This window comes from Achromobacter sp. AONIH1, assembly GCF_002902905.1.
In the GTDB taxonomy this organism is placed as follows: Bacteria; Pseudomonadota; Gammaproteobacteria; order Burkholderiales; family Burkholderiaceae_B; genus Achromobacter.
This window is the reverse complement of record NZ_CP026124.1, coordinates 284026-340235: the sequence shown is the minus strand read 5'-3', so window position 1 is coordinate 340235 and position 56210 is coordinate 284026. Positions and strand designations below refer to the sequence as shown.

Sequence of the window (56210 nt, the reverse complement as noted above, 5' to 3'; positions counted from 1 at the left end):
GTGCGTCCCGGCAGCATCATCCGCGTCGCCGACCAGCATCTGGCCGGCCGCCGCATCGGCGGCCGCATCCGCGAGGCCACGACCACCGTGGTCACGGTGGATGCGGAACTGGGCGTGCGCCCCGGCGACCGGCTGACCGTCAACCTGCCCAGCGGCGTGTCCGAAACGCGCGTGGTGGCGGGAGCGGTCGGCACCAGACTCACCGCGGACAATACCGAGTTCACCGTGGACACCACCGAGCTGACCGCCGACCTGGTGGGCCTGCCCGGCTCGGTGCTGCACATCACCGTCACCGCGCCGTTCTCGCAGGCGCCGCAGGCCGAGTGCGTGTGGACGCTGGAGTCCGAGGCGCTGTCGGCGCAGACCTTCCGCGTGCTTGCCGTCAAGCGCAAGGAAGGGCTGGTGGCCGAGATCTCCGCCATCCAGCACGAGCCCGGCAAGTTCGACAACGTGGACTTCGGCACCCGGCTGGATCCCAAGCCCATCACGGTCGTGCCGCCGTCGGTGCAGGCCGCGCCGCAGAACATCCGGCTGGCCTCGCGCTCGGTCATCGACCAGGGCATCGCGCGCCACGTGGCCGAGATCTCATGGGCGGCCGCGCCGTCCGCCGTGGCCTACCACGTGCAATGGCGCCGCGACAATTCCGATTGGGTCGAGGCCGGTCGCACCGGCTCGCTGACGCTGGAACTGCCCGACATCCGCGCCGGCGCCTACGTGGCGCGGGTGCGCGCCATCAACGTCGCCGACGTGTCCTCGGTCTGGGCCAGCACGACCGAGACCCAGCTCCAGGGAGACCTGGCGCCGCCGCCGGCGTTGGCCCAGCTGGCCACACAATCGCAGGTGTTCGGCATTGGCTTGCGCTGGGGATTTCCGGAAGGACGCTTCACCGCGCAGCGCACCGAGATCTGGTACGGCCCGACCAATGACCGCGCCAGCGCGATCAAGCTGGGGGATTTCGCCTTTCCGCAGAACGCGCACACCCTGTCCGGCCTGTCGGCCGGCAAGCGCTTTTTCTTCTGGGGCCGCATCGTCGCCCTGAACGGCGAGATCGGCGCCTGGTATCCGGACGGACCGGGTGTGATGGGCGAGGCCAGCTGGCAGGCCAGCGAGATCCTCGAATACCTGAACGGCCAGATCAAGCGGGACCAGCTGGCGCAGGAACTGACCTCGACCATCGACGGACTGACCAGCGGCCTGGATCAGGCGCGCGCCGCGATCACCGCCGAGAAGACGGAGCGGGTCGACGCCGACGGCGCGCTGGCCACGCGGGTGGACACCACGCTGGCGGTGGCCAACGGCGCCGCCGCCGGCGTGCAGGAATCGCGCACGGCGCTGGCGGGGCTGGATGGCCAGCTCAAGGCCACCTGGAGCGTCAAGGCCCAGGTCACCAAGGACGACAAGGTCTATGCGGCAGGCATGTCGCTGGGGGCCTACACCAACCCGGATGGTCGGGTGCAAAGCTCGGTGTACTTCCTGGCCGACCGCTTTGGTTTCCTGAGCTTGGCCAATGGGGCCGTCACGACGCCGTTCGTGATCGAGAACGGGCAGACGGTGATCAATGATGCGGTGATAGGGACGGGAAGGATCACGAATGCGATGGTTCGCAACCTGGACGCCGAGAAGATCAACGCCGGCTACCTGAACGTGGATCGTCTCAATGCTGGTTCCCTGACCGCAAAGATGGCCACGCTGACAGATGCATACATCAAGACCGCGAACATCGGTATTGCGCAGGTGGATACGCTGCGAATCGCCAGTGGCGCGGTCGTGGTGAACAACTCGGTCAGTTTTTCGATGAGGATCGGGGTTTATTCGGGGATCACGACGGCGTCGGTTTCAATTTCGCTGAATGTTGCAGCCCGAATTCTCGTCATGCAGAAGCACAGCTTCTCGGGCGATTACCGATGGGAGAACGACCCTCATGGGGAATGGACTTCCAATTTCGGATTGAACGGCATTGCGCCGGCATCCTGGTTGAGCGGCCAATTGGACCCAGGAACATACACCTTGACCGTTACGTTTCCACGTCCTTGGGACGGCTATGGATATGCGTCCGGGGATATCGCCTTGATGGGACTTTTGCGATGAAAATCTATTCTCTCTATGACGCGGATGGACGCGTTTTCAGCGTGGTTTCCTTGCAGCAGCAAGACTTGATTACTGATCTCGCAAGCCTGAATCAGGCCAGTGGGCATGTCGAGGGCTCGGTCGACGGCGATACGCATTACGTGCGCGATGGTCAGGTCGTGCCGCGATTGGAAAATCCGGCCATTCTGCAAGGCAGGGTTCTGAACGATCTGCCGGTGCCTTGCGAGATCCTGATCAACAACCGCCGATACGAAGCGACCACGGAAACGGTCGAACTGGAATTCGATCAACCGGAAAGCTACCGCGTTTCGGTCCAAGCCTGGCCCTACCTCGACAAGGAGTTCACCATTGAAAATCCGGCATAGCGAACCCTACGCGCCTCTGCGCGCCCGGGCCTACCCCGCCATCGGCGACCAGCTCGACGCCATCATGAAATTCGCCAGCTTCCTGCATGAGTCGGGACAGGAGCTGCCCGGTCCGGTGCTGGACTGGGTCGTGCAATGTCAAGGCGTAAAGCAGCGCTACCCCAAGCCTGTTCAGCAACCTACCGTCCAGCTGGGCGGCGAGGGCTGACGACCGCCTGTCCAGCGGAATTTCTCAGAGTGATTCGCTGGCGGGCATTTCTATCAGTGAGTTCCATGACTCCCACACTCAAAACCATCCGCCTCTACGGCGCCCTGGGCGCCGAGTTCGGCCGCCTGCACCGCCTGGCCGTCGGCAGCGCCGCCGAAGCCGTGCGCGCGCTGTGCGCGCTGCTGCCCGGCTTCGAGCGGCGCATGTTGGACAGCGGCGACCAGGGCGTGCGCTACGCCTGCTTCATCGGCCGCCGCAACCTGGCCGAGGATGAACTCGTCCTGCCCGCCGGGCAGGACGAGATCCGCATCGCGCCGATGCCGGCCGGCGCCAAGCGTGGCGGCCTGTTCCAGGCGATCCTGGGCGCGGCCATGATCGCGGCCAGCTTCATTCCCGGGCTGAACGTGGCCATGTGGTCCGGCACCACCGTCACCTGGTCCGCCGGGCTGGCATCCATGGGCGCCGCCATGGCGCTGAGCGGCGTGGCGCAGCTGCTGACGCCGCAGCAACGCCTGCTCAGCGTCAAGGACGGTCCGGACAACGGCGCTTCCTACAACTTCAACGGCCCGGTCAACACCACGGCGCAGGGCAATCCGGTGCCCGTGATCTACGGCGAGATGATCGTGGGCAGCGCCACGATCTCGGCGGGGATCTATTCGGAGGACCAGGCGTAGCGCGGGGCGTCCCGCCCAGGGGCGCCGACGGCATGCTCGCGTTCGCGCCTAGAAGTCCACTGTCGCCGACAGCATGAATGTGCGCGGCGCGCCCAGGCCCAGGCTGGTCAGCTGCGGCATGCCCCAGTAGGCCTTGTTGGTCACGTTCAGCACGTTGGCGCGCAGCGTCACAGGATGGTTGCCGACCATGGTGGCGTAACGCGCGCCCACGTCATAGACCACGCGTCCCGGCACCGACAGCGAGTTGTCGGCGCTGATGTACTGCTTGGTCGCGGCGGTCGCGTTGGCGGTCAGCGTGAAACCCTGCAACGCGGGCACGTCCCATTCCACGCCTAGCTTGCCCTGCAGCTTGGGCACGCCGGTGGCGGTCTTGCCCTGGTTGACGCCGCCGGCGGTCTTGGTCAGCTCGGGATCGACATAGGCCACGCCGCCCATCAGGCGCAGGCCGGTCCACGGCGCGCCGAAGAAGCTCCATTCGACGCCACGGTTGCGCTGTTCGCCGCCGAAGGAAAAGACGTTGGTGTACGGATCGGTGTAGCCGTTGGGGCGCTTGATCTCGTACAGGCTGACGGTGTGGGCGAAGTCGCCCAGGTCCAGCTTCAGGCCGATTTCCTTCTGCTTGGTCTTGTAAGGCGCGAACACGTCGCCGGCGTTGGCCGCCGTCATGGGCGCGGTGGCGCCCTGGCTCAGGCCCTCGATGTAGTTGGCGTAGACCGACACGCGGTCCGTGAGCTTGACCAGAATCGCGGCGGCCGGCGTGGTCGCGCTTTCGTCGTAGCGCGAGGTGCGATCGCCGGTCTTGATGTTGTAGGTGTCGCTGATTACCTGCTGGCGGCGCACGCCCAGCGTCAGCTGCACGCGATCCTCGGCGAACGACATCGTGTCGGCCAGGCCGTAGCTGGCCAGGCGCAGCTTGGTCTTGGAAATGTGCGGCGCGATGAAGGCGGGCGCGTCGCCCCAGACCGGGTGATAGATGTTGGTGGTCCAGTCCGCGCCTGGCACGCTGCGACGGCCATAGTCGTTCTGCGTGTGCGAGTAGTGCGTGGCGTTCAAGGCCCATTGATGCTTGACCGGGCCGGTGTCGAGTTTGCCTTTCAGGCCCAGTTCGCCCGAGCGTTTCTCCACATCGAAGGCCAGCTGGCCCATGACGGTCTTGAAGTCGCCCGCCGGGTTCAGCACCTGGGCCGATATCGCGCCGTTCTGCCTGTAGTTGGTCTTGCTGGCGCCGAAGGCCGCATAGGCCATGAGCCGGTCGCTGAAGTCGTACTCGCCGCGGATGACGGCGCCCTTGTCCTTGGTCTCGACGAAGGCCCAGTCCGGGTTCAGCAGCGTGTCGGGCCTGGGCGGCTTGGGCACGGCGATGCCGGGCGCCAGGCTGATGCCGCGCGTCTGGCCCTTGACGTGGTCTTCGCTGCTGTAGAGGTCGGCCGAGACGCGGGCGCGCTCGCCGCGCCAGTCCAGGCCCAGCGAACCCAGCTGCGACTTGTGCTTCTGGTTGTTGATCGCGCCTTCGCCGTCGCGGTACACACCGTTGAAGCGGATGCCGAACTGCTTGTTGTCGCCGAAACGCCGGCCCAGGTCCACGTGGGTGCCGAACTGCGCGTCGGACATATAGGTGCCGGTCAGGCGCGCCAGCGGATCGTCGCCGGCGCGCTTCGGAACCAGGTTGACGCTGCCGCCGACGGAACCGCCGGGCGGCATGCCGTTGAGCAGCGCGGACGGACCCTTGAGCACGTCGATGCGCTCGAACATCTCGGGCGAGACCCGGTAGTAGGGCGAGATGCCGTACAGACCGCCGAAGGAAACGTCGCCGATGGCCGAGGCGAAACCACGGATGTAGTAGAACTCGTTGATAGTGCCCGTCTGGCCATTGCTGAACACGGTGGGATCGGTGGCGGAAATCACGTCGGTGATATCCCGCGCCTGTCGATCCGCGATGAACTTGTCGGTGTAGCTGATGGTGTTGAACGGCGTCTCCATGAAATCCTTGTCGCCCAGCAGCCCGACGCGGCCGCCGGTCGTCACCTGGCCGCCGGCGTAGGGGCCGACTTCCTCGGCATGCCCTTGCACCTTGATGGGCGCAAGGGTTGCCGCCTCCGTCGAGGCCGGCGCCGCACTGCCGGCGGCGGCGTTGCCGCTCGTCTGCGCCAGCGCGGAGGATGCCAGCGCACCCAGCGTCAGGCTCAGCAACAGCGCGGTGGCGCGCGGCGGGGGCAGGCCATTGCGGGAGTGAGCCGACTGTCGGGCGGGCCGGTCGGAGCGTTGTGTATGGCCGAGTGTGGTCATGCCAGTTTCCTTTCGTTCGAAACGGGGTAGCAGTCGCCGGCCGGAGCCGGACAAGAAAGCGAAAAGCGGGAAGCGAGGGACCCGATGCCGGGTCAGCGTCGATAGCCCTTGATGACGTCGTCGATCAGCAGCGTCAGCGAGGTCACGCTGGCGGCGGTGATGTACCAGGCGTCGGCGTCGACGAACACCACGCGGCCGTTCTTCCAGGCATTGGTCTGGCGCAGCAGCGGATTGGCCATGCGCTCGGCGTCCATGACGGGACGGCGCTCCATCACGGCGCTGCGGTCCACCACGTACAGGATGTCGGGGTTGGCTTCCTGGATGAATTCGCTGGATATCGGCTGGCCGTGCAGGCTGGTCTCGACGGCGGTGCTGGCGGGCCGCACGCCCAGGGCGTCGAACACGAAGGCATAGCGCGATTGCACGCCGAACGCGCTGAAGGCGCCGTTGTTGTGCATCACGATCATGGCCTTCTCGGGGCGGCCGGCAGTCACGCGCCGGGCTTCCTCCACCTTGGCGTCCAGTTCGGCGGCCTTTTCCCGCGCCAGCGCTTCCTTGTCGAAGATGCGGCCCAGCGTCAGCAGGTGCTGCTTGACGGTGGCGATGTGGGTGCGCTGGCTGTTCTTGTAGTCCACGTCGAAATGCAGCGTGGGCGCGATCTCGGCAAGCTCCTGATAATGATTGGCCTGGATCGGCGTGATCAGGATCAGGTCGGGCTTGAGCGCGTGCACGCGTTCCAGGTTGGGCTGCACGATGGCGCCCAGGTCCTGCACGTAGGGCGCGTCCTTGTATTTGGACAGGAAGTGCGGCACATAGTCCTTCGTCATGCCGGCGATCGGCACGCCGAGCTGGTCGAGGAAATCGGCCTCGTTCATGTCCAGCACCGCGACCTTGCGCGGCACGTTGGCGACCGTGGTGGTGCCCAGCTGGTGCTTGACCGTGACGGGCGCGGCCAGCGCCTGCGCGGCTTGCGGCGCTTCTGCGGGGTCGTCGCCGCAACCCGCCAGGATGGCCGCCACAACCATTGCCGACGCCGCTGCCCGGCGCTTGATCTTCCAGTACACGCTCATGCTCCAGAGGGGGTGAAGTAATTGCAGAGACGGCCGCTTCCGTTCGGCACGATCTCGAAATCCAGCTCGTACAGCTCGCCCAGCCGTGCTTCGGTCACGACCTCGTCGACCGGGCCGCTGAAACGCAGCGCGCCATGTTTCAGCGCCACGATGTGATCGGAATAGTTGGCGGCGAAGTTGATGTCGTGGATCACCAGGATCACGGTGCGCCCCTGCTCGTCGCACAGGCGGCGCAGCGCGCGCATGATCTGCACCGCGTGCTTCATGTCCAGGTTGTTCAGCGGCTCGTCCAGCAGCAGCACGTCGGTCTGCTGCGCGATGGTCATGGCCAGGAAGGCCATCTGGCGCTGGCCGCCGCTCAGTTCGTCCAGGTAGGACTGGCGCAGCGGCGCCAGGTCCAGGAAGGCGATGGCCTCGTCGATGGCCTTGCGGTCCTGGGCGGTCAGCGCGCCGCGACTGTATGGGAAGCGGCCGAAGGCGACCAGCTCGTCCACCGTCAGGCGCAGGTTGAAGCCGGGCGACTGGCGCAGCGTGGCCACGCGCCTGGCGTAGTCGGCGATGCGGATGGCGCCGGCGTCGCGGCCGTCCAGCAGGATCTGGCCCTGGCTGGGCGCGTGCAACCGCGCCATCAGCATCAGCAGGGTGGACTTGCCGGCGCCGTTGGGGCCGATCAGCGAGGTGACGCGGCCGGCGGGGAATTCGCAGCTGACGTCGGCCAGCACCGTCTTCGCGCCATAGGCTTTGTGGAGATTGCGGACGGCGATCATGAAGTGCCTCGGGCGCGGACCGTCAGCGCCAGGAAATACGCGCCGCACACCAGGTTCACCAGGATGCTGACGGTGGTCTTGTAGTTGAAGACATGCTCGACCAGCAGCTGGGCGGCGAGGAAGATGGCGATCGCGATGGCGCAGCCCAGCGGCAGCACGATCCGGTGCCTGACGCTGCCCGCCAGCGCATAGGCGATGTTGGCGGCGAAGATGCCCATGAAGGCCGTCGGCCCGATCAGGCTGGTCGAAACCGCCACCAGCACGGCGATCAGCGCCAGGTAGCGCCGCACATGGCGCGGATGGTCCACCCCCAGCGACAGGGACTGTTCGCGGCCCAGCGCCAGCACGTCCAGCACCGGCAGCGACTTGCGGCAGGCCAGGCAGACGGCCGCCACGGCCAGCGTCGCATAGAGCAACGTGTCGGGCCGCGCGCGGTTGAACGAGGCGTAGCTCAGTCCCTGGAACACGGCGAATTCGCCCGGGCTGATGCGCAGCTGCACGAACTGCGTGAAGGTGCCGATCACCATCGTCAGCACCAGCCCGACCAGCAGCAGCAGGTACACATCGTCGCGCCCGCCCCGCAGCAGCCAGCGGTGGATGCCCCAGGAGTAAGCCAGCATCAGCAGCAGCGACACGATGAAGCCGCCGCCCGCGCCCAGCGCGGCCTGCGCCTGCGCGCCGGCCAGCAGCAGGAGCAGCGATTGCCACAGCAGGTAGACCGCTTCGTAGCCCATGATGGCGGGCGTCAGGATGCGGTTGTTCACCAGCGTCTGGAACACGATGGCCGACAGCGCCACGCAGACGCCGCCGACGACGATGGCGGCCAGCCGGACCAGCCGCTTCGGGATCACGTAGCCGAAATCCAGGCCCGAACCCGCGAGCACGAACACCGCCGCCAGCGCGGCCACCGCCGCCAGGATCAGCCACGGACGGGAGACGCGCCTCATCGCAGCCCCCGCAGGATCAGTATCAGGAACAGCACGCCGCCCACGCCGCCGGCCGTCAGGCCGATCGGCACTTCGAACGGGTGCATCAGCAGGCGGCCGATGATATCGCAGGCCAGCAGCAGCGAGGCGCCGCCGAGCGCGACGATGGGCAGCGTGCGGCCCAGGTTCTCGCCATGGCGCAGCGCGACCAGATTGGGCACCACCAGCCCGATGAAGGGAATCGCGCCCACCACGATCACGCTGGCGGACACCGTCACCGCCACCAGCACCAGCCCCAGCGCGGCCGTGGCGGCGTAGCCCAGGCCCAGGCTGGCGGCCATTTCCTCGCCCATGCCCAGCACGGTGAAGCGGTGCGCGTACAGATAGGCCAGCGCGACCACGGGCAGCACCAGGTAGAGGATTTCGTAGCGGCCCTGCACCACGCGCGAGAAATCGCCCAGCAACCAGCCCTGCATGCTTTGCAGGATGTTGTGGCGGTAGGCGTAGAACTCGGCGACGGCGCTGAGCACGCTGCCGTACATCAGGCCGACGACGGGCACCAGCACCGTGTTGCGGAACTTGATGCGGCGGATGATGGCGACATAGAGCATGCTGGCCGCGAAGCAGAAGGCCAGCGCGAACAGCATGCGGCTGGCGACGCCGGCGGCCGGCGCCAGCGTCAGCGATACCAGGATGCCGAGCTTGGCGGCGTCCAGTCCGCCCGAGGTGCCGGGCTCGACAAAACGGTTGCGCACGATGTGCTGCAGGATCACGCCGCAGACGGACAGGCCCACGCCGGTCAGCACCAGCGCCGCCAGGCGCGGCAGCCGGCTGGCCGTCAGCGTCAGCCAGGCGTCGCCCGACATCGAGAAAAGCCGCTGCCATTCCATTTGCCGCGCGCCGATCAGCACCGACGCGCAGCTCAATGCGAGCAGCAGCAGGGACAGGCGCAGACGCATCAGGGCCGCGCTCCGTCGGCCGCCGTGATGCGCCAGCCCTTGGCCGCCTGGCGCTGGGCCAGGAACTCGGCATAGCGGCCCCGGCGCTCGCGCAGGTCGGCCGGCGCGCCTTGTTCGACGACGCGGCCATCCTCCAGCACCACGATCTGGTCGGCCATCGCCACGGTGGACAGCTGATGCGCGATCACGACCAGCGTGCAGCGGCCGCGCAGTCGCGCCAGCGTCTCGGCGATGACGTGCTGGTTCTCGGCGTCCAGCGCGGCGGTCGCCTCGTCCACCAGCAGGATGGGAGCATTCTTGAGTAGCGCGCGGGCGATGGCGATGCGCTGGCGCTCGCCGCCCGACAGGCGCGCGCCGCCTTCGCCGACCGGAGTGTCCATGCCTTGCGGCAGGCGCGCGACGATCTCCGTCACGCCGGCCTGGCGCGCGGCTTGCATGAGTTCGGCCTCGGTGGCGTCGGGCTTGCCGACGCGGATGTTGTCGGCGATGCTGCCCGTGAACAGATAGCTGTCCTGGAAGATCTGGCTGAGCTGGCCGGCCAGCTGCGCGCCCGACATCCTGCGCACGTCGACGCCGCCGATCAGCACGCTGCCCTGGCTGGCGTCGAAGAAGCGCGCGATCAGCCGCGCCAGCGTGGTCTTGCCCGACCCCGACGGGCCGATCAGCGCCGTCATGCTGCCCGGCGCGATGCGCAGATCGATGCCGCGCAGCACCTCGGCCGCGTCGGGCGCGTAGCGGAAATGCAGGCCGCGCAGCTCGATGGCGGCGTCGCCCGGCGCCTGGGGCGTGTCCGTCTCGGGCAGCGGCTGGACGGCGAACAATTCGCGGATCGCGTCGAGCTGTCCGCGCGCGCCGCGCAGCGCGTCGCCGTAGCCGGCCACTTCCAGCAGCGGATCGATGTAGCGCCCCACCAGCAGCAGGGCGACGATGGCGCCGATCACGTCGGGCGTCGCCAGGGCGCCGCCCAGGCTGCCGTTCAGCCACACGGCCGCCGCGACCAGCAGCGCGGCGAACACGGCCTGGATCGCCCACACGTTCAGCACCGCCGCCAGCGAGGACAGGAAGATCAGCCGCGTCGCCGATTGCCGTTGCCGGTCCACCGCCTGCTCCAGGAAGCGCATGCCGCCGCCTTCGCCATTGAAGGCGCGCAGCACCGACTGCGCCTGCGAAAACTCCACCATGCGCTGGCTGGCGCCGGCGTAGCGTTCATGGAACGCGCCGTCCGCGCGCCGCGCCAGCCGCCCGGTCAGGAACAGCACGCCGGCCAGCAGCGGCAGGCCCGCCAGCGCGATCAGCCCCAGCTGCCAGTGCAGGGCGAACAGGGCGCCGACGATGACGAAGGGCGTCACCAGGCCGCCGATCACCGGTGTGAACACATGCGCGGGCAGTTGGGCCACGGCCATCGTGCCTTGCGTGACGATATGGGACAGGCGCGCCGTGTTCTGCGGCGTGAACCAGCCCACCGGCAGGCTGGCCACATGGTCGCCCAGGCGGTGGCGCGCGGTTTGCAGCACCGTGGTGCCGACGCGCACGCCTGCCTGTTCGACCCGGCGGCGCCAGGCCCAGCAGGCGATCACGCCGGCCAGCAGCACGGCCAGCCAGCGCGCGGCGCCGCCCAGGTCGCCGGCCAGCAGCCGCGAGAGCAGCGGCGCCAGTGCGGTGATGGTCAGGCCGCAGAGCAGCCCATGGGCCACGGCCATCCAGGCGTAGCGGCGGAAGACGGGCGCGTCTTCGCCCAGCAGTTGCAGGAAGGTTTTCAGCATGAGAATTCCGGGAGATGCGCGGACGCTTCGTAGCCGCCCATGGCCCAGAGGCGCGCGTAGCGGCCCTGTTGCGCCAGCAGTTGCGCATGCGTGCCGTGTTCGGCGATGACGCCGCCGTCCAGCACCAGGATGCGGTCGGCGTGCATCACGGTGTCGAGCCGGTGCGCGATCACCAGCAGCGTGCGGCCCTGCGCGAAGCGCGACAGGGCGTCCTGGATCGCGACTTCATTGCCGGCGTCGGCGGCGGCCGTGGCCTCGTCCAGCACCAGCACGGGCGGATCCAGCAGCACGGCGCGGGCGATGCTCACGCGCTGGCGTTCGCCGCCCGACAGCAGGGCGTCTTCGCCGATCACGGAGTCGTAGCCGCGCGGCAGCGCCAGGATGCGTTCGTGGATGTTGGCGGTGCGCGCGGCGTCCTCGATCTGCGCCTGGCTGGCCGAGGGCCGGCCCAGCGCGATGTTGTCGCGCACGCTGGCGTGGATCAGGCGCACGTCCTGCAGCACGAAGCCGATGCGGCGGTACAGCGCCGTGCTGTCGAGCTGCCGCAGGTCGGCGCCGCCCAGCGTGATGCGGCCGCTGGTGGGGTCGAAGAAGCGCAGCAGCAGCCGCGCCAGCGTGGATTTGCCGGCGCCCGACGGGCCGACGACGGCGGTGACCGTGCCGGGCGCGAGCGTGAAGCTGAGGTTCGACAGGGCCTGATGCTCCGGGCCGTAGGCGTAGCTGACGTCCTCGAAGCGGATTTCCTGGCCGTCGGGCAGTCGCCGTTGGCCGGGCGCGGGGACGTCCAGCGTGGGCGTTTGCAGCAGCGCCTGCACGCGCTGGGCCGCGCCGGCCGCGCCGCCCAGGTCATGCAGCAGCGTGTGCAGCAGCAGCATTGGCGCGCAGATGCCCGGCGCGACCAGCGCGAAGGGCAGCACGTCCAGCGGCGTCATCCAGCCCAGATGCGCGTACAGCAGGCCGAACGCCAGCACCAGGCCCAGCACCGTCACCGGCGCGATCATCGCGTGGGCATGGGCCATGGTGCCCACCAGCGGGCGCGCGAAGGCGGCGAAGGCGCGGGCGAAGCCGTCGACCGCCTCGCGATAGCCGCCATGCGCGCGGCCAGTGTCGCCGAAGGCCTTGACCACGGGTATGCCGTTGACGAACTCGACCGTGGCGCTGTTGATGCGGCCGAGCCGTTCCACGAATTCCTGCATGTGCGCGCCGCTGGCCTTCATGGCGCGGCGCAGGAACAGGAAGAAGCCCGGAAACGGCAGCAGCGCGACGATGGCCAGGCGCCAGTCCATGGCGAACAGATAGGCGGCCGACGCCACGATGGCGCCCGCCGCGCGTCCCACGGCGGTGTAGAAGTGCGCGGTCAGGCTGTGCAGGGTGGCGATGTCGTCCTGCAGCACCTGCTTGACCTCGCCCGAGGCGCGCTGCGTGAACCAGCCCAGGGGCACCTGGGACAGCCGCCGCGCGGCGGCCAGGCGCAAATGATGGGTGAGGCGGTTGTCGGCCAGGTGGGCGGCCAACTCGCCGGCCAGGATCAGCACCATGCCCGCGAACAGGCTGATCACGCTGGCGATGACCAGCGTCCAGATGTCGCCGCTGGCGCCGCCCAGGGCGATCTGCGCGATCCGGACCATGCCCGCCAGCGGCGCCAGCGTCAGCGCGGTGCCGGTCGCGGCCAGCGCCGCCGCCAGCATCAGGCGGGCGCGGATGGGCGCCAGGGCCCAGCGGATCGGGGAGGGAGGTTTTGGGCCGGCCGCGGCCGCGTCACGAGCGCTCATGGAACAGGGGCATCCAGGAATACGGAATTGGCGGGTTTCCCGCCCGGTCGCCCCCCGGAGGTTGGAGTGGGATCGTCATGGAAACGCAGACGTAAATGAGAATCTGAACTAATCAGATGAATTAGTTTACGAATACTAAACTAATTCGGCCAGCGAAGTAAACTCCCTGTTCAGAGGCTGGCGCGGCAGACCCCGGGTTGCCGCCCATCACACGGAGACTCCATGCCCCCCGACACCCCGCCCGCGGCTCGCGGACGCCCGCGCACCATCACGCGTGAACGGATCGCCGACGCCGGCATCGCCGTCGGCCTGCCGAACGTGAGTTTCGTCAATGTCGCCGCCGCGCTGGGGGTGAGCCACATGGCGCTGTACAAGCGGGTGGACAGCCTGGAGGCGCTCAAGCTGATGGTGGCCGAGGAGATCTTCACCCGCTGGCCGGTGCCGCACGCCGGCGCCGATACCCATCCCGAACTGAGGGACTACCTGGTCGCGCTGGTCATCTCGCTGCGCGACATGGTCAAGACGCATCCCGGTCTGGCGCCGTATCTGCTGCGCCCCTCGGTCACGACCCAGCCCATGATGGCCAAGATCCACGGCCACCAGAGCGAGGTCGCGCGCGTCTATGGCGTGTCGCCGGATCAGGCGCGCGTGCTGCTGGCGACGGTGGCGTTCCACTGCATCGCCGTGGCCGACACGGTGTATTCGGTGGCTGGGGAAGAGCCCGCCGCCAGGCCGGACCGCGCCACCGAGGAGGCCCAGGTCGAGGCCGAGTTCGCCCAGGGCATGTACGCGCTCATCGTCGGCGCGCTGGCCGTGCTGGAGCAGCGCGAGCCGTTCGACCCGGCGCTGTTCCAGGCGCGGCAATAGGCCCGACGCAATGAAAAACGCCGCCAGGATCGCTCCTGGCGGCGTTTCGAGGTCGCTGCGGGACGGCTCAGTCCTGGCGGCTGGTCACTTCGACCAGGTGGTAGCCGAACTGCGTCTTGACCGGGCCCTGGACCTCGCCGACCGGGGCGCTGAACACCACGGCGTCGAATTCCTTGACCATCTCGCCACGGCCGAAGGTGCCCAGGTTGCCGCCGTCGCGGCTGGACGGGCAGCTGGAGTTTTCCTTCGCCACCTGGGCGAAGTCGGCGCCGTTCTCGATGGCGGTCTTCAGTTCGTTGGCCTTGGCTTCGGTCGAGACCAGGATGTGGCGGGCGGCGGCTTTTGCCATGAGAGGCTCCTTGCGGGAAATCGGTTGGGGTGGGGAGAGTAACGCATTTGGGCGGACCCGGCGCCCAGCCATCATAGACGGCGCGCGTTGCCTCAGTGGTTTCCAGTGGTCAAAAAAAGGGACGCCGGCAAAGGCCGGCGTCCCGATGCATGCGGTGGGCGCCGTCATCGGCGCCGTGGGGCTAGCGCACCGGCCAGCCGTAAATCAGGCCGCCGTCGCGATACGAGGCGTTCAGGCCGCGCGGCAGCTTCAGCGGGCTGCTCTCGCCCAGGTTCTTCTCGTAGCTTTCGCCGTAGTTGCCGATGCGCTTGATGACGTTGTAGGCCCACTTGTCATCCACGCCCAGGTTCTTGCCCATGCCCGGCGTCACGCCCAGCAGGCGTTGCACGTTGGGGTTGGTGCTTTTCAGCATCTCGTCCACGTTCTTGGAGGTGATGCCGTATTCCTCGGCTTCCATCATGGCGTACATGGTCCAGCGCACGGTGTTGAACCACTGCTCGTCGCCCTGGCGCACCATCGGGCCGAGCGGTTCCTTGGAGAAGTTCTCGGGCAGGATCACGTACTGATCGGGATTGGCCAGCGTGCTGCGCGCGGCGGCCAGTTGGGATTTGTCGCCGGTGAAGGCGTCGCAGCGGCCCACGGCGAACGAGCGGATGATCTCGTCCAGGCGCTCGACCACGACGGGCTTGAACGCGATGCCTTGCGAGCGGAACCAGTCGGCCAGGTTCAGCTCGGTGGTGGTGCCGGGCTGCACGCAGACCGTGGCGCCGTCCAGCTCCTTGGCGCTTTTGACGTTCAGGGACTTGTTCACCATGATGCCTTGGCTGTCGTAGTAGTTCACGCCCACGCCGATCAGGCCCAGCGTGGTGTCGCGCGTCAGCGAGAGCGTGGTGTTGCGGGTCAGCACGTCCACTTCGCCGGACTGCAGGGCGGTGAAGCGCTGCAGCGCGCTGATCGACAGGATCTTGGCCTTGGACGCATCGCCGAACAGGGTGATGGCGATCGCGCGGCACAGGTCCACGTCCAGGCCGACCCAGTCGCCCTTGCTGTCGTTGGCCGACAGGCCCGACACGCCGGTGGACACGCCGCACTGGACGAAGCCCTTGTTCTTGATGCTGTCGAACGTCGCGCCGGCGTGGGCGCTCCAGGACGAAACGAACAGCGCGGCGCCCGCCGCGGCAAGTTTCAGTGCTTTCATGGTGTCTCCGTACTGCAGGGATATGTCTGTTTTCGCGTCAGCCGGGAGGCTGAAGTGCGGCGAATGGTAGCGACGGGTCCTGGAGGGGAGTATCGGGGAATTCCCTTTAAGTCCAAGGAGCGGAATTTACGGGGCGGGCGCGATCGCTAGCGCGCGGCATCGTGCTCGATGAAGGCGTCAGCAGCTACATGGAATCGTTGCACCAGGGCGGCAATCTGCCGGGTATTGAACGTCCTGCGTCCTGCCAGGATCTCGGAGATCACGCTTTGACTACCGACTTCGGGCAGGTCGGACTGAGTGAGCCCATGCTGATCCATCAGGAAGCGCAGCACCTCACGGGGCGATGAGACCGGGATGGCGTAGTGGTCGGCCTCGTACTCATGCACTGCCGCCGTCAACAGATCCAGCAGATCGGCCAGCGGATGCGAGGCGTCTTCGCGCGCGGGCGTGTCGCGGGTTTCGTCCAGAATGGCTTCAATCAACGCCAAGGCGCGGCGGTGATCTGCTTCGCTACGGATCGCGCCTACGCCCGCCACCGTGCGGAATGCGTCATAACTGCGGGCCAATTCGGCCAGATGGGGGATTACGGCTGCCATGAGTCGTACTCCTTGTGCGTAAAGACATGCTTGATGAAGACGGTTTGCGACCGGAACATGATGTCGGCAACGATGCGGTACTTGTTGCCCCCGACGTTGAAAACAACGTATCCATTAACCCAGTCGACGGTGTTGAACACCCTCTTCAGCATCGAGAAATCGGCGGCCCGGGCATGCATCAGTGTGGTATGCCAATGGGCCAGCGCATTGGCGGATCCGGGGTGATATGCCCAGAACTCGCGCAATGCTTGCTTGGAGATGATGTGCATAGGCATGAATATCGCAAATTCAAATAAAAATTGCAATTACAGATAATGATAGGTGTGGCCCGACCATCCCTCAGCGTGGGTTGGAACGCCCTGTCATCGGGGGCGATGTTGAGGCTGATGCCATCACGATGTTGCGCTGCTGAGCAACTGCACTGTACCGATCGCGTATCGCAGAGGGCAGGTTTGATCTGCATGTGCAAGCCCACACTCCGTTCCGCGTGTTCAAGCAAGGCCAGGGTCAGGTCGGTTGGCTGGTAGCCGTCCCGCGACCGCTCGAAACGTCGTTGCTGCAAACCACGCTCAATGCGCTGACCACCAATATTCCTGCTGGCTGGGGGCTGGTGCCTGACAACATGACGCTGGACCTGAACATTGTCTTTGCGGAACCATGGTTCAGCAAAGGGGAGCCGCGCGCCAAGGGTCAAAAAACTCTTGGACACCTCGCCAAGAGCCTGTGGGGCGTTTTCTCGAAGAAAGCGACCCCTGGCGCTCTGCTGGCGCGTCGCGCTCTACGGCCCGCTAAACGCGCCTGGAAGACTGTGCACTTTTACGACCCTAGTCCTTGAAAGCGACCAGATAGTAGCACTACAATTAGCACTATTAATAGGTCAAGGAAAAGATCATGTCGCATCTTATTTTGGCGGAAATCACCGCGAGCGTGTCAGAACTCAAGAAGAATCCGATGGGTACTGTCGCCGCAGGCGAAGGCTTCCCGGTTGCCATCCTGAACCGGAATGCCCCAGCGTTTTACTGCGTGCCGGCGAAGGCGTATGAAGCGCTGATGGAGCGGCTTGAAGATATGGAATTGAACGCCCTGGCCGACGCGCGGCAAGGTCAGGCCGTTGTTAAGGTCAAGCTCGATGAGCTTTGATCTCGGGTTCCTCGACGAGGCGCTCAAGGAATGGCGCAAGCTCGACCGCAACACGCGGGAGCAATTCAAGGCCAAACTGGCCGAGCGCCTGACCAACCCGCGCGTACCGGCCGCCAAGCTCGGCGGCCACAAGGACCGCTACAAGATCAAGCTGCGCAGCGCCGGTTATCGCCTGGTGTATGAGGTGCGCGACCGTGAGCTGATCGTCGTGGTGGTCGCAGTCGGCAAACGCGAGCGCAATGCCGTTTACACGGCGGCAGCCAAGCGACAGGCCCTCGGGGATGGATGAGGAACTGAATTATTCGTGGCGTCATCGGCGCGTCCCGTCCCGAGTGCTCGGAGATTGTTTTCGATGAGGTAGAGGCTGCACGCATTGCTCATGCGGCCAACTCGCTGCATCAACAAGTTAACGCTGGCATGCTTGCGGCGGTCGATTTCGAAAGCGAGACGCGGCCTCCACGTGACCAACATTGGTCGCCATCGCAGATCGTTTAGGCTGCGCAAGCCGGGAGCCGATGAGTAATGATTTCTACTTGAGATGGAGTCCGATCTTCATCGAAGAGGACGACTACCTGACGCAGCGGGCGGCTGATCGCGTGCTGGCTCACAATGAGCTGGGCGTCAGGCTTTGAGATTGGCCAGGGGCGGACGACTAAAGCGGAACGCCGTGCGGAACCAATGCGGAACAGCACCACATAGCGTATATGGGTTAGTGCTGTAAGTGCTTGATTTATAAGTGGTGCCCGAGGCCGGAATCGAACCGGCACGCCTTGCGGCGGGGGATTTTGAGTCCCCTGCGTCTACCAATTTCACCACTCGGGCAGGAGGGTCGCGAGCGCGTCGGGGTTGGCAAAATGCTTTGGCACCATGCCTGGGCTGATGCCCGAAAGACGGCTGCGGGAGAAGCGAAGACCGCGATTATATGCGGCCTGGGAAAAATTGTCAGGCGGCGGCCCCGGGGTAGGGCGCCGTTGGCGGCTCGCCGACTAGCAAGCCTTGCCGGTAGCGGTAAGGCGCCGGACGGTTGTGCCGTCCGGCCAGCGCCCGCCTATTTCTTCTCGGGCAGGAACCAGTTCATCACCAGCGCGCAGATGCCGCCGGTGGCCACGCCCGATTCCAGCACGCTCTTCACCGCGTGCGGCAGGTGCGACAGGATTTCCGGCACTTGCGACACGCCCAGGCCCAGGGCCAGCGACACGGCGATGATGAGCAGGGCGCGGCGGTCCAGGCGGATGCCGGCCAGGATGTTGATGCCCGACGCGGCCACGGCGCCGAACATCACCATGGCGGCGCCGCCCAGCACGGGCTCGGGCACGGCCTGCAGCACGCCGGCCACGGCCGGGAACAGGCCCAGCAGCACCAGCATGCCGGCGATCCACAGGCCGACGTGGCGGCTGGCGATGCCGGTGAGCTGGATGACGCCGTTGTTCTGCGCGAACACCGAGCTGGGGAAGGTGTTGAAGACGCCGGCCAGCAGCGAGTTGGCGCCGTTGACCAGCACGCCGCCCTTGATGCGCTGCATCCACAGCGGGCCTTCCACGGGCTGCTTGGACACCTTGCTGGTGGCGGTCACGTCGCCGATGGCTTCGAGCGAGGTGACCAGGTAGATGATCAGCATGGGCACGAACAGCGACCACGAGAAGCCCAGGCCGAAGTGCAGCGGCGTGGGCACCTGGAACAGCGCGGCTTCGCGCGCGCCGGTGAAGTCCAGGCGGCCCATCCAGGCGGCGGCCAGGTAGCCGACGGCCAGCGCGATCACCAGCGCCGTGCTGCGCACCCAGACCACGGGCACCCGGTTCAGCAGGATGATGGTGCCCAGCACCAGGCCGGACAGCGTCAGGTTCTCGGCGCTGGCGAAGGTGCCGTTGGCCATGGCGCCGAAGCCGCCGCCCATGCTGACCAGGCCGACCTTGATCAGCGTCAGGCCGATCAGCAGCACCACGATGCCGGTGACCAGCGGCGTGATCAGGCGCTTGACGAAGGGCAGGATGCGCGAGACGCCCATTTCCACGAAGGATCCGGCGATGACCACGCCGAAGATCGTGGCCATGACGGCCTCGACCGGCGTGCCCTGCTTGACCATCAGGGAGCCGCCGGCGATCAGCGGGCCGACGAAGTTGAAGCTGGTGCCCTGCACGATCAGCAGCCCCGCGCCCAGCGGGCCGAAGCGCTTGCATTGCACATAGGTGGCGATGCCGGAGATGACCAGCGACATGGACACGATCAGCGTGGTGTCGCGGCTGGACACGCCCAGCGCCTGGCAGATCAGCAGGCCGGGGGTGACGATGGGCACCAGGATCGCCAGCAGGTGTTGCAGGGCGGCGAGGAAGGCGACGGGGGCGGCGGGACGGTCGTCGGGGCCGTAGACCAGGTCGTGGCTGGGGGCGTCGGCGTCGTGCGCGTCGTGGGGGGCGGGTTGGGTCAGGGAGGCGGGTTGCATGGCGGATGGGCCGGCCAGGGACGGGGGGATGGGAAGAAAGTGCGGGATTTTAGCGGGGAAGCCCCCGCCGCGTGACCCCGCTGTCGCGGCGCGTGGACGGGCGGTCGGTCGGGGACGGGCCGCTTGCTAGAATCCCTTGCCGCCAACCCAGGGCCGGCCAGGGCGCGCAACCGCGCCCGCCGGACCGCCACGCCATGCAAAAAAGAGCTAAACGGATCGTCATCACGATCGTGCTGATCGTCGCGATCCTGCCCATGTTCCTGCTGTTCTGGCTGATGTCGGGCGATGACGAGAACTTCGCCACCATCGACCATGGGCAGTCCTATGGCAATAGCATCTACAAGCGCTACCAGGATGCCGTCTATGCCGCCGTGCCCAGCAACGGCTACTACCGCATCGACGCGGCGGACCCGGCGAGCTTCCAGGCCTTCGACACCGGCGCCTTCGACGGCAGGCAGGCCGGCCGGGACCAGCGCCACGTTTACTGCGGCAATCTGATCCTGCCGGACTTGCGGCCGGCATCGGCGCGCTACCTGGGCAACAGCTACTTCAGCGACGGCGCGGCCACGTACTTCTGTTCGATGCACAGCAGGCTCAACCGGGAGCTGGAGCTGCTGGACGAGTTCTGGCAGAAGATCCTGCACCGGGCCGGCGCGGGGCCCAAGCCGCAGACCTACCTGTATCCCTACGTGGCCCTGCCGGCCAGCGCCCGGCCCTATCGGCCGCTGCTGGACCGCGACCTGGCCACCGACGGCGCGCGCGCGTTCTATCGGGGCCTGGAGATGCCCCAGGCGAACCCCGCCACGCTCCGGCGCGTGCCGGCGGGCCGGGATGGCGACGTGCGGCCCAGCGATGATTTCTTCGCCGATGGGAGCCGCGTCTATTTCCACGAGCAGCCGCTGCCGCTGTCGGACGATCCCGCGCTGCACGCCTTCATGGTGGGCGACCTGTACCGGCAGCCCTATCTGCGCGACCCGCGCGACGGCATGGTGTACGTGGGCGCGCAGCCCTTCGACGCCGCGCATGCGCCGTACCGGCTGATCAACGAGAAAGGCCGGCACGTCTACCAGGCGCTGTTCGCCAGCAAGGACGGCCTGTATTTCTACAACACGCAGACGCGGCAGCTGGAACGGGCGGGCGACGATCCTTTCGCCTCGGGGGCGTATGCCGAGCTGTCGCCCTACGTCTATTCGGACGGCGCGCAGACGCTGTTCCTGCGGGCGGAGGAAGTCTGGGCCCGTTCCACCCGAGGCGGCGGTGGCGGGCTGGTGTCGCGCTCCACTCTGGTCAACCGGCTGCGGGACGCGCCGGACGGCGCGTGGGTCAAGCGCGGCGTCGTGTATCACAACTTCGGCACGGTCTGGCAGAAGGGCGGCACGCTCTACTACTTCGACGAGATGGGGCCATCGCAGCTTATCTCCAACCCGATCTACCAGATCCTGGACCCCGTCGCGGCGGACTTCCTCTTGCGCTCGCAAGAGACGCGGCAGATCACGGCCGACGATATCCGCAAGCTGATCCGCGGCGGCAAGCTGGCGGTGCCGCAGTACGAGACCGTGCTGGAGGCCAAGACGCGCTACCGCAAGATCTTCTCGATTTTCTAGGTTGATTCAACGCCATGAACGCGACCATCGTCCTGTTCCTGATCGTCCTGCTGGTGCTGTGCATCGGCGGCCCGCTGGCGGGCCTGGCCGCGGTCAAGCGCGCCCATGCCTTTCGCATCGAGGATGGCCACCTGGTGGCGGGCCGCGTCGTCAGCCGGCGCTATCCGCTGGGCGACATCGAGCGGGTGGTGTTCTCGGCGCAAGGGTCGGAACGGGCCGGCTACGTCGGCGCCTTCGTCGTCCAGACCCGGCACGCCGGCAGCAGCGGGGAATACATCTTCAGCGTCGACAACATCCGCTTCCGCCGCGCGCCCAAGGCGGAGCTGGAGGCCAGCATCGAGACGCTGCGGCGGCAGCTGACGGACACGGGCATCGCCAGCGAGTATCGCGGCTGACCCGAGTCGCGAGCCGGCGGGCGAGGCTCGCCGACCCGCCGCGTGTGCTGGTTGGAGCGGATCAGCCGCCCGCCCTTGAAAGCCCGCGATTGGCCCCCACATCGGTAGGGTTTCCCGGATGACGCGCAGCCTTGCGGATCCGGTCCGAATATTCCGTCCCTAAATTTCCAACGCATACGCCTATACCCATGAGCCAAACCGCCACGCCGTCCGCGTCCGAAACCCTGGGCTTCCAGGCCGAGGTGAAGCAACTGCTGCACCTGATGATCCATTCGCTGTACAGCAACAAGGAAATCTTCCTGCGCGAGCTGGTGTCGAACGCCTCGGACGCCTGCGACAAGCTGCGCTTCGAAGCCATCGACCAGCCGTCCCTGCTGGAAGGCGACAGCGAGCTGGCCATCACGGTGCGCTACGACAAGGACGCCCGCAGCATCACCATCTCGGACAACGGCATCGGCCTGTCGCGCGAGGAAGCCGTGGCCAACCTGGGCACCATCGCCCGTTCCGGCACGCGCGAATTCTTCTCGCAGCTGACCGGCGACAAACAGAAGGACGCCCAGCTCATCGGCCAGTTCGGCGTGGGCTTCTATTCTTCGTTCATCGTGGCCGACAAGGTCACCGTGGTCAGCCGTCGCGCCGGCGCCAGCGACGCGATCCAGTGGGAATCCGACGGCCAGGGCGAATTCACCATCGCCGCCGCCGAAAAGGCCAGCCGCGGCACTGACGTCACGCTGCACCTGCGCGCCGACGAGGACGAGCTGCTCAACGGCTGGAAGCTGCGCGAGATCCTGCGCCGCTATTCCGACCACATCTCGCTGCCGATCCGCATGCAGAAGGAAGAGTGGGATCAGGAAAAGGGCGAGCAGGTCAAGACCGATGAACTGGAAACGGTGAACCAGGCCAACGCGCTGTGGGCTCGCAACAAGTCCGACGTGACCGAGGAGCAGTACCGCGAGTTCTACAAGACCGTCTCGCACGACTACGACGACCCGCTGGCCTGGACCCACAACCGCGTCGAAGGCCGCAGCGAATACACCCAGCTGCTGTACGTGCCCAAGCACGCGCCCATGGATCTGTGGGACCGCGACGGCCGCCGTGGCGTGAAGCTGTACGTCAAGCGCGTCTTCATCATGGATGACGCAGACCAGCTGCTGCCCTCGTACCTGCGCTTCGTGCGCGGGGTGATCGACTCGGCCGATCTGCCGCTGAACGTGTCGCGCGAGATCCTGCAGGAAAGCCGCGACGTGCGCGCCATCCGCGAAGGCTCGGCCAAGCGCATCCTGTCGCTGCTGGAAGACCTGGCCGAGAACCGCCAGGACGACTACGCCGCGTTCTGGGCCGAGTTCGGCCAGGTGCTGAAGGAAGGCGCCGGCGAGGATCAGGCCAACCAGGAGCGCATCGCCAAGCTGATGCGCTTCGCCTCGACCCACAGCGGCGACCAGGCGCAGACCGTGTCCTTCGCCGACTACGTGGCGCGCATGAAGGAAGGCCAGGACAAGATCTACTACGTCACCGCCGACACCTTTGCCGCCGCTAGCAACAGCCCGCACCTGGAGATCTTCCGCAAGAAGGGCATCGAGGTGCTGCTGCTGTCCGACCGCGTTGACGAGTGGATGCTGTCGTACCTGCGCGAGTTCGACGGCAAGTCGCTGGTCTCGGTGGCCAAGGGCGGCCTGGACTTGGCCGAGCTGGCCGACGAGGAAGAAAAGAAGCACCAGGCGGAAGTGGCCGAGGACTTCAAGCCGCTGGTCGAGCGCCTGCAGAAGACGCTGGAAGACCAGGTCAAGGAAGTGCGCGTGACGCTGCGCCTGGTGGATTCCCCCGCCTGCGTGGTGGTGGGCCAGAACGAACTCAGCCCGCATCTGCTGCGCATGCTCAAGGCCGCCGGCCAGGAAGCGCCCAACGTCAAGCCGGTGCTGGAGATCAACCCCGAGCACCCGCTGCTGGCCCGCATCCGCGCGGCTCAGGACGACGAGTTCGACCAGTGGGCACGCCTGTTGCTGGACCAGGCGCTGCTGGCCGAAGGCGCCCAGATCGCCGACCCGGCGGCCTTCGTCAAGCGCTTGAATGCCTTGCTGCTGAAGTAAGCGAGGCGTGGGGTAAAGAAGGGGGCGTCTTGCGGGACGCCCTTGTTCTTGTGTATGGCGTCTCTAAATATGGAAGGCGATTTGCGTGTCATGTAAGCAAGTATGTTTTTCTTGCTTGTAAGCGGTCATGTTGAAAATTTACGATATGCTGTCCCAACCGATGTTCCAAAGGATGGGATGTGACGGCGGTTTTATACTTCGCGCACTCTACTGCAGATGCCAGCCAGGCTGATTGGCAATCCTTGCCGGATCATCTGAAGGGTGTCGGTGCTCTCGCCAAGGAATATGCCGATGTATTTGGCGGGGGGGCCTGCGCTGAAGTCCAGGGCTGGCTGCATGATCTGGGTAAATATACCGAGGCGTTTCAAAAGAGGTTGAAAGGCGCCGCGCAGCGTGTGGATCATTCCACCTGGGGCGCCCGAATAGCGGTGCAGCAATATCCTCGCTACGGGCATCTGCTGGCGTATGGCATAGCCGGTCACCACGCGGGGCTTGCCAACGGCGATGGCGACGGCGAGCGTACGTCCTTGCGACAGCGGCTTGATCCTGCATTCGAATTGCCTTTGCTCGATTCTGCCTGGAAGCAAGACATCACGCTGCCAGTTGCGCAGGCGTTGCCACTCCCACCCCTGAAAGTCCACAGTCGCGAGCGCGCGAATTTTCAGCTGGCTTTTCTGTCCCGCATGCTGTTTTCTTGCCTGGTGGATGCCGATTTTCTAGACACCGAGCGCTTTTACCTGCGTACCGAGGGGCGTCCCGATCATCGCAATGCCGATGACAGTCCGCCCGATCTGGCGCAATTGCGGGCGCAGTTGAATCTGCATCTGGCGGGGCTGCCCAGGAACGGGGGAGTCAACCCCATTCGTGCGTGGATTCTTCAGCATGTGTGCGCACAGGCGGAATTGGAGCCGGGGCTATTTTCATTGACCGTGCCCACGGGGGGCGGAAAGACGCTGGCTTCACTGGCTTTCGCGCTCGATCATGCCATCCGTCATGGATTGCGCCGGGTGATTTTCGTGATCCCGTTCACCAGCATCGTTGAACAGAACGCCGCCGTATTTCGCAAGGCACTGGGTCCGCTAGGCGAGAAAGCCGTGCTCGAACATCACAGCGCCTTCGTCCAGCCCGAGCCGCCCAGCGGCGATCCGGAGCGATATCAGGCGCAGAAAAAACTGCAACTGGCCATGGAGAACTGGGACGCGCCCATTGTCGTCACCACCGCCGTGCAGTTTTTCGAAAGCCTGTTCGCCGCCAAGCCGTCGCAATGCCGCAAGCTGCATCGGATTGCGGGCAGCGTGGTGGTGCTGGATGAAGCCCAGACCATGCCTCTGAAGCTGTTGCGGCCCTGTGTCGCGGCCATCGATGAGCTGGCGCGCAATTATCGGGCGAGCGTGGTGCTGTGCACGGCGACACAGCCGGCGTTGACCGCGCCCGCGTTCGAGGGTGGTCTTGCGGAAGTGAGGGAATTGGCGCCAGACCCTGAACAGTTGTTCAAGCAGCTCGAACGCGTGCGCGTGCGGCATCTTGGGGCGCTGGATGATGAGGCGCTGGCTGAACACATGCGCTCGCGCGACCAGGTGCTGTGCATTGTCAATAACCGCCGCCATGCGCGGGCTGTCTACCAAGCCATGGCCGATTTGCCAGGCGCGCGCCACCTGACGACGCTGATGTGCGCCAGGCACCGGAGCGAGGTGTTGGCCGAGGTGCGGCAACTGCTCAAGGATGGAAAGCCCTGCCGCCTGGTGTCGACAAGTCTTATCGAGGCCGGCGTGGACGTGGACTTTCCCACGGTGCTGCGGGCCGAGGCGGGCCTGGACTCTATTGCCCAGGCGGCTGGTCGTTGTAATCGGGAAGGGCGGAGCGAGCGCGAGAGTAGCGAAGTGTTGGTCTTTCTGCCTGAAAATCCGGATTGGGCGCCGCCGCCCGAGCTTAGGCAATACGCGCAATCGGCTCGCGAGGTGCTCAGGCAGTTTGAAGCAGATCCACTGTGCCCCCAGGCGATCGAGCGTTATTTTTCGCTGCTCTACTGGCAAAAAGGGGGGCAGGCATTGGATAGGGCCAGTCTACTGAAGCGTCTGGCGGAAAGCCGGCTCGATAGCTTGCCCATGGAGGTGCTGGCAGCAGAATTCCGCATGATCGACAGCGTGCAATTACCCATCATTGTGTCGTACGACGATGAGGCAAATGCCGCTTTGAAAGCGCTGGAGTTTGCCGACGGCAGCGTGGGGTTGTCCAGACGCCTGCAGCCCTATTTGGTACAGCTTCCCAGGAACGGATTCGATGCGCTGTACAAGGCGGGCGCTATTGCTCCCGTGAATCCAAAGAAATGGGGAGAGCAATTCATGCAATTGGTCCATCACGGTCTGTATGACCCGCGCTATGGAGTCAATTTCGACGAACCGGCGTTGATTCAGGCGAATCAGCTGTGTTGGTGAAGGCGAGGGTATTGAATAACTTGATTCTTGGCAGGAGGAGGGAGAAGGCATGGGATTCGGTGTGAGAGTGAAGGTGTGGGGAGAGCGAGCTTGCTTCACCAGACCAGAGATGAAAAGCGAACGGGTGAGCTATGACGTCATCACGCCTTCCGCCGCACGCGGCATCCTGGAGGCCATTCACTGGAAGCCCGCTATCCGTTGGCACATAGATCGCATCCATGTGCTGAACCCGATCCGCTTTGAATCGATCAGGCGCAACGAGGTCGGCAGCAAGATTTCTCCTGCCAGTGTGTCCAAGGCAATGAAGGCGGGTTCCACGCAAGGTCTGTCCAATCATGTGGACCAAGACCGCCAGCAGCGCGCGGCTACGGTGCTGCGTGACGTTGCCTATGTCATCGAGGCGCATTTCGAACTCACGTCCAAGGCCGGCTCGGAGGACTCCGTAGGCAAGCATCTGGATATATTCAACCGCCGTGCACGCAAGGGACAGTGCTTTCAGATGCCTTGTCTGGGCGTGCGTGAGTTTCCGGCGGCCTTCCGTCTGGTTGAGGAGGACGAAGAGATGCCTGCCCGTCATGAAAGCTTGCTGGCTGAGCGGGATCTGGGCTGGATGCTGCACGACATCGACTTTGCCAAGGGCATGGAGCCTCGATTTTTCCGAGCCACCATGATGGACGGCGCCATCGCCGTGCCACCCTGGCATGGCGAGGAGGTCAAATCATGATCTTGCAGGCGCTCGTTGCCTACTACCAGCGGCTATTGGAACGTCGTGAAGAAGGCTTGGCTCCCTTTGGCTATAGCCCCGAGAAGATCAGCTACGAAATCCTGTTGGCCGCTGATGGCCGTGTGGTGCAGGTCAATGACATCCGCGATACCACGGGAAAGAAGCCACAGCCGCGCCTGATGAATGTGCCTCAGCCCGAGAAGAGGACGGTTGGCGTCAAGTCTAACTTTCTCTGGGACAAGACCAGCTATGTGCTGGGCGTGAGCGCCACCAGCAAGCGCGCAGACAAGGAGCACGGAGCCTTCAAGGCCTTGCACCGCGAGCATCTGGCCGGCGCGCAGGATGCGGGCTTGAAAGCGCTGCTGGGCTTTCTCGATGCCTGGACACCGCAGCAATTCGAAGCGCCACATTTCAACCAGGATATGCTCGATGCCAACATGGTGTTCCGCCTTGATGGCGAACAGACCTATCTGCACGAGCGCCCCGCCGCGCAGGCGTTGCGCGCTCGGCTGCTGGTCAGCGACGATGGCGGCGGCGAGGAGTCGGTGGCGACCTGCCTAGTGAGTGGTGAAAGCCAGCCCGTGGCGCGTCTGCATCCTGTCATCAAGGGAGTCAGCGGCGCGCAGAGTTCCGGCGCTTCCATTGTCTCCTTCAATCAGGAGGCCTTCACCTCTTACGGCAAGAGTCAGGGTGACAACGCGCCTGTGTCCGAGCAGGCGGCATTTGCGTACACCACCGTGCTCAATCATCTGCTGCGGCGCAGTGAGCACAACCGCCAGCGCCTTCAGATAGGCGACACCAGCATCGTCTTCTGGGCCGAAGCCGCTGATGCGCAGGAGGCCGAGCAGGCCGAACTGCTGTTGGCCGATCTGCTCGGCGACCGTCCCACGGACGAGCAAGAAACCGCGCGTATTCGGACCGAGCTGGAAAAAGTTCAAAAGGGCCGACCGCTGGGTGACATCGACCCCCGGCTTCAGGAAGACACACGCATGTACGTGCTGGGTCTTGCGCCCAATGCCTCGCGCATCTCCATCCGCTTCTGGGAGGTCGGCACGCTTGGTCTGTTCGCGCGCCGCCTGGCTGACCATGCGGCCGATTTCGCGCTGGACCCGCAACCGTGGAAGACGGCGCCTTCGGCCTACCGCGTGGTGCTGGCCACGGCGCCGCACCGCGAGGGCAGCGCACCCAAGATGGACGACGCCATGAGCAATCTCGTGGGTGAGCTGATGCGCGCGGTGCTTACCGGCCGACCCTATCCACGCAGCCTGTTGGCCAACGTCCTGATGCGCATGCGCAGCGATGGCCATCTATCGGGGTTGCGCGTGGGTATTTGCAAAGGCATTCTGGCGCGCGAGCGCCGCCTGGGAATCAACAGTGACAAGGAGGAGATCCCCGTGAGTCTAGACAAGGAATCCACCAGCCCGGCCTACCGGCTGGGCCGCCTGTTCGCCGTGCTGGAAAGCGCGCAACGTCAGGCCTTGGGCGGGCAGGTCAACGCGACCATCCGCGACCGCTACTACGGCGCGGCTTCGGCCACACCCGCCTCGGTTTTTCCCATGCTGCTGCGCAATGCGCAAAATCATCTGGGGCGCTTGCGCAAGGACCGGCCGGGCGCCGCCGTTGGGCTGGAAAAGGACATCCGCGAGATCGTCGATGGCCTCACCGACAGCTTCCCGCGCAGCCTGCGCATCGAAGACCAGGGCCGTTTCGCCATCGGCTACTACCACCAGTCGCAAAGCCGTTTCAACAAGATGGACCGCAGCGACGACAGCACCGATTCCACCGAAGACACCTCCGAGGAAGCCTCCGCATGACCGCCATCGCTCACCGCTACGAATTCGTTTATCTGTTCGACATCACAAATGGCAACCCCAATGGCGATCCCGACGCTGGCAACTTGCCGCGCCTGGACCCCGAGACCAACCGTGGCTTGGTCACGGACGTCTGCCTCAAGCGCAAGATCCGCAACTTCGTGAGCCTGGACAAGGAAGATGCCCCGGGCCATGCGATCTACATGCAGGAAAAGGCCATCCTGAACAACCAGCACCGCAAGGCCTATGAGGCCATCGGCATCAAACCCGAGGACAAGAAGCTCCCCAAGGATGAAGCCAAGGCTCGCGAGATCACGGCCTGGATGTGCGCCAACTTCTTCGACATTCGCAGTTTTGGAGCCGTCATGACCACCGGCATCAATGCCGGCCAGGTGCGCGGGCCCATTCAAATGGCATTCGCTACCTCCATCGACCCGGTGGTGCCACTGGAGATCTCCATCACTCGCATGGCCGTCACCACGGAAAAAGAAGCCGAAGCCCAGAGCGGTGACAATCGAACCATGGGCCGCAAGCACATCATCCCCTACGGCCTGTATCGCGCCCATGGTTTCATTTCGGCCAAGCTGGCAGAGCGAACCGGATTCTCGAACGAGGACCTGGATCTGTTCTGGCGCGCGCTGATCAATATGTTCGAGCATGATCGTTCCGCTGCGCGTGGCGAGATGGCGGCGCGCAAGCTTATTGTGTTCGAACATGAAAGCGCCATGGGCAACGCGCCCGCGCATGTACTGTTCGATGCGGTCAAGGTCGAGCCGGTGCAAGGGGAAGAGGCCGGCGCGCCACGCCGCTATGAGGATTACAGGGTCCGAGTCGACACGGCTTCTGTGCCTTCAGGAGTGACCGTGCGCGAGCTGATCTGATCAGATACCGATCTTCCGGGAAAAGACATGGACGAAGACGACGTCATTGCCCTGTCGGCGTTGCAGCATTATCTGTACTGCCCTCGGCAATGCGCGTTGATCCATGTCGAGCAATTGTGGGCGGAAAGCAGGCATACCGCTGAAGGCCGCCTGCTTCACGAAAAGGCCGATCAACCAAAAATGGAGCGCCGTAAGGGCGTTCGCGTGGTCACGGCCATGCCGTTGGCGGAAGTACGCCTGGGCATTTCCGGTATTGCCGACGTGGTCGAGTTTCATCAGGAGCCGCACGGCGAGCAGGCATTTCCGGTGGAGTACAAGCGTGGACGCCCCAAGGCGCATCGGGCTGATGAGGTGCAACTGTGCGCCCAGGCCTTGTGCCTGGAGTCGATGCTGGACCAGCAAATCCATGCCGGGGCGCTCTATTACGGCGCCACGCGTCGCCGCGTCGATGTGTGCTTTGACGATGAGTTGCGCCAGCTGACCCTGGATACTATCGCCGCGGTGCGGTCGATGCTGGCGGCGGGTGTGACCCCTACGGCTCAGTATCACCCACGGCTGTGTGACGCCTGTTCATTGCTGGACCTGTGCCAGCCCCGGCTGTTGGGGCGCGACCTAAGCGTCAATGCGTGGCTGGCCCAGCAATGGCCTATGAACGAAGAGGGTACGTCATGCGCAGACAGTTGAATACGTTGTACGTCACCACCGAGGGGGCCTGGTTGCACAAGGACGGTGCCAATATCGTCATGGAAGTGGAGCAGCAGGAACGTGCCAGGTTGCCGGTACACATGTTGGAGGGATTGGTCTGTTTCGGACGTGTGCTGGTGTCGCCTCCGCTGATGGGTTACTGCGCCGAGCAGGGCATATGCACCAGTTTTTTCACCCCTAATGGTCGATTTCTGGCTCGCGTCGAAGGGCCCGTCTCCGGCAATGTGCTACTGCGTCGTCAACAATATCGGGTCAGTGACGATCCGGAGCGCTGTGCGGCCATTGTGCGAAATCTCCTCTTGGGAAAGCTGCATAACCAGCGCGTGGTACTGGGGCGTGCCCTGCGTGACCATGGCGACAAGCTGCAGGACGATCAAGAGTCCGCTCTGGCGCATGCCCACCAGCGCCTGGAACGAATCGCTCACAAGCTGCAAGCGGAAAATGCCAACCTGGATCTGTTGCGGGGGTATGAGGGCGAGGCTGCGCAGGCTTATTTCGGCGTGTTTGACGGCATGATCCGCGTTGATAGTCCTGCCATGCGCTTCCACGGACGGAGTCGGCGTCCGCCGCGTGACGCTGTCAACGCGCTGTTGTCGTTTCTTTACACCTTGGTCACGCATGACTGCCGTTCCGCATTGGAAAGTGTGGGCCTGGACCCCGCAGTGGGGTTTTTGCACAGGGACAGACCGGGGCGCCCAAGCCTGGCGCTGGATTTGCTGGAGGAGTTCCGACCGTTGTTGGCGGATCGTCTGGCGCTATCGCTGATCAACCGCAAGCAGGTGGGTGAGCAGGATTTTCAGTATATGGACAACGGCGCGGTGTTGCTCACCGAGTCCTCGCGCAAGACCGTTCTGGTGGCTTACCAGGAGCGCAAGCGGGAAGAGCTGCGCCATGTGTTCATCGATGAAAAAACCGCCATCGGCCTGTTTCCTTTCATTCAGGCTCAATTGTTGGCGCGACATCTTCGTGGAGACCTTGATGCCTATCCGCCATTTCTGTGGAAGTGAGGTGCGCCCATGATGGTGCTGGTTAGCTACGATGTCAGCAACACGGACACCGGCGGCGCGCGCAGGTTGCGACGTCTTGCCAGAGCCTGCCTGGACTATGGCCAGCGTGTACAGTTGTCTGTGTTTGAAATCGAGGTGGACACGGCTCAATGGGTCGCCCTGAAAGCTCGGCTAGAGGAAACGATCGACCCTGCCCAGGACAGTCTGCGGTTCTACTATCTGGGTCGGCAATGGCGCAATAGGGTCGAGCATGTGGGTACGAAGCCGGTGCTGGATCTGGATGCGCCCTTGGTGTTTTAGGGAGTCTTGCGAACCATAAGTGGCATGGCGTTTCCCTGTGGAGGTTCGCGATTTCGTAAGTGCTTGTTTTTGTTTGCCTATATGATAGGTGGTGACGGCAGCGTGGCGTTTTTGAACTGGCCTGGATGGGGTTCGCAAACGTCGCGCTTTTTTTGTTGCAGTATGAAGGGGTTACGAAGAGGCAGTCGCACCCTGCGTGGGTGCGTGGATTGAAACTACGACTTCGTTTGGAACGTGGAGACTGCGCAAGGAGTCGCACCCTGCGTGGGTGCGTGGATTGAAACAGCTTGGTGGTGTTCGACCCGCCCCACCTACGCCGGTCGCACCCTGCGTGGGTGCGTGGATTGAAACGACTCCAAGGCCAAGGCCGCGGACGCCATCTGCTCGTCGCACCCTGCGTGGGTGCGTGGATTGAAACAGCCCGAGCTGCCATGTGAGTGCATCCTATGACCCAGTCGCACCCTGCGTGGGTGCGTGGATTGAAACTTCCGGCCCACGACGGCGCCGATCACCGCCGCACTGTCGCACCCTGCGTGGGTGCGTGGATTGAAACCTGGCGATTCTGGCGTCTGCGATCAACGACACGAAGTCGCACCCTGCGTGGGTGCGTGGATTGAAACCTGAGAGCCGGTGGGGCGAGATGCTGCCCTATGCGTCGCACCCTGCGTGGGTGCGTGGATTGAAACCACTGCGTCGCCGACGGCGAGTGGTACGCCAGCGCGTCGCACCCTGCGTGGGTGCGTGGATTGAAACAAGCGGCCGTCGTGGCCTACAACGGGGACGCGCAGGTCGCACCCTGCGTGGGTGCGTGGATTGAAACATTTTGATGCCCGCCATGACGTCCTTTACTCGGCGTCGCACCCTGCGTGGGTGCGTGGATTGAAACCAACGGTTTGTCGTGTGAGAGCGCAAATCATAGCGTCGCACCCTGCGTGGGTGCGTGGATTGAAACCCACTGGGGATCAAGCTCGGCTTCGATAGCTTCCGTCGCACCCTGCGTGGGTGCGTGGATTGAAACTGAGCGGTCTGGCCAAGCTCTCCGGAGCGCTTCGAGTCGCACCCTGCGTGGGTGCGTGGATTGAAACCCCCCGTTGACGATGACGCCATTGGCCGCCGGCGGCGTCGCACCCTGCGTGGGTGCGTGGATTGAAACTCGTAGCTACAGGGCGACGGTACGTATCGCGGATGGTCGCACCCTGCGTGGGTGCGTGGATTGAAACGATCCAGATTCTGGCGTCACGACGCTGGACGATGGTCGCACCCTGCGTGGGTGCGTGGATTGAAACCATTCCAATTCCGGCTCGCCGTTGTCCCCGCCGGTGTCGCACCCTGCGTGGGTGCGTGGATTGAAACGTTGCGAAGAGCTTCTGCCTTCATTTCGCTGGGATGTCGCACCCTGCGTGGGTGCGTGGATTGAAACAACAGCAACGGTCGAGCTGGTGCCAACGCCAACTGTCGCACCCTGCGTGGGTGCGTGGATTGAAACAGCATGGCCACGCTGTACCTGAGCAACAAGGACAGGTCGCACCCTGCGTGGGTGCGTGGATTGAAACTTCCAGAGACCCGCCACGTTGACGACTTTGGTGGTCGCACCCTGCGTGGGTGCGTGGATTGAAACGATGACGAGCGGCACCTCTGGCCACACTGGCACTGGCGTCGCACCCTGCGTGGGTGCGTGGATTGAAACATGCGGCAGCTCGCCCGCATCGGCGGCGGCGATGTGGTCGCACCCTGCGTGGGTGCGTGGATTGAAACTGGTGCGCGATCTCGCTAACGTTCTCCGCCTCGTCGTCGCACCCTGCGTGGGTGCGTGGATTGAAACCAGTTGATGTACCGAGAAAGCACAGACCTATGAGCTGTCGCACCCTGCGTGGGTGCGTGGATTGAAACCGGCGAAGAAGGAAATCAAGGCAGATGAGCGGGCTGTCGCACCCTGCGTGGGTGCGTGGATTGAAACTGCTCAGCTGTGGGGTTGCGGCCTTTCATTCGCCGTCGCACCCTGCGTGGGTGCGTGGATTGAAACCCCCCGTTGACGATGACGCCATTGGCCGCCGGCGGGTCGCACCCTGCGTGGGTGCGTGGATTGAAACTCAAGATCTCGAATCGCCCATGCGCTCTGAGCTATGTCGCACCCTGCGTGGGTGCGTGGATTGAAACGCCCATGCGTCCGCAGTCCCAGTGAAACTTGGCAAGTCGCACCCTGCGTGGGTGCGTGGATTGAAACGACGCTGCGAGAACATTGGAAAACGAATTGCGCCGTCGCACCCTGCGTGGGTGCGTGGATTGAAACGTTCAAGGTCAGCCCATAAAAAGCTGCCCCGCCGGCGTCGCACCCTGCGTGGGTGCGTGGATTGAAACGGCAGTCTTTCCGCGGGTCGCAGGCGGAAATCTGGACGTCGCACCCTGCGTGGGTGCGTGGATTGAAACGGGATCGATCAGATAGACGGTCCCGGCGTCGCACTCGTCGCACCCTGCGTGGGTGCGTGGATTGAAACTCCAGCATCCATTCCGTAGCCAGCTCGAAAAGATCGTCGCACCCTGCGTGGGTGCGTGGATTGAAACGATGGTGGACTCGGAAGCTGGCCGAACGCCATCGTACGTCGCACCCTGCGTGGGTGCGTGGATTGAAACCCGACACAGTAGACACACTCCCCATCCCCGTGGGCGTCGCACCCTGCGTGGGTGCGTGGATTGAAACCAGGCCGCTGCCGTTATCGAATGGGCCACCAAGTAAGTCGCACCCTGCGTGGGTGCGTGGATTGAAACAGCATGCCCTGCTGACCGCACAGGAGCGCGCCGAGGGTCGCACCCTGCGTGGGTGCGTGGATTGAAACGGCCTAGGCCCACCCACTCGGCCGCTTGCGCGCTGGTCGCACCCTGCGTGGGTGCGTGGATTGAAACCGTGCGCTCGCAAGCATGGTTACGCCGTTTGCGTTGTCGCACCCTGCGTGGGTGCGTGGATTGAAACTCGACGAAGAAGTGCAGAAATCCGGCGGTGATCGTCGCACCCTACGCGGGTGCGTGGATTGAAACAACAACATCTACTTTTCGCATGATCTGACCGAGTACGTCGCACCCTACGCGGGTGCGTGGATTGAAACACGCCATCGGCGCCGACCTCGCGGAACAGCAGGCGTCGCACCCTACGCGGGTGACCGAGGCTGTTGCGTCCACCGCAACCTGTCATAGCCGACAGCCGTGACGCTGGATTCATGACTGTCAGTCAAAAGTGTTTGCCACGGAACTGAGTTTTTCCGCAATGATTCTCCCGTCATACTGCGCCCATCTCTCCTAAGGGTTTCCACGCATACAGCCGCCGTCCAGCCGTCCAGCCGCGCGACTCGCCCCGGGACCCAACGACTCCAAGGAATAGCGCATGACAACCCCCGAACCCCCCGCCAACAAGGGCGGCCTGCCCCTGCTGGCCCTCGCCGTCGGCGCCTTCGGCATCGGCGTGACCGAGTTCTCGCCCATGGGCCTGCTGCCCGTGATCGCCGAAGGCGTGAACGTTTCCATTCCCAGCGCCGGCATGCTGGTCAGCGCCTACGCCATCGGCGTGATGCTGGGCGCGCCGCTGATGACGCTGGCGTTGTCGCGCTGGTCGCGGCGCAAGGCGCTGATCGCGCTGATGGCGATCTTCACGCTGGGCAACCTGCTGTCGGCGATGGCGCCCAACTACACCACGCTGCTGTTGGCGCGGCTGGTCACCAGCCTGAACCATGGCGCCTTCTTCGGCCTGGGTTCGCTGGTGGCGGCCAGCGTGGTGCCGCGTCACAAGCAGGCCAGCGCGGTCGCGACCATGTTCCTGGGGCTGACCATCGCCAACGTGGGCGGCGTGCCGGCGGCGACGTGGCTGGGGCAGGTGATCGGCTGGCGCATGTCCTTCGCCGCCACCGCCGTGCTCGGCCTGGTGGCGATGCTGGCGCTGTGGACCGCGCTGCCGGCCGGGGAGGCGGGCCGCCGTCCGGACCTCAGGCGCGAGCTGGCCGTGCTCAAGAGCCCGGTGGTGCTGGTGGCGCTGTTGACCACGGTGCTGGGCGCCGGCGCGATGTTCACGCTGTACACCTATGTGGCGCCGACGCTGGCCGAACTGACCGGTGCGTCGCCCGGCTTCGTAACCGCCATGCTGGTGCTGATCGGCATCGGCTTCACCATCGGCAACACGGCGGGCGGGCGTTATGCCGACCGCTCGCTGGACGGCAGCCTGATCGCATTCCTGGTGCTGGTGATCGCGGACATGCTGGCCTTTCCGTGGCTGGCGTCCACCCAGGTCGGCGCGGCCGTGGGCCTGTTGATCTTCGGCTTCGGCACCTTCGCCGTGGTGCCGCCGCTGCAGATGCGCGTGATGCGCGCCGCCACCGAGGCACCGGGACTGGCCTCGTCGGTGAACGTGGGCGCCTTCAACCTGGGCAATGCGCTGGGGGCGGCGGCCGGCGGCGCGGTGATCTCGGCGGGCATGGGCTATGCGGCGGTGCCGGTGGCCGGCGCGCTGATCGCCGTGGCCGGGCTGGCGCTGGTGCTGCTGCAACGCGCCAGCAACCAGCGCCGCAAACTGGCCGCTCAGGCCTGCTGAGGGGCGTACTCGCCGGTGCTTCGCTGCGGGGTTTCCTGCCTGTCGATCAGGTCGGGCAGGCTCGGGAACCGCATGCTCGGGTGCGGACTCTGCTTGCGCAATACCATTGCGCCGCCCGCGTCGTGTCCAGGCAAGCCCCCGGGCCTGAGACAGGCGCGGGGGCGGCGGATCAGGCTTCGATCCGCTCCACCTTGCCCACCAGCAGGATGTACGACAGCGCGCCCAGCAGGGCCAGCGAGGACACGTACACGATGGCGGGCGCGAAGCTGTCCTTGGACACAAGCAAGCCGATCACGATCGGGGTGCAGATGGACGACAGGTTGCCGACGAAGTTGAACACCCCGCCGGTCAGGCCCAGCAGCCGCACCGGCGCCAGCGCCGACACCAGCGACCAGGTGATCGAGGCCAGCCCGTTGCCGAAGAAGGCCACGGCCAGGAAGAAGATGACCCAGGGCGTGGAATCGGTGAAGTTGGCGCCGATCATGGACGTGGAGATCAGCAGGCCCAGGATGATGGGCAGCTTGCGCGCCAGGCCCACCGTGGCGCCGCGGCGGATCAGAAAGTCCGACAGCACGCCCGAGCACAGCACGCCGATGAAGGCGGCCAGGAAGGGCACCGAGGCCAGGAAGCCCGACTTGATGAAGTCCATGCCGCGGTACTTCACCAGATAGGTCGGGAACCAGGTCAGGAAGAACCAAAGCGTCGAGGTCAGGCAGAACTGGCCCAGGTACACGCCCCACAGCTTGCGTTGGGACATGACCAGACCGAGGTCGTTCCAGTTGAAAGGCGCTTTCTTTCGCCGCCGGGCCGCTCCAAGGCGAAAGGCGCCCCCTTGGGGGGCAGGAAGCCCGTCTTGCGGGCGCGCCGTGGGGGCATCTTCCTCGGTCACGCGCTTTTCCAGGTCGACCACGCCGCCGCCTTTCTGGATCAGCTCGATCTCGGCCGCGTTGGCGCCCTTGAACTGGCGCGGCTCGCGATACACCATGAACCACACTACACCCCAGATAATGCCCAACAGGCCCGTGCTGACGAACACCATGTGCCAGCCGTAGTGGTGCTGCAGCCAGGCCAGCACCGGCGTCAGGAAGGCCAGGCCGACGAACTGGCCGGACGTGTAGAAGCCGATGGCGGTGGCGCGTTCCTTTTCCGGGAACCAGGTGGTGACGACGCGGTTGTTGATCGGATACGCGGGCGCTTCCAGCGCGCCCACGGCCAGGCGCAGCACGAACAGCACGATGAAGCTGCTGGCGAAGCCCATGAAGAACGTGGCGGCGGACCACAAGATCAGCGCGGCGGCGTACAGCACGCGCGGCGCCACGCGGTCCACCAGCCAGCCGCCGGGAATCTGCATGGCGGCATAGGTCCAGCCGAAGGCCGACAGGATCAGACCTTCGTGCACGGTGTCCAGCCCGAACTCGTCCTTGAGCGCGGGCGCGGCGATGGACAGGTTGCTGCGGTCCAGGTAGTTGATCACGACAGTGATGAACAACATCACCATGATGAGGTAGCGGCTGCGGGTCGGCCGCTGGGCGCCTTGCGCGCCCAGGTGGGTGGCGGTGGTCAAGGGGGTCTCCTCTCTCGCGTTCCTCTATCGGCCTACCATTCGGCGAAGCTGCCGTCGGCGTGGCGCCAGACGGGGTTGCGCCAGCGGTGGCCGACGGCGGCGCGTTCCTTGACGTATTCCTCGTTGACCTCGATGCCCAGGCCCGGCCCCTGCGGGATCATGACCATGCCGTCCTGGTAGGCGAACGCCTCGCGGTTGCTGACGTAGTCCAGCAGGTCGTTGGCGGCGTTGTAGTGGATGCCCAGGCTCTGTTCCTGGATGAAGGCGTTGTAGCAGCCGGCGTCGATCTGCAGGCAGGTGGCCAGCGCGATCGGGCCCAGCGGGCAATGCAGCGCCAGCGCCACGTCATAGGCCTCGGCCATGGCGGCGATCTTGCGCGTTTCGGTGATGCCGCCGGCGTGCGACGGATCCGGCTGGATGATGTCCACATAGCCTTCGGACAGCACCCGCTTGAAGTCCCAGCGCGAGTACAGCCGCTCGCCCAGCGCGATGGGCGTGGACGTCAGCGGCGCCAGTTCCTTGAGCGCCTCGTAGTGCTCGCTGAGCACGGGCTCCTCGATGAACATCAGCTTGTACGGGTCCAGCTCCTTCATCAGCACCTTGGCCATGGGCTTGTGCACGCGGCCATGGAAGTCCACGCCGATGCCTACGTTGGGGCCGACCGCGTCGCGCACGGCAGCCACGTTCTCCAGGCACTTCTCGACCTTGTCGAACGAATCGATGTATTGCAGCTCTTCGGTGCCGTTCATCTTCACGGCGGTGAAGCCGCGCTCGACCGCGCTCCTGGCGGCCGCGGCGGTGTCGGCCGGGCGGTCGCCGCCGATCCACGAATACACGCGGATGCGGTCGCGCACGTTGCCGCCCAGCAGCTGCGACACGGGCACGCCCAGGTGCTTGCCCTTGATGTCCCACAGCGCCTGGTCGATGCCGGCCAGCGCGCTCATGTGGATGGCGCCGCCGCGATAGAAGCCGCCGCGGTACAGCACGGTCCAGTGATCCTCGATGTTGCGCGGGTCCTTGCCGACCAGGTAGTCCGACAGTTCCTCGACCGCGGCCGCGACCGAGTGCGCGCGGCCTTCCACCACGGGTTCGCCCCAGCCGACGATGCCGGCGTCGGTCTCGATCTTCAGGAAGCACCACCGGGGCGGCACGATGTAGGTGGTGAGCTTGGTGATCTTCATGCTTGGGTCTCCTGGGCGGGATAGGCGCGTTGCCAGGCGGCGACGAATTCGCGCGCGCGCTGGCCGGTTTCGGCGGCCGTCTGGCCGGGCTTGTACAAGGCGGAGCCCAGGCCGAAGCCGCTGGCGCCCGCCTGGGCATAGGTGGACAGGTTGTCGGGCGTGATGCCGCCCACCGGCACCAGCGCGACGGGCGGGCGCAGCACGGCGCGCCAGGCCTTGAGCACGACGGGGCCGAGCTGTTCGGCGGGGAACATTTTCAGCACGTCGGCGCCCGCGGCCAGCGCGGCATAGGCCTCGGTGGGCGTGGCCACGCCGGGGCTGGAGGCCAGGCCGGCGGCCTTGGCGGCGCGGATCACGGCGGGGTCGCTGTGCGGCATGACGATGATCTCGCCGCCGGCGTCCTTCACGCGAGCCACGTCGGCCGGATCCAGCACGGTGCCGGCGCCGACCAGGCAGTCGGCCGGCAGCGCGTCGCGCATGGCGCGGATGCTGGCGAACGGTTCGGGCGAATTCAGCGGCACTTCGATCAGCCGGAAACCGGCGGCGTAGAGTTCGCGCGCGGTGGCGGCCGCGTCGGCGGGCGTGATGCCGCGCAGGATGGCGATGAGGCCGCAATGGGCCATGGCGGTTTGCAGACCGGGATGCGTCATGGATGGGCTCCTAGGCGGAAATCGAAGATGAGGGGACCAGCCCGGCGGCCAGCGCCAGGTGCCACAGGCCGCGCTCGGTGGCGTTCTGCGCCTGCTCGGGCGCGCCCAGGCCGTAGTGGGTCATGGCCAGCGTGTAGCGCTCGCACAGCGCCGGTTCGCCGCAGAGGACGATGCGGGGCGCCTGGCCCTGCGCGCGCAGCATGGCGGCCAGGGCGGCGATCTCGTGGCCGATCAGCAGGCCCGACAGGTAGTCGGCCTGCGAGGCCGGCGCCAGTTCGCCGGTCAGGCCCAGCGCGCGCGTGCTGAAGATGGTGGACAGCACGCCGGCGCGGCCTTCCGGCGCGCCGGCGACCTTCAGGCCGCGTTCGAAGGCGGCCATGTCGGGCGCGGCGGCATCGCTCATGGTGCGGCCCAGGATGGTGTGGCCGCGCAGCGCGGCGTAGACCTCGCCGGTCATGAAGGTGTCGAAGTGCGTGACCTGGCCGTTGCGCGCGCCGACCCACTTGGAGTGCGTGCCGGGCAGGCCGATCAGCAGGCCGGCATCCGGAACGGCGCGGGCGTCGCGCAGCACGCCGAAGACCTGGGTTTCCTCGCCGCGCATCACGTTGGGCAGGCCGTGGCGCTGGATCAGGCCGGGCACGATGTGGACGGGCGTGGCGCCGGGTCGCTCGACCACGGTCAGCAGCGTGCCGATGCGGTCCAGGGCCACCGGCACGTCGAGGTAGGCGGCTTCCTGCCAGCCCTGGGCGCTGCCGACCATGCCGCAGGCGATCACGGGCAGCGCGGGCTCGGCCCGCAGCCAGTCGCCGCAAGCCTGTTCGAAGGCCAGTTCGAAGCCGGACAAGGTCGGCGTGGCGGCGCCGTCCTGCAGCGGTTGCGGCAGGCGCATGATGCCCCAGGGCAGGTGGCGCGCGTCCAGCGTGCGGCCGCCGCCGTCCAGGCGGTAGGCGCGCAGCGAGGACGTGCCCCAGTCCAGCGCGATCAGGGCGGCGCGGGTGGGCGTGGCGGATGTCATCTGAGTCTGTCTCGTGTCTGGCCGCGCCGGCTCGGGAAACCGCAAGGAGGGCGCGGACCTTGTTGTGTCCAGGCCCGGGACTCGCGCAAGGGGCGGCGGCCGGGCGTTGGGAAAAATTCTAGATCAGCGCTTGAAAATTCTCAAAATATAGAATTTAATCCCATATATAGGGAAAATTAAGGCCCGTCCTTGTCGCCATCACACGCGGATCCTCGCGGTCCCTCGCATTTCCCGCCCGTCTTCCCGCCTTCCAGTCTTCTTTCCCGCGCTCGCCGCCGTGACGATTCCCATGACCGATGCCTCCTCCCTCACGCCCCTGGACCCCGACGCCGCCGCGCCCGCCGGCACGCAGACGCTGATGCGCGGATTGGCCGTGGTGCAGGCCGTGGCCGACGGCGCGCGCGACCTGAAGGAGCTGTGCGCCCGCATCGGCGTGGCGCGCAGCACCACGCACCGGCTGGCCAGCTGCCTGGTGCAGGAACGCTATCTGCGGGTGCTGCCGGGCGTGGGCTATGCGCTGGGGCCCAAGCTGATCGAACTGGGCTTCCAGGCGCGCGAGGCCTTTCCGCTGGCCACGTTGGCGCGTCCGTACCTGGACGGCTTGGCCGAGCTGACCGGCGACACCATCCATCTGGCGGTGCGCGACAACGACGAAGTGCTGTACCTGGAAAAGATTCCCGGCAAGAAGGGCCTGGAGATGCGCTCGCGCGTCGGCCACCGCATGCCGCTGGCGGCCACGGGCGTGGGCAAGGCGCTGCTGCTGGATGCGGACGAGCCGCAATGGAAGGCGCTGCACCGCGTGGGCGGCCCGGTGTCGTCGCGCGCGCCCGGCGGGCAGCAGGGCTGGGAGGCGTTCCGCGAACGCATGCGCGGCTATGCGGCGCAGGGCTATGCCTTCGACCTGGAAGACAACGAGCCGTCGATCCGCTGCGTGGCGGCGCCGGTGCGCGACGCCTCCAGCGGCATCGTGGCTGCCATCAGCGTGTCCAGCACCGTGCCCTATATGTCGCTGGAGCGCATGGACGAGATGGTGCCGGTGGTGTGTGACGCGGCCATGCGGATCTCGGCGGAACTGGGCTGGATCATTCCAGCGGCAGCGTCAGCACGCCCTGGGCGGCCGGACGCATCATGATGCGGCGGTACCAGGCCGACAGGGCCGGCGTCTGCGGCCGCTCGGCCGGCAGGCCCAGCCAGCGGTGCGCCGAGGCCACCAGCGCGATATCGCCCATGCTCAGCTGACGGCCGGCGATGAACTCGCGGCCCTGCAGCGCGCGTTCCAGGATTAGCGCGCGCGCATTGGCGCGCTGCATCGAGGCATCGATGGCGGCGCGGTCGCGTTTGTCCTCGGGCGTGCGGACCAGGCCCTTGAAGGCCGGCACCATGGCGGGCTGCCACTCGGTGGCCTGCCAATCCATCCAGCGGTCGGCATCGGCGCGCAGGCCCAGATCCTCGGTCCACAGCGAGCCCACGCCGTAGCGGGCCGACAGGTAGCGCACGATGGCGTTCGACTCCCACAGCACGAAGCCGCCATCGTCGATCACCGGCACCTGGCGGTTGGGATTGCGCTCGGCGTAGTCAGGCGTGTCGACCACGCCATGCTCGCCGCCTGCCAGGATGAACTCGTGCGGCAGCGCCAGTTCGCGCACGGCCAGCATGACTTTCTGCACGTTGACGGACGTCAGGCGTCCCCAGATCTTCAGCATATCCGTTCCTTGAGTGATGAGACGGCGCATCAGGCGGGCGGCAGTTGCCGCCGCGCGAAGCCGTTTTCGCGCCCGAAGCGCGTCCAGTTGAAAGCCGGCCCGGGGTCGGTCTTGCGGCCCGGGGCGATGTGTTCGTGGCCCCAGGCGGCGGCCAGCGGGTAGCGCGCGCGCAGCGCCGGCGCCAGCTGGCGCAGGGCCTGGTACTGGGCGTCGGCGTAGGGCAGGGTGTCGGTGCCCTCCAGCTCGATGCCGATGGAAAAGTCGTTGCAGCGTTCCCGGCCCGCGTAGCGCGACACGCCGGCGTGCCAGGCGCGGTCCTCGGTGGACACGAACTGGATCACGGCGCCGTCGCGGCGGATGAAGAAGTGCGCCGACACGCGCAGGCCGCGCAGCCGCGCCAGCCAGGGATGCGAGCCGTAGTCGAGCCGGTTCAGGAACAGGCCGGCCACTTCCGGCCCGCCGAAGCGGCCCGGGGGCAGGCTGATGTTGTGCAGCACCAGCAACGACACCTGCGCGCCGGCGGGGCGCGCGTCGCGGTTGGGCGAGGGCATGAGGGTGACGCCGGGGGCCGGTCTCAGCCAGCCATGTCGATCCAGTTGCAGGGCCATGGCAATTCGATGCTCGGTGAGTGTGTGTCTCCAGCGGCCATTATGCCAAGCTTGGAGACATGCCCAGGGACAGCGGGCCGGATGCGGCGGACCGAAGGCGCGCAACCGGCAGGTGGCCGGCTGATCGTCGCTCATTTGCCGCCTGCGGGCGGCGTTCGTGGGTTGTTCGTGGGCTATCTGCCGGCTATTTGCCGGTCGGTCCGCGCTGCGCGTGGTCGGCGCTGCACCAGGTGCGGCCGTTCTGCAGCAGCGCTTCCGAGCGGGGCAGATGGATGCCGCAGTGCGCGCAGCGCACCATGGCCTCGGCGCCGCCGCCGGGCTGGGCGGGCGGCTTGGGCGGCGGGGAAACCGGGCGCGCGTCGCGCGCCGCCGCCATGCGGGCGGCGATGCGGGCCACGCACAGCACCGCGATGATGACGACGATCCAGAACAGCAGCTTGCCCACGTTCAACCCCGATGCAGAATCATTTCCAGCACGAACCGGCTGCCGGTGTAGGCCAGGATCAGGAAACCGAAGCCGGTCAGCGTCCAGCGCAGCGCCACCCGGCCGCGCCAGCCCCAGACGTGGCGGCCCAGCAGCAGCACGCCGAAGGTCGCCCAGGACAGCAGCGTGAAGACGGTCTTGTGGTCGAAGGGCAGGATCTTGCCGGTGAGCTTGAGCGAGGCGATCGAGCCGGACACGACCGCCAGCGACAGCACGGCGAAGCCGATCCAGATGATCACGAACAGCAGGTGCTCCTGCACCAGCAGCGGCGGCTGGGAATCCAGCACGCGCCCGATCATGCTGCGCTCGGCCGGCGCGTCCAGCGGGCGGTGCAGGTGGCGGTCCAGCAGCGCCATCAGCATGGCGTGCAGGGCGGCGATGGTGATCAGGCCATAGGCAGCCAGCGCGATCAGCAGGTGGGCGCGCAGCCAGGCGTCGTTGGCGTGAGGCACGAACTGCCCCTGGGGAAACAGCGCCGCCAGGGCGCTGGCGATGGTGGCGGCCGGCAGCAGCAGCAGTTGCAGACCGTCGATGCGCACCAGCAGGCTTTCCAGCCAGAACACCACCATGCCCAGCCAGATGGCCGCCGACAGGGCCAGCGCCCAGCCGATGAACAGGTGCTGCGCGCCCAGCATGGCCTGTTGCAGGCCGATGCCCTGCAGCACCAGGGCGCCCAGCAGGCAGGCGCGGGCGATCTTGCCGGTCTGTTCGATGCCGCTGGCGCCGGCGCCAGCGCCGGCCAGCCGGAGCCACAAAGCCCCCCCGAGCAGCGCGTAGGCCAGGGCGGCCGCCGCGTGAAATACAATGCCTAGTGACATAGAAACCGTCGTCAGGATGGGGCCGGGGTCCAATTGACCCGGAAAGCGCGGAATTCGCGCGGGCGGCCACCGTTCGAGTCGACTAGTTTAAGCGGAAACGCCTCTCATGCTCGATAACCTAACTCAACGCCTGTCGCGCGTCGTCAAGACGCTGCGCGGCGAAGCCCGCCTGACCGAGGCCAACACCCAGGAGATGCTGCGCGAAGTGCGCATGGCCCTGCTGGAGGCCGACGTGGCGCTGCCCGTGGTGCGCGAGTTCGTCGCCCGGGTCAAGGACAAGGCGCTGGGCGAAGAAGTCGCCGGCAGCCTCAGCCCCGGCCAGGCCCTGGTCGGCGTGGTCCACAAGGAACTGACCGCGCTGATGGGCGGCGACCTGGGCGCCGACTCCGGCGAACTGTCGCTGGCCGTGCAGCCGCCCGCCGTGATCCTGATGGCCGGCCTGCAGGGCGCGGGCAAGACCACCACCACCGGCAAGCTGGCGCGCTGGCTGTCCGAGGGCCAGCACACTCAGCACGGCCGCAAGACCGGCAAGAAGAAAGTGCTGGTGGTGTCGGCCGACGTCTACCGTCCCGCCGCCATCGAGCAGTTGAAGGCCGTGGCCGCGCAGGTCGGCGTGGACTTCCTGCCGTCCGACCCCAGCCAGAAGCCCGAGGACATCGCCCGCAACGCGGTCGACCACGCACGCCGCCATCACTACGACGTGCTGATCCTGGACACGGCCGGCCGCCTGGGTATCGACGAGGCCATGATGCGCGAGATCCGCGCGCTGCATGATCTGGTCAAGCCGGTGGAAACGCTGTTCGTGGTGGACGCCATGCAGGGCCAGGACGCGGTCAACACTGCCCGCGCCTTCGCCGACGCGCTGCCGCTGACCGGCGTGGTGCTGACCAAGCTGGACGGCGACGCCCGAGGCGGCGCGGCCCTGTCGGTGCGCCACGTCACCGGCAAGCCGCTCAAGTTCGTCGGCGTCTCGGAAAAGCTCGACGGCCTGGAGCCGTTCTATCCCGAGCGCATGGCGCAGCGCGTGCTGGGCATGGGCGACATCGTGTCGCTGGTCGAGCAGGCGCAGAAGAACATCGACATCGCCGAGGCGCAGAAGCTCGCGTCCAAGATCAAGTCGGGCAACAAGTTCGACCTGAACGACTTCCGCGACCAGCTCGGCCAGGTCAAGAAGCTGGGCGACATGGGCTCGCTGCTGGAAAAGCTGCCGGCCCAGTTCCAACAGGCCGCCGGCCAGCTGCAGGGCGGCCAGGCCGAGAAGCAGCTGCGCCGCACGGAAGGCATCCTCAATTCCATGACCCCGGCCGAGCGCGCCAAGCCTGAACTCATCAAGGCCTCGCGCAAGCGCCGCATCGCCGCCGGTTCCGGCGTGCCGGTGCAGGAAGTGAACCGCCTGCTGGCCCAATTCGACCAGATGCAGGGCATGATGAAGCAGATGAAAAAGGGCGGCATGGCCAAGATGATGCGCGCCATGGGCGGCCTGAAGGGGCTGGGCCGCTTCGGGATGAAGTAAGGCTTTCGCGCGGCGGCGCGAAAAAATGGCCAGACATTGCGTCTGGCCAAGTCATCGCGGCAATCTGGGGGATCAGTGCCGCGATCAGCCGGGCGGCGCGGGCGCGCCTTCCGGCTATTCGGATGCTTGCGCGGGCATTCAGGCCGCTGGCGGGATGCGCAGCACCTGGCCGGGATAGATCTTGTCCGGGCTGGTCAGCATGGGCTTGTTGGCCTCGAAGATCAGCGTGTTCTTGGCGCCCTGGCCCTTGCCGTATTGCGCCTCGGCGATCTTCCAGAGGTTGTCGCCCTTCTGCACCGTGTACATCTTGGCTTCGGGGGCGGCCTGGGTGGCCTTGAGCTGGTTGTCCACCTGGGCCACGCCCACGGTGTTGCCCAGCGCCAGCGCGATCTTCTCGGCGGTTTCGGTATTGGCGGCGGTGCCGCTGACCGTGACCTTGTCGCCGTCGACCGCGATCTGCAGTCCGTCGGCGTTCAGGCCGTGCTTGTCCAGTTCCTTCTTCAGCTCGTCGACGGTGGCGGCCTTGGCTTCGCTGGCACCGAAGAGTTTTTCTCCAACGTCCTTGATGAAATTGAGCAGACCCATAGTGATTCCTTTATCTATGTTGCTGTTACGGTGGGAAAAGAGCGATGGATGGCAGGGCGCCCGGCCCGTGTACCGGTTGCGCGCGGCATCGGGGATTATTACCCGCGCGCTTGCCGGCAGACGAGGGGTAAACGTGTAACAGGTTGCTAGCCATGCGCCAGACTACGCAAGAATGCGTGCTAGTTGGCTGCAAATGACTGACGATCCGCCAGGATCGCGATCCTACCCGTGCAGCGCCGGCGTTCGGGCAGGCCGATGTCCGGCATTACGGCGCGCCGCGCTAGCCGGCGGAGGCGGCCGGCTGCCGGATATCGGCAAGCCAGGCCTGGATCATGGCGGCATCCTCGCGCGACCTGATGTCGACCGGTTCGCCGTCGCCGTTTCCCCTGGCATGGGCTCGCACCTCGCTGGGAGACGCGCCGAACCGCAGGCGGAACGCCCGGCTGAACGCGCTTTCGCTCGAGAAGCCGTAGCGGTAGGCAAGCTCCGCGATGCCGATGTGGCCGCCGGCGGCCAGCAGCAGTTCATCGAAACACCTGTCCAGGCGCCTGCCCTGGATATAGGCGTTCACGCCGCCGTCGCGCAGGAACAGCCGGTACAGGCTGGAGCGCGAGATGCCCAGCGCAGCCGCGATCGTTTCCGGCGACAGATGTCCGGCATCGAGGTGGCGCTCGATATGTTCCCTGACCAGCCGGCGCATGCCATTGCGTACCACCTGCCGCGCCGGGCCGTCATCCTCGCCGTCGCGCAGCGTCGACAGGCTGCCGCTGAGCAGGATCAGACCAGCGTTCACCGAGGCGGACATCTCTTCGCGCGTCAGGCTGGAGGCGTGCTGCGCCAGCTGCGACAGATGCGAGGCCAGCATGCGCGTAGCGCCCTGTCCGGGATCCAATAGCGTGCCATGCAGCTTGCGGCTGCGCAGCGCCGTCGGCAGGCGGTCGCGCGGCACGGTCAGGGTGATGGTGGAAATGAGCGTGGTGCGGGTGTCCAGCGTCTGTCCGAGATCAAGCAGGCCGATCGAGCCGGCGCGGATATCGACCGGGTTTTTGCCATAGTCGCCCCGGGTGCCGCCCGCGACGAACAGCTGGATCAGCAGATGGTCGACCTGGCTGCGGCGCACGTCCAGCGCGGTGCGCCGGTGCTGCACGGTGGCCGAGCAGGTACTGCGGCTGATCAGGCTGGCGCCCAGGTGGGTGCCGCTCATCTGGGCGGTGAAGGGCTGTATGCCGGTTTCGATCTGGGTATCGACGTAGGGGCGCACCAGGGTGCGCCAGATGTCGGGCGCGTCGGGCGTGACGCGGCTGTCGAATTGCGCGCTGAACTGCGGCGGGGCGGCAGGGGAGGGGAATGGATTGCGGCTCACGCTTCGTGGTTCCCGGATCGGTCTTGTTGTGGCGTTGCCCGACCGGCCGCGACACCAGGCGGGAAACTTCCATGGAGGGCTGCCCGGCTCGCGGCCGACCTGCCCTGGCGCATGTTCGCGGTGGATTATGACGCCCGGCCGCGTTGGGGGAAAGCCCGGCCAAGGTCCGTGGCTTGACGGCGCTTGCGGCAGATCATCACGCCCTGGCCGCGCCGTCCCGGCCTCGACAAGCAAAAGGGCTGCGTTGCCGCAGCCCTTCCGGGGATGTGTCGGGGCCGCCCGGCGGCGGGGCATTCAGCCCCCGCCCACCGCCACCACGATCTCGATCTGGTCGCCGTCGGCCAGCGTGGTTTGCGCGTGCTGGCTCTTGGGCACGATCTCGCCGTTGCGTTCCACCGCCACGCGCTTGCCGGCATAGCCCAGCGTGTCCAGCAGCTCGACCACCGTGGTGTCCAGTGGGAATTCGCGGGCGTCGCCGTTCAGGGTGATGTGCATGCGCGTCTCCTTAGCGTTTGGCGTAGGCGTCGGTGGCGGCGATCAGGCGCGCCAGCGTGCCGGGTTCATCGAAAGCGTGGCCGGAGTCGGGCACCAGGTGGAACTCGGCCTCGGGCCAGGCGCGGTGCAGGTCCCAGGCGGTGCGCGCCGGCGTGCAGACGTCGTAGCGGCCCTGGATGATGGTGCCGGGAATGCCGCGCAGCTTGTAGGCGTCGCGGATCAGCTGGCCTTCTTCCATGAAGCCGGCGTTCACGAAATAGTGGTTCTCGATGCGGGCGAAGGCCAGCGCCGCGCGGTCGGCGGCGTGGCTCTGCTGGTGGCGCGGGCTGGGCAGCAGCGTGATGGTGCTGTCTTCCCACTTGCTCCAGGCCTTGGCCGCGCGCAGCTGCTCGACGGGGTCGTCGCCGGTCAGGCGCCTGTGATAGGCCTGGACCAGGTCGTCGCGCTCGGCCTCGGGGATCGGCGCCAGGTATTCCTCCCAGCGGTCCGGGAACAGGAAGGACGCGCCTTCCTGGTAGAACCAGCGGATCTCGGCGCTGCGCACCGTGAAGATGCCGCGCAGCACCAGCTCGCTGACGTGGGCGGGATGCGTCTCGGCATAGGCCAGCGACAGCGTCGAACCCCAGGATCCGCCGAACACCAGCCACTTGTCCGCGCCCATGATCTCGGTGCGCAGGCGCTCGATGTCCGCGACCAGGTGCCAAGTGGTGTTGTTCTCCAGGCTGGCGTGCGGCGTGGAGCGGCCGCAGCCGCGCTGGTCGAACAGCAGCACGTTGTACAGGCTGGGATCGAACAGCTGGCGCTGCACCGGCGAGCAGCCGCTGCCGGGGCCGCCATGCAGGAAGACCGCCGGCTTGCCCTGGGGGTTGCCGCAGAGTTCCCAGTAGATCTGGTGGCCGTCGCCCGTGTCCAGGAAACCGTGGCGGTAGGGTTCGATCTGCGGATACAGCATCAGGCGACTCGCTTGAAGATCAGGTCCCAGACGCCATGGCCCAGCCGCAGGCCGCGCGTCTCGAACTTGGTTTGGGGGCGGTAGTCGGGGCGCGGCGCGTAGCCGTCCACGGTGTTCTTCAGCAGCGGCTCGTTGCCCAGGACTTCGAGCATCTGCACGGCATAGTCCTGCCAGTCGGTGGCGCAATGGATGTAGCCGCCCGGCGCGATGCGGCTGGCCAGCAGCGAGATGAACGGCGGCTGGATCAGGCGGCGCTTGTGATGGCGCTTCTTGGGCCACGGGTCGGGGAAATAGATGTGCACGCCGGCCAGCGAATCGGGGGCGATCATGTCGCGCACCACTTCCACCGCGTCGTGCTGGATGATGCGCAGGTTCTGGATGCTGGAATCCTCGATCCGGCGCAGCAGCGAACCCACGCCCGCGTTGAACACCTCCACGCCCAGGAAGTTGTCGCCCGGACGCGCCAGCGCGATCTTCTCGGTGGTCTCGCCCATGCCGAAGCCGATCTCCAGCACCGTCGGCGCCTCGCGGCCGAACGCGGCGGCCGGGTCCAGCCGGCGCGCGGCGTAGGGCAGGGACCACTTGCCCAGCAGTTGCTCCAGCGCGGCCAGCTGGCCTTGCGTGATGTGGCCGCGGCGATGCACGAAGCTGCGGATGTGGGCGGCGCCGGGGCTGTTGGGCGCGTGCGCGGCGCTGGCCAGCGCGGCTTCGGTCTGCGGGGAAACCGGGGCGGGCGAGTCGGAATTGCCGGGTATTGCGGGGGTGTTCACGGGAAGATTCGCAAAGCTGTTTGTTGTCATAGGCGGGATTGTAGTGGCAGGGCGGGGGCGCGCGGTCCGCTGCGGAACGTTAAATGGGGACACGATCATTCCGCGCCCTGCGCCCCGCGCGCTATAGTGCAGCCGCGGCGATGGTGCGCCGCCGGTCCCGCCATGAACATCGCCCGCATCGATCTCGTCACGCTCTCGCTATTCGTCTCGGTGGCCCGCCAGGGCAGCATCTCGGCCGGCGCGCGCCAGTCTCACCTGGCCGTGGGCGCGGCCAGCAAGCGCATCTCCGACCTGGAGGCTGCGCTGGACACCCAGCTGCTCTACCGCAACGCCGCCGGCGTCGAGCTGACCGAGGCCGGCCAGGCCTGTCTGGTGCACGCGCTGCGCGTGCTGCAGGAAGTGGAGCAGATGGCCGGCACCCTGTCGGACTTTGCCCAGGGCGTGCGCGGCCAGGTGCGCATCGCCGCCAACACCTCGTCGTTGACCCAGTTCCTGCCCGAGGACCTGGCCGCCTTCATGGAAGCGCATCCGGCCGTGCGCATCGATCTGGAAGAACAGAACAGCAACGATATCGTCACCGCCGTCCAGGAGAACCGCGCCGACATCGGCATCTTCGCCGACCGCACGCCCGCGCCTGGCCTCGTCACCACGTCTTACCGGCGCGACGAGCTGGTGCTGATCGTGCCGCAGCGCCATCCACTGGCTGGCGAGGCCCGCGTCGCCTTCGCCGACACGCTGGCCTACGACTACGTGGGTCTGCCGCCCGCGACCTCGCTGGCGACGCGGCTGGCCGAGGAAAGCGGCAGGCTGGGCCGGACGATGCAGCTGCGCATCCAGGTCCGCAGTTTCGACGCGATCTGCCGCATGGTGGCGGCCACCGGCGGCGTCGGCATCCTGCCGAGGCTGGCCGCCGAGCCGCACGCGCGCTCCATGCCCATCCGCCTGATCGCGCTGACCGACGACTGGGCCAGCCGCCGCCTGCTGCTGGGCGTGCGCGACGCCGACGCGTTGCCCGTGCCCGCGCGGCTGCTGTTGGCGCACCTGCGCGGACAGCAGTAGGGGCGGGCGCGGATCCTCGGCGCGGCGGGGCGCGGCGGCGTCGGCTGTCGAGCAGGACGCGGGACGTGAAGGCGTTGGCGGTCGCGCGCGAGGCCAGCGTGCGGACAGGCCGGTTGCCGGGTCTTCTCGTTCCGGGAATGCCCCCTTCCCGAATCGTCCATTCCATCGGCCCGCCCGCGTGGCGCACACTGCCTTCCATCATCACCTCGATTCGCCTGGAGGGCGACATGGCAGGGCAGATACTCGCCGGCATACGCGTGCTGGAACTCGGACAACTCATCGCGGGCCCCTTCGCCGCCAAGACGCTGGCGGACTTCGGCGCGCAGGTCGTCAAGATCGAGCCGCCCGGCCAGGGCGATCCCTTGCGCAAGTGGCGACTGCTGCACGAGGGCACCTCCGTCTGGTGGGAAGCCCAGTCGCGCAACAAGCAATCGGTGTGCGTGGACCTGCGCCAGCCGGAGGGCCAGGACATTGTCCGCCTGCTGGCGCGCGAGGCTGATGTGCTGATCGAGAACTTCCGTCCCGGCACGCTGGAGAAATGGGGCCTGTCGTGGGACGCGCTGCACGCGCTGAATCCGCGCCTCATCATGCTGCGCGTATCCGGCTACGGCCAGACCGGCCCCAAGGCGCGCGAGCCGGGCTTCGCCGCCATCGGCGAGGCGATGGCCGGCCTGCGCTACCTGAACGGCGAGCCCGGCCGCGCGCCGGTGCGCGCCGGCCTGTCGCTGGGCGACACCATCGCCGGCCTGCACGGCGCGCTGGGCGTGCTGCTGGCGCTTTACCAGCGCGACGCGCGCGGCGGCCAGGGGCAGGTCATCGACGCGGCGCTGTACGAGAGCCTGTTCAACCTCAGCGAAAGCCTGCTGCCGGAATACTCGGTCTTTGGCGCGGTGCGCGAACCGGCCGGCGCCGCGCTGCCCGGCATCGCCCCGTCCAACGCTTATCCCTGCCGGGACGGCTACGTGCTCATCGCCGGTAACGGCGACGCCATCTACGTCCGCCTGATGGCGCGCATCGGCCGCGACGACCTGGGCCGGGATCCCGACCTGGCGCACAACGACGGCCGCGCCCGCCGCGTCGCCGAGATCGACGGCGCCATCGGCGACTGGACCCGCGCGCGTTCCATCGACGAGGTGCTGGCCGCCATGCGTGAGGCCGACGTGCCATCGGGCCGCATCTATACCGTGGCCGACATCGCCCGCGACCCGCACTACCTCGCCCGCGAGGCCATCACCACCGTGCGGGCCGCCAGCGGCATCGCCGTGGACATGCCGGCCGTATTTCCCCATCTGTCCGACAACCCCGGCGTCGTGCGGGAACGCGCGCCCACGCTGGGCGAGCACACCGACGCCGTGCTGGCCTCGGCCGGCCTGAGCCAGGAACAGCGCGATGCGCTGCGCGCGCGCGGGGTGATCAAGTGAAGGGCGGGCGCGGCGAACGCGCGCTATAATCGCCGCCGCTGCCCTGGTTTCATGCCGGGGCACGACACCCAGAGCGGGTGTAGTTCAATGGTAGAACAGTAGCTTCCCAAGCTACATACGAGGGTTCGATTCCCTTCACCCGCTCCACTGACTACTGAAAAAGTCGTTCAAATGTGACCCCACAAAGTGACCCCCATTTTAGCATATTTGACAATGCATCTCCTATGGTATAGGGCGAAAATGTCAATCTGCAAAGATTGGCATTTCACAAGTGGTACGGAGAATGTAGGGCTCCGGATGGTTTTAATATTTTAAAGTTATGAATTAAATAAAATTAGGTCAGCTTATGCTGGCCTTTTTATTTTTTATAAGGTATTGATTTGTAAGATATATCCCCTATAATGTTTATACAACAATAAAAAGGGGAAACCATGATTAATAGTGAAAAGATAGAAAAATTAAGAAATCTAGTTGATGTTAAGAGTAAAGAAAACAATCAACAACCAAATAACAATCAAGAAAAACTTGAGCAAAATCAATCATATAGCCAAGCTCTAAAACAGGTAAGTAAAGGTTTTACCTTGATTGAGCTAATGATTACTGTAGCTATCATTGGTGTGTTAGGTGCTGTAGCTATTCCAGCCTATCAGGACTATGTAGCTAGAAGTCAGGTTAGTGAGGCTGTTTTACTAGGTAGTGGTGCTAAACCTGCCGTTATTGAATATTATGCAAACAATGGAGAGTATCCAGTAAATAATGACTCGGTTGGATACTCTAGTGCTGTAGGAAATTTTGTTGATAGTGTAAATATTCAAGATGGAAATATAGTTGTTAGATTTAACGATAAAGCCAATAAACAACTAGTAAATAAAATGGTGGTTCTATCTCCTTTAAATCCAGGTCAAGAGATAGTAATCGCTAAATCAAGTTTTATCTTAAATTTATTAGGTATTAGTGATGCAGTAGCTAGCAATGAATCATGGAATTGCTATGCAAATATAGAACAAAAGTATCTACCTAAAAGTTGCGAAACTAGAGAGTTCTCTAATAATGGTAATGGAGAGAATCAACCAGAAGAAAATTTCGACCTTTGGGGTGGAAATGGTCAGCAAAATTTTAAAATAGAAGATGACAAGCCTTACAAGATTAAGGATTTCAATACTCTACCCGTAGCTCAAAATGGTGGAATAATTGATCTTTCTTCTTTAACAAATGGAAGTCTTGATAATGTCGTATTCGAGAAAGATGGAGCGAATACAGTTATAAAAGTAGATGGATTAGATTCTACTTTCACAATTGAGAATGTAGATTTATCACAAAACGAAATGTTAAATAGCGAACAAATAAAAGTATGGTTATTACAACGAGGAAAACTCAAATTTTAATCCATAAAAAAGCCCCTGTAAGGGGCTTTAATTTTATCCAAATGAATAAATAGGAGTATAAGGGGTGGTAGATACAGGAAAGGAATCAAAGTCTTTTTGTATTAAATATTCAAGTAGTTTGGTTACTCTTAAAGAAAAACAGAAATAAGGACTTTCTACCAATATAGACCACTCATCTTTTTCATACCCTATATCATCAAAGATAGCGAAATGCTTTAGAGCATATAAAATCATGCTATCTACCATTGTTATAGCTACGAATTGATCGTAACTTGGTTCTTGAAAATAGTTAGATGAATAGCGAGTTTTGACTAAATCAAATGTAGTTTTCTCGTTAGAGTGATCAGTCATGCAGATGTGAAATTTTTTATTGTAGTTATCCATATAGTTCTCCTTTACTTTTATTATTCTATAGTTCCGTAGTTTGTCAATACAAGAAACAATATTTAAGATGAGTGGAAAGCTTGACATTTACGGAATACAAGCTATAAGAAAACTATCACATAGCATAAAGGAGAAAACATGAGCTACATTGATAAATATATAGAGGCTGGTAGAAAAGGTGGGCTAGCTAGAGGTAAAAAATACTGGACGAAAATTAGTGCTGTAGTTACTTTATTTGTTAATCGTCCAGATTTATCTCAAAGTGAGATAGCAAAACGGGTAGATGTAAGTCAGGCTTTTGTTAGTAAATACACAAACTTTATTAGCCTAAAGAAAAGTAGGCTAGAAAATCAAATTAGTGGAACTCCGTTGGAAGACAAAGAATTAGAATCCTTGTTGTTAAAAATAAAATTGGATATTAATTTAGATGAAAATAAACCAAAGAAAAAGCCATATAAAATTTAAGCTATTATATATTTTATTATGTAGCTCACCAAAGAAAAAGCCCCATTTTAGGGGCTTTATTTTATGCTGGTTCAAGCTCTTTAATATCAGTTTTCTCATAATCATGCAACTCTCTTACTTTCCTATGTTTTAAATAGTTAGGAATAAGCTCAACAAATTTATTTTTCTCTTCAAGGTCTACTAATGAGCTTTGATTGAAAACTGTAAGCTGATTGTAATTTAATTGATGTGATAGTGAGCTTAATTCTAAATTAACAACACTAGCAATGCACATCTTTAAATCTAAATCACATAGAAATACATCTACCCTAGATAGTCCCTCTTCGCCATATTTTTTATAGATACCTTGTAATGCTCCCATTGCAAGCGATCCTGTTCCTGCTGTGGGATCATAAAAAGAGTATGTATTATTGGTCTTTAAGTGGCTCTCAATACTATTAGTGCTGTCAATGATTGAGAATAATGCTTTGGATAAATCTGGTGGGGTCATGTGCTGACCTAATTTAAAATTAAGATGTTCAGCATAGATGTTTGTTAAAACATCTTCAAATGGCTCACTGTTCTTATAGAGTTCAGCAAAAGTAGTAAGACACTTTACAAGTAATTCTTCTTCAGTGTCATTTTTTGGTTCGTAGTAGCTAATCTTCGTATTTTTAGTGCAGTATGGGAACTGCCTTGCTCCGTTTTGCACTGGAAGACATAAAGCAAAATTAAAAGCATGCCCTAAAACTGCCTCAATAACTGATTTTTCATCAGTAAGATACTTTGACTTGCTTGCTAATTCCTTAATATTCTTCTGTAGAGTAGTGTAGTTCATTTAATCTCCTATTTTGTTAAGTGTGATAATTATTGCATACTTAACAAAAGAAGTACAGGTAAATATTAAAGAAATAGCATTTATGCAACATTAAAGCTGAACTGATAAATTAGTCCCAGGTCTTTTTAACTTAAATCCTAAAATTTTAGGTTTTTGCTCTTTCACTAACTCTTTTTTCTTTACCAATATGGGTTTGGTTTTGGTTTTTATGGGTTTTTCTAACTTGGGGTTAGGGTTTTCTGGGTTTACTTGAATAAACATGGAATAAGTGTAACTTATTTCATGTGATGGGTTTAATTCTTTAGAAGTTTTAATAGGTAGAGCTAAAGTTAATTGTATATCTCTTCTAGACTCTTTATCTTCTTTATGTATATCTACATAATGAACTGTAAAGCCTTTAGATTTCATTTCTTCTAAAACATCTTCTTTTAATTTGTCGTGTTTATCTTGATTTCCAATGGCAATATCTAAAGCATTGTTAATACTCATATCCTGATTTTTTAATTGAATAATATTTTTGATAATTTCATCTGTATCAGCTTGGATTTCTTTGTTTGCCTCAAATATTGAGAAAATCTTTTTCTCAATTAATACATAGTCTGTGGGATCATATTGACTATGACTCCTAATATAAGCTACTCCTAAAAATTTTCTCTTTTTATTCTCATCATAAGAATAGACATTCTCAAAATACTCATTGTATTCCTTGATGAATTCGTAGTAGTCATTTTTCAATAAGCAATCAATAATTTTCTCGTCTAAAACTTCTCTGTAATCCAAGCAATTTCTAGCTAAAAAATTGAACTTGGTAATAATTCCATTTATTCCAAAGAAATTAAAGCCTCGTGCACTGTAGTAGTGCCTTAATGCAGTATTTCTTAAATGTGTTTTATTTTCATCTGTATAAACACAGTTAGATTTTGTGATGTATTTATAGACATAAGTATGACCGTTTGCTCTGCCATCATTCTTTTTAATATCAAATCTT

At 63.9% G+C, this 56210-nt stretch carries 53 protein-coding genes, 2 tRNA genes and 1 CRISPR repeat array (2 of these 56 only partly in view); of the genes, 26 read left to right on the top strand and 29 right to left on the bottom strand.

Translation table 11 applies throughout. From position 1 onward, the window contains the following. The 4 genes from C2U31_RS01515 to C2U31_RS01500 form a co-directional block, all read left to right on the top strand. Positions 1–2088, top strand: partial view of a host specificity protein J gene (locus C2U31_RS01515; RefSeq protein WP_233772587.1) — the 3' portion only. The gene continues 1503 nt to the left of window position 1, outside the view; only the last 2088 of its 3591 coding nucleotides appear in the window; its start codon lies beyond the left edge, outside the window; its stop codon occupies positions 2086–2088. Next, entirely contained in the window at positions 2085–2453 is a 369-nt protein-coding gene (locus tag C2U31_RS01510) for a hypothetical protein (RefSeq protein WP_103271248.1), read from the top strand. Before C2U31_RS01515 ends, C2U31_RS01510 begins: the two co-directional genes overlap by 4 nt. Further along, positions 2437–2661 (top strand): hypothetical protein, encoded by a 225-nt coding sequence (locus C2U31_RS01505; RefSeq protein ID WP_103271247.1) that lies wholly within the window; start codon positions 2437–2439, stop codon positions 2659–2661. The genes C2U31_RS01510 and C2U31_RS01505 overlap by 17 nt, the downstream gene beginning before the upstream one ends. A gap of 65 nt (positions 2662–2726) precedes the next feature. Next, positions 2727–3335, top strand: a complete 609-nt coding sequence (locus tag C2U31_RS01500; RefSeq protein ID WP_103271246.1) for a tail assembly protein — start codon at positions 2727–2729, stop codon at positions 3333–3335. A 48-nt stretch (positions 3336–3383) separates the two neighbouring features. On the opposite strand, the gene C2U31_RS01495 is transcribed toward C2U31_RS01500, so the two are convergent. The 7 genes from C2U31_RS01495 to C2U31_RS01465 all read right to left on the bottom strand — a co-directional run bounded on the left by C2U31_RS01495 (position 3384) and on the right by C2U31_RS01465 (position 12878). Next, positions 3384–5621 (bottom strand): TonB-dependent siderophore receptor, encoded by a 2238-nt coding sequence (locus tag C2U31_RS01495; RefSeq protein WP_103271245.1) that lies wholly within the window; start codon positions 5619–5621, stop codon positions 3384–3386. Between the two features lie 92 nt (positions 5622–5713). Beyond that, complete coding sequence (locus C2U31_RS01490) at positions 5714–6691, bottom strand: siderophore ABC transporter substrate-binding protein (protein WP_103271244.1); 978 nt, start codon at positions 6689–6691, stop codon at positions 5714–5716. Next, positions 6688–7458 (bottom strand): ABC transporter ATP-binding protein, encoded by a 771-nt coding sequence (locus tag C2U31_RS01485; RefSeq protein WP_103271243.1) that lies wholly within the window; start codon positions 7456–7458, stop codon positions 6688–6690. Before C2U31_RS01485 ends, C2U31_RS01490 begins: the two co-directional genes overlap by 4 nt. Further along, entirely contained in the window at positions 7455–8405 is a 951-nt protein-coding gene (locus C2U31_RS01480) for an iron chelate uptake ABC transporter family permease subunit (RefSeq protein WP_103271242.1), read from the bottom strand. Before C2U31_RS01480 ends, C2U31_RS01485 begins: the two co-directional genes overlap by 4 nt. Continuing rightward, complete coding sequence (locus C2U31_RS01475; protein WP_103271241.1) at positions 8402–9343, bottom strand: ABC transporter permease; 942 nt, start codon at positions 9341–9343, stop codon at positions 8402–8404. The genes C2U31_RS01480 and C2U31_RS01475 overlap by 4 nt, the downstream gene beginning before the upstream one ends. Further along, positions 9343–11106 carry an ABC transporter ATP-binding protein gene (locus C2U31_RS01470; RefSeq protein WP_103271240.1) on the bottom strand — a complete coding sequence of 588 codons (1764 nt, stop codon included), beginning with the start codon at positions 11104–11106 and terminating at the stop codon, positions 9343–9345. The genes C2U31_RS01475 and C2U31_RS01470 overlap by 1 nt, the downstream gene beginning before the upstream one ends. Next, positions 11100–12878: an ABC transporter ATP-binding protein gene (locus tag C2U31_RS01465; protein WP_103271239.1), complete on the bottom strand. Its 1779-nt coding sequence runs from the start codon at positions 12876–12878 to the stop codon at positions 11100–11102. The genes C2U31_RS01470 and C2U31_RS01465 overlap by 7 nt, the downstream gene beginning before the upstream one ends. A gap of 222 nt (positions 12879–13100) precedes the next feature. On the opposite strand from C2U31_RS01465, the gene C2U31_RS01460 reads away from it, so the two are divergent. After that, a complete protein-coding gene (locus C2U31_RS01460) occupies positions 13101–13745 on the top strand; it encodes a TetR/AcrR family transcriptional regulator (protein ID WP_103271238.1) in 645 nt (214 codons plus the stop codon). A gap of 67 nt (positions 13746–13812) precedes the next feature. Here C2U31_RS01460 and C2U31_RS01455 read toward each other — a convergent pair whose 3' ends face one another. From C2U31_RS01455 to C2U31_RS01440, 4 genes are all read right to left on the bottom strand, one after another. Then, the gene (locus tag C2U31_RS01455) at positions 13813–14094 is read right to left on the bottom strand and encodes a peptidylprolyl isomerase (RefSeq protein ID WP_103271237.1); all 282 of its coding nucleotides are present in this window, start codon (positions 14092–14094) and stop codon (positions 13813–13815) included. 181 nt (positions 14095–14275) lie between these two features. After that, entirely contained in the window at positions 14276–15292 is a 1017-nt protein-coding gene (locus C2U31_RS01450) for an amino acid ABC transporter substrate-binding protein (protein ID WP_103271236.1), read from the bottom strand. 146 nt (positions 15293–15438) lie between these two features. After that, entirely contained in the window at positions 15439–15888 is a 450-nt protein-coding gene (locus C2U31_RS01445) for a type II toxin-antitoxin system HigA family antitoxin (protein ID WP_103271235.1), read from the bottom strand. Beyond that, the gene (locus tag C2U31_RS01440; protein ID WP_103271234.1) at positions 15876–16157 is read right to left on the bottom strand and encodes a type II toxin-antitoxin system HigB family toxin; all 282 of its coding nucleotides are present in this window, start codon (positions 16155–16157) and stop codon (positions 15876–15878) included. Before C2U31_RS01440 ends, C2U31_RS01445 begins: the two co-directional genes overlap by 13 nt. A gap of 194 nt (positions 16158–16351) precedes the next feature. Between C2U31_RS01440 and C2U31_RS31180 the strand changes: the two genes are divergently transcribed. The 3 genes from C2U31_RS31180 to C2U31_RS01430 are packed head-to-tail and all read left to right on the top strand — an operon-like array spanning position 16352 to position 17317. After that, on the top strand, positions 16352–16723 hold the full coding sequence (locus tag C2U31_RS31180; protein ID WP_158658286.1) for a hypothetical protein: 372 nt from the start codon (positions 16352–16354) through the stop codon (positions 16721–16723). 56 nt (positions 16724–16779) lie between these two features. After that, on the top strand, positions 16780–17028 hold the full coding sequence (locus tag C2U31_RS01435) for a type II toxin-antitoxin system Phd/YefM family antitoxin (RefSeq protein WP_103271233.1): 249 nt from the start codon (positions 16780–16782) through the stop codon (positions 17026–17028). Further along, positions 17018–17317 (top strand): type II toxin-antitoxin system RelE/ParE family toxin, encoded by a 300-nt coding sequence (locus tag C2U31_RS01430; protein ID WP_103271232.1) that lies wholly within the window; start codon positions 17018–17020, stop codon positions 17315–17317. Before C2U31_RS01435 ends, C2U31_RS01430 begins: the two co-directional genes overlap by 11 nt. Before the next feature lie 448 nt (positions 17318–17765). Here the strand turns inward: C2U31_RS01430 and C2U31_RS01425 are convergent. Continuing rightward, positions 17766–17850: transfer RNA gene (locus tag C2U31_RS01425), tRNA-Leu, on the bottom strand. A gap of 226 nt (positions 17851–18076) precedes the next feature. Next, positions 18077–19468, bottom strand: coding sequence for a uracil-xanthine permease family protein (locus C2U31_RS01420; RefSeq protein ID WP_103271231.1), 1392 nt, complete (start codon positions 19466–19468; stop codon positions 18077–18079). 194 nt (positions 19469–19662) lie between these two features. Between C2U31_RS01420 and C2U31_RS01415 the strand changes: the two genes are divergently transcribed. The 11 genes from C2U31_RS01415 to C2U31_RS01365 all read left to right on the top strand — a co-directional run bounded on the left by C2U31_RS01415 (position 19663) and on the right by C2U31_RS01365 (position 35990). Further along, the gene (locus C2U31_RS01415) at positions 19663–21072 is read left to right on the top strand and encodes a DKNYY domain-containing protein (RefSeq protein WP_103271230.1); all 1410 of its coding nucleotides are present in this window, start codon (positions 19663–19665) and stop codon (positions 21070–21072) included. Positions 21073–21086: 14 nt separating this feature from the next. Further along, positions 21087–21467, top strand: a complete 381-nt coding sequence (locus C2U31_RS01410; protein WP_103271229.1) for a hypothetical protein — start codon at positions 21087–21089, stop codon at positions 21465–21467. Positions 21468–21655: 188 nt separating this feature from the next. Then, positions 21656–23554, top strand: a complete 1899-nt coding sequence (gene htpG, locus C2U31_RS01405) for a molecular chaperone HtpG (RefSeq protein ID WP_103271228.1) — start codon at positions 21656–21658, stop codon at positions 23552–23554. Between the two features lie 179 nt (positions 23555–23733). Next, positions 23734–25989, top strand: coding sequence for a CRISPR-associated helicase/endonuclease Cas3 (locus C2U31_RS01400; protein WP_103271227.1), 2256 nt, complete (start codon positions 23734–23736; stop codon positions 25987–25989). A gap of 49 nt (positions 25990–26038) precedes the next feature. After that, the gene (gene cas5c, locus C2U31_RS01395) at positions 26039–26713 is read left to right on the top strand and encodes a type I-C CRISPR-associated protein Cas5c (protein WP_103271226.1); all 675 of its coding nucleotides are present in this window, start codon (positions 26039–26041) and stop codon (positions 26711–26713) included. Continuing rightward, a complete protein-coding gene (cas8c, locus tag C2U31_RS01390; protein WP_103271225.1) occupies positions 26710–28527 on the top strand; it encodes a type I-C CRISPR-associated protein Cas8c/Csd1 in 1818 nt (605 codons plus the stop codon). The genes cas5c and cas8c overlap by 4 nt, the downstream gene beginning before the upstream one ends. Next, positions 28524–29405 (top strand): type I-C CRISPR-associated protein Cas7/Csd2, encoded by an 882-nt coding sequence (gene cas7c, locus C2U31_RS01385; RefSeq protein ID WP_103271224.1) that lies wholly within the window; start codon positions 28524–28526, stop codon positions 29403–29405. The genes cas8c and cas7c overlap by 4 nt, the downstream gene beginning before the upstream one ends. A 27-nt stretch (positions 29406–29432) precedes the next feature. After that, entirely contained in the window at positions 29433–30089 is a 657-nt protein-coding gene (cas4, locus tag C2U31_RS01380; protein ID WP_103271223.1) for a CRISPR-associated protein Cas4, read from the top strand. Then, entirely contained in the window at positions 30074–31117 is a 1044-nt protein-coding gene (gene cas1c, locus C2U31_RS01375) for a type I-C CRISPR-associated endonuclease Cas1c (RefSeq protein WP_103271222.1), read from the top strand. The genes cas4 and cas1c overlap by 16 nt, the downstream gene beginning before the upstream one ends. A gap of 9 nt (positions 31118–31126) precedes the next feature. Continuing rightward, a complete protein-coding gene (cas2, locus tag C2U31_RS01370) occupies positions 31127–31417 on the top strand; it encodes a CRISPR-associated endonuclease Cas2 (RefSeq protein WP_103271221.1) in 291 nt (96 codons plus the stop codon). 184 nt (positions 31418–31601) lie between these two features. Further along, positions 31602–34571: a CRISPR direct-repeat array (repeat unit 32 nt; unit sequence GTCGCACCCTGCGTGGGTGCGTGGATTGAAAC). 222 nt (positions 34572–34793) lie between these two features. Further along, positions 34794–35990, top strand: a complete 1197-nt coding sequence (locus C2U31_RS01365) for an MFS transporter (RefSeq protein WP_103271220.1) — start codon at positions 34794–34796, stop codon at positions 35988–35990. Positions 35991–36159: 169 nt separating this feature from the next. Here the strand turns inward: C2U31_RS01365 and C2U31_RS01360 are convergent, their stop codons facing one another. Genes C2U31_RS01360 through C2U31_RS01345 form a run of 4 tightly spaced genes read right to left on the bottom strand, consistent with a single transcriptional unit; the run spans position 36160 to position 40400 of the window. Continuing rightward, entirely contained in the window at positions 36160–37554 is a 1395-nt protein-coding gene (locus C2U31_RS01360; RefSeq protein WP_103271219.1) for an MFS transporter, read from the bottom strand. Between the two features lie 32 nt (positions 37555–37586). Continuing rightward, on the bottom strand, positions 37587–38735 hold the full coding sequence (gene dgoD / locus C2U31_RS01355; RefSeq protein ID WP_103271218.1) for a galactonate dehydratase: 1149 nt from the start codon (positions 38733–38735) through the stop codon (positions 37587–37589). After that, positions 38732–39385, bottom strand: a complete 654-nt coding sequence (locus C2U31_RS01350; RefSeq protein ID WP_103271217.1) for a 2-dehydro-3-deoxy-6-phosphogalactonate aldolase — start codon at positions 39383–39385, stop codon at positions 38732–38734. The genes dgoD and C2U31_RS01350 overlap by 4 nt, the downstream gene beginning before the upstream one ends. A gap of 10 nt (positions 39386–39395) precedes the next feature. Continuing rightward, positions 39396–40400, bottom strand: a complete 1005-nt coding sequence (locus C2U31_RS01345) for a 2-dehydro-3-deoxygalactonokinase (RefSeq protein WP_103271216.1) — start codon at positions 40398–40400, stop codon at positions 39396–39398. A 289-nt stretch (positions 40401–40689) separates the two neighbouring features. Between C2U31_RS01345 and C2U31_RS01340 the strand changes: the two genes are divergently transcribed. Then, complete coding sequence (locus C2U31_RS01340) at positions 40690–41532, top strand: IclR family transcriptional regulator (protein WP_103271215.1); 843 nt, start codon at positions 40690–40692, stop codon at positions 41530–41532. Here the strand turns inward: C2U31_RS01340 and C2U31_RS01335 are convergent. The 4 genes from C2U31_RS01335 to C2U31_RS01320 all read right to left on the bottom strand — a co-directional run bounded on the left by C2U31_RS01335 (position 41483) and on the right by C2U31_RS01320 (position 44013). Continuing rightward, entirely contained in the window at positions 41483–42103 is a 621-nt protein-coding gene (locus tag C2U31_RS01335) for a glutathione S-transferase family protein (protein ID WP_103271214.1), read from the bottom strand. The genes C2U31_RS01340 and C2U31_RS01335 overlap by 50 nt on opposite strands. Before the next feature lie 29 nt (positions 42104–42132). Next, a complete protein-coding gene (ampD, locus tag C2U31_RS01330) occupies positions 42133–42711 on the bottom strand; it encodes a 1,6-anhydro-N-acetylmuramyl-L-alanine amidase AmpD (protein WP_103271213.1) in 579 nt (192 codons plus the stop codon). A gap of 184 nt (positions 42712–42895) precedes the next feature. Beyond that, positions 42896–43156 carry a PP0621 family protein gene (locus C2U31_RS01325; protein WP_158658285.1) on the bottom strand — a complete coding sequence of 87 codons (261 nt, stop codon included), beginning with the start codon at positions 43154–43156 and terminating at the stop codon, positions 42896–42898. A gap of 2 nt (positions 43157–43158) precedes the next feature. Further along, a complete protein-coding gene (locus C2U31_RS01320; protein ID WP_158658284.1) occupies positions 43159–44013 on the bottom strand; it encodes an inner membrane protein YpjD in 855 nt (284 codons plus the stop codon). Positions 44014–44119: 106 nt separating this feature from the next. Between C2U31_RS01320 and ffh the strand changes: the two genes are divergently transcribed. Beyond that, positions 44120–45526, top strand: a complete 1407-nt coding sequence (gene ffh, locus C2U31_RS01315) for a signal recognition particle protein (protein WP_103271211.1) — start codon at positions 44120–44122, stop codon at positions 45524–45526. A 138-nt stretch (positions 45527–45664) separates the two neighbouring features. On the opposite strand, the gene lysM is transcribed toward ffh, so the two are convergent. The 5 genes from lysM to trmB form a co-directional block, all read right to left on the bottom strand. Continuing rightward, positions 45665–46111 (bottom strand): peptidoglycan-binding protein LysM, encoded by a 447-nt coding sequence (gene lysM / locus C2U31_RS01310; RefSeq protein ID WP_103271210.1) that lies wholly within the window; start codon positions 46109–46111, stop codon positions 45665–45667. A gap of 280 nt (positions 46112–46391) precedes the next feature. After that, positions 46392–47474: a helix-turn-helix domain-containing protein gene (locus C2U31_RS01305; RefSeq protein ID WP_158658283.1), complete on the bottom strand. Its 1083-nt coding sequence runs from the start codon at positions 47472–47474 to the stop codon at positions 46392–46394. 294 nt (positions 47475–47768) lie between these two features. After that, on the bottom strand, positions 47769–47969 hold the full coding sequence (gene thiS / locus C2U31_RS01300; RefSeq protein ID WP_103271208.1) for a sulfur carrier protein ThiS: 201 nt from the start codon (positions 47967–47969) through the stop codon (positions 47769–47771). A gap of 10 nt (positions 47970–47979) precedes the next feature. Beyond that, positions 47980–48921 carry a prolyl aminopeptidase gene (gene pip, locus C2U31_RS01295; protein WP_103271207.1) on the bottom strand — a complete coding sequence of 314 codons (942 nt, stop codon included), beginning with the start codon at positions 48919–48921 and terminating at the stop codon, positions 47980–47982. Beyond that, positions 48921–49721 (bottom strand): tRNA (guanosine(46)-N7)-methyltransferase TrmB, encoded by an 801-nt coding sequence (gene trmB / locus C2U31_RS01290; RefSeq protein WP_233772585.1) that lies wholly within the window; start codon positions 49719–49721, stop codon positions 48921–48923. Before trmB ends, pip begins: the two co-directional genes overlap by 1 nt. Positions 49722–49853: 132 nt before the next feature. Here trmB and C2U31_RS01285 point away from each other — a divergent pair, with 132 nt between their 5' ends. The 4 genes from C2U31_RS01285 to C2U31_RS01270 all read left to right on the top strand — a co-directional run bounded on the left by C2U31_RS01285 (position 49854) and on the right by C2U31_RS01270 (position 53556). Next, a complete protein-coding gene (locus C2U31_RS01285) occupies positions 49854–50750 on the top strand; it encodes a LysR substrate-binding domain-containing protein (protein WP_103271205.1) in 897 nt (298 codons plus the stop codon). Positions 50751–50977: 227 nt separating this feature from the next. After that, positions 50978–52171: a CaiB/BaiF CoA-transferase family protein gene (locus C2U31_RS01280; RefSeq protein WP_199770932.1), complete on the top strand. Its 1194-nt coding sequence runs from the start codon at positions 50978–50980 to the stop codon at positions 52169–52171. Positions 52172–52244: 73 nt separating this feature from the next. Beyond that, a tRNA-Gly gene (locus C2U31_RS01275) sits at positions 52245–52318 on the top strand. A gap of 284 nt (positions 52319–52602) precedes the next feature. After that, positions 52603–53556 carry a pilin gene (locus tag C2U31_RS01270; RefSeq protein WP_103271204.1) on the top strand — a complete coding sequence of 318 codons (954 nt, stop codon included), beginning with the start codon at positions 52603–52605 and terminating at the stop codon, positions 53554–53556. A gap of 33 nt (positions 53557–53589) precedes the next feature. Here C2U31_RS01270 and C2U31_RS30400 read toward each other — a convergent pair whose 3' ends face one another. Then, a complete protein-coding gene (locus C2U31_RS30400) occupies positions 53590–53940 on the bottom strand; it encodes a hypothetical protein (protein WP_158658282.1) in 351 nt (116 codons plus the stop codon). Positions 53941–54078: 138 nt separating this feature from the next. On the opposite strand from C2U31_RS30400, the gene C2U31_RS30395 reads away from it, so the two are divergent. Continuing rightward, entirely contained in the window at positions 54079–54405 is a 327-nt protein-coding gene (locus C2U31_RS30395) for a hypothetical protein (RefSeq protein WP_158658281.1), read from the top strand. 61 nt (positions 54406–54466) lie between these two features. Here the strand turns inward: C2U31_RS30395 and C2U31_RS30390 are convergent, their stop codons facing one another. Both C2U31_RS30390 and C2U31_RS30385 read right to left on the bottom strand, forming a co-directional pair. Next, entirely contained in the window at positions 54467–55222 is a 756-nt protein-coding gene (locus C2U31_RS30390; protein WP_158658280.1) for an N-6 DNA methylase, read from the bottom strand. Positions 55223–55312: 90 nt separating this feature from the next. Next, positions 55313–56210: the 3' portion of a replication endonuclease gene (locus tag C2U31_RS30385; protein WP_158658279.1), read on the bottom strand. The gene runs 1073 nt beyond the window's last position; the window shows 898 of its 1971 coding nt (coding positions 1074–1971); its start codon lies beyond the right edge, outside the window; it ends in the stop codon at positions 55313–55315.

Bases quoted from the DNA above. Each gene is read 5' to 3' on its own strand.
- C2U31_RS01510 (WP_103271248.1), top strand. From the start codon at position 2,085: ATGAAAATCTATTCTCTCTATGACGCGGATGGACGCGTTTTCAGCGTG.
- C2U31_RS01500 (WP_103271246.1), top strand. From the start codon at position 2,727: ATGACTCCCACACTCAAAACCATCCGCCTCTACGGCGCCCTGGGCGCC.
- C2U31_RS01495 (WP_103271245.1), bottom strand. From the start codon at position 5,621: ATGACCACACTCGGCCATACACAACGCTCCGACCGGCCCGCCCGACAG.
- C2U31_RS01490 (WP_103271244.1), bottom strand. From the start codon at position 6,691: ATGAGCGTGTACTGGAAGATCAAGCGCCGGGCAGCGGCGTCGGCAATG.
- C2U31_RS01485 (WP_103271243.1), bottom strand. From the start codon at position 7,458: ATGATCGCCGTCCGCAATCTCCACAAAGCCTATGGCGCGAAGACGGTG.
- C2U31_RS01480 (WP_103271242.1), bottom strand. From the start codon at position 8,405: ATGAGGCGCGTCTCCCGTCCGTGGCTGATCCTGGCGGCGGTGGCCGCG.
- C2U31_RS01475 (WP_103271241.1), bottom strand. From the start codon at position 9,343: ATGCGTCTGCGCCTGTCCCTGCTGCTGCTCGCATTGAGCTGCGCGTCG.
- C2U31_RS01470 (WP_103271240.1), bottom strand. From the start codon at position 11,106: ATGCTGAAAACCTTCCTGCAACTGCTGGGCGAAGACGCGCCCGTCTTC.
- C2U31_RS01465 (WP_103271239.1), bottom strand. From the start codon at position 12,878: ATGAGCGCTCGTGACGCGGCCGCGGCCGGCCCAAAACCTCCCTCCCCG.
- C2U31_RS01460 (WP_103271238.1), top strand. From the start codon at position 13,101: ATGCCCCCCGACACCCCGCCCGCGGCTCGCGGACGCCCGCGCACCATC.
- C2U31_RS01455 (WP_103271237.1), bottom strand. From the start codon at position 14,094: ATGGCAAAAGCCGCCGCCCGCCACATCCTGGTCTCGACCGAAGCCAAG.
- C2U31_RS01450 (WP_103271236.1), bottom strand. From the start codon at position 15,292: ATGAAAGCACTGAAACTTGCCGCGGCGGGCGCCGCGCTGTTCGTTTCG.
- C2U31_RS01445 (WP_103271235.1), bottom strand. From the start codon at position 15,888: ATGGCAGCCGTAATCCCCCATCTGGCCGAATTGGCCCGCAGTTATGAC.
- C2U31_RS01440 (WP_103271234.1), bottom strand. From the start codon at position 16,157: ATGCACATCATCTCCAAGCAAGCATTGCGCGAGTTCTGGGCATATCAC.
- C2U31_RS01435 (WP_103271233.1), top strand. From the start codon at position 16,780: ATGTCGCATCTTATTTTGGCGGAAATCACCGCGAGCGTGTCAGAACTC.
- C2U31_RS01430 (WP_103271232.1), top strand. From the start codon at position 17,018: ATGAGCTTTGATCTCGGGTTCCTCGACGAGGCGCTCAAGGAATGGCGC.
- C2U31_RS01420 (WP_103271231.1), bottom strand. From the start codon at position 19,468: ATGCAACCCGCCTCCCTGACCCAACCCGCCCCCCACGACGCGCACGAC.
- C2U31_RS01415 (WP_103271230.1), top strand. From the start codon at position 19,663: ATGCAAAAAAGAGCTAAACGGATCGTCATCACGATCGTGCTGATCGTC.
- C2U31_RS01410 (WP_103271229.1), top strand. From the start codon at position 21,087: ATGAACGCGACCATCGTCCTGTTCCTGATCGTCCTGCTGGTGCTGTGC.
- htpG (WP_103271228.1), top strand. From the start codon at position 21,656: ATGAGCCAAACCGCCACGCCGTCCGCGTCCGAAACCCTGGGCTTCCAG.
- cas5c (WP_103271226.1), top strand. From the start codon at position 26,039: ATGGGATTCGGTGTGAGAGTGAAGGTGTGGGGAGAGCGAGCTTGCTTC.
- cas8c (WP_103271225.1), top strand. From the start codon at position 26,710: ATGATCTTGCAGGCGCTCGTTGCCTACTACCAGCGGCTATTGGAACGT.
- cas7c (WP_103271224.1), top strand. From the start codon at position 28,524: ATGACCGCCATCGCTCACCGCTACGAATTCGTTTATCTGTTCGACATC.
- cas4 (WP_103271223.1), top strand. From the start codon at position 29,433: ATGGACGAAGACGACGTCATTGCCCTGTCGGCGTTGCAGCATTATCTG.
- cas1c (WP_103271222.1), top strand. From the start codon at position 30,074: ATGCGCAGACAGTTGAATACGTTGTACGTCACCACCGAGGGGGCCTGG.
- cas2 (WP_103271221.1), top strand. From the start codon at position 31,127: ATGATGGTGCTGGTTAGCTACGATGTCAGCAACACGGACACCGGCGGC.
- C2U31_RS01365 (WP_103271220.1), top strand. From the start codon at position 34,794: ATGACAACCCCCGAACCCCCCGCCAACAAGGGCGGCCTGCCCCTGCTG.
- dgoD (WP_103271218.1), bottom strand. From the start codon at position 38,735: ATGAAGATCACCAAGCTCACCACCTACATCGTGCCGCCCCGGTGGTGC.
- C2U31_RS01350 (WP_103271217.1), bottom strand. From the start codon at position 39,385: ATGACGCATCCCGGTCTGCAAACCGCCATGGCCCATTGCGGCCTCATC.
- C2U31_RS01345 (WP_103271216.1), bottom strand. From the start codon at position 40,400: ATGACATCCGCCACGCCCACCCGCGCCGCCCTGATCGCGCTGGACTGG.
- C2U31_RS01340 (WP_103271215.1), top strand. From the start codon at position 40,690: ATGACCGATGCCTCCTCCCTCACGCCCCTGGACCCCGACGCCGCCGCG.
- C2U31_RS01335 (WP_103271214.1), bottom strand. From the start codon at position 42,103: ATGCTGAAGATCTGGGGACGCCTGACGTCCGTCAACGTGCAGAAAGTC.
- ampD (WP_103271213.1), bottom strand. From the start codon at position 42,711: ATGGCCCTGCAACTGGATCGACATGGCTGGCTGAGACCGGCCCCCGGC.
- C2U31_RS01320 (WP_158658284.1), bottom strand. From the start codon at position 44,013: ATGTCACTAGGCATTGTATTTCACGCGGCGGCCGCCCTGGCCTACGCG.
- ffh (WP_103271211.1), top strand. From the start codon at position 44,120: ATGCTCGATAACCTAACTCAACGCCTGTCGCGCGTCGTCAAGACGCTG.
- lysM (WP_103271210.1), bottom strand. From the start codon at position 46,111: ATGGGTCTGCTCAATTTCATCAAGGACGTTGGAGAAAAACTCTTCGGT.
- thiS (WP_103271208.1), bottom strand. From the start codon at position 47,969: ATGCACATCACCCTGAACGGCGACGCCCGCGAATTCCCACTGGACACC.
- pip (WP_103271207.1), bottom strand. From the start codon at position 48,921: ATGCTGTATCCGCAGATCGAACCCTACCGCCACGGTTTCCTGGACACG.
- trmB (WP_233772585.1), bottom strand. From the start codon at position 49,721: ATGACAACAAACAGCTTTGCGAATCTTCCCGTGAACACCCCCGCAATA.
- C2U31_RS01285 (WP_103271205.1), top strand. From the start codon at position 49,854: ATGAACATCGCCCGCATCGATCTCGTCACGCTCTCGCTATTCGTCTCG.
- C2U31_RS01280 (WP_199770932.1), top strand. From the start codon at position 50,978: ATGGCAGGGCAGATACTCGCCGGCATACGCGTGCTGGAACTCGGACAA.
- C2U31_RS01270 (WP_103271204.1), top strand. From the start codon at position 52,603: ATGATTAATAGTGAAAAGATAGAAAAATTAAGAAATCTAGTTGATGTT.
- C2U31_RS30400 (WP_158658282.1), bottom strand. From the start codon at position 53,940: ATGGATAACTACAATAAAAAATTTCACATCTGCATGACTGATCACTCT.
- C2U31_RS30395 (WP_158658281.1), top strand. From the start codon at position 54,079: ATGAGCTACATTGATAAATATATAGAGGCTGGTAGAAAAGGTGGGCTA.
- C2U31_RS30390 (WP_158658280.1), bottom strand. From the start codon at position 55,222: ATGAACTACACTACTCTACAGAAGAATATTAAGGAATTAGCAAGCAAG.